Raw genomic sequence first — 57671 nt, 5'->3', positions numbered from 1 at the left:
TAAGGAAAAAGGTATCCTCGTTTAATCAGGCAGTAACTGTAAACTGGAAAGATCATGGCTAAAAAAGGTAATAGAGTACAGGTAATTCTGGAGTGTACTGAACACAAAAACAGTGGTCAACCCGGCACATCCAGGTACATTACCACTAAGAACCGGAAAAACACTCCTGAGCGTATGGAGTTGAAAAAGTATAACCCGATTCTTAAGAAATATACTGTTCACAGAGAAATTAAGTAATCATGGCTAAGAAAGTAGTTGCAACCCTTAAGAAAGAAGGCGGCAGAACATTTGCTAAAGTGATCAGAGCCGTGAAATCAGAAAAAACCGGTGCTTATACATTCCGTGAAGAAATGGTTCCTGCCGATCAGGTAAAGGATTTTCTGAAATAAAAAATATTCAGCTTATTAGTTGCGAAAAGTCCCTTTCTAAGGGACTTTTTTGTATATTTTCCTGTAGTTTTTTCATATAGCACATGGGTCTTTTCGGATTTTTTTCAAAAGAAAAAAAAGAAAAGCTTGATGAAGGTCTCCAAAAGTCCAATCAGAGCTTTTTTAATAAACTAGGCAAAGCCATTGCCGGTAAGTCCACCGTGGACGAAGAAGTACTGGATGAGTTGGAAGAAATACTGATTACTTCTGATGTCGGGGTTAATACCACCATCAAGATCATCAGACGAATCGAAGAAAGAGTGGCCCGTGATAAATATATGAGTGTAAGCGAGCTGGACGCCATTCTGCGGGAAGAAATTGCTACTCTCCTTACTGAAAACAACACCGAAGACCTAAAGGATTTTACTACCCCTGCTGATAAAAAGCCCTACGTAATACTCGTAGTAGGAGTAAACGGGGTCGGTAAAACCACTACGATAGGCAAGCTAAGTGCCCAGTTCAAGAAGCGTGATAAGAAAGTAATCTTAGGCGCAGCCGATACCTTTAGAGCTGCAGCAGTAGATCAGTTAATTTTATGGGGAGAGCGCACAGGTGTGCCTGTAATCTCTCATGGCATGAACACCGATCCTGCCTCTGTAGCATTTGATACGGTAAAAAAGGGGGTGGACGAGGGCGCTGATGTGGTGATCATCGACACCGCCGGACGCCTGCATACTAAAGTAAATCTGATGAACGAGCTATCTAAAATTAAGCGCGTTATTCAGAAGTTTATTCCTGAAGCTCCACATGAAGTACTTCTTGTACTAGATGGCAGCACGGGACAAAACGCCCTCATTCAAGCCCGGGAGTTCACCAAAGCAACAGAAGTCACCTCTCTTGCCATCACCAAACTGGATGGTACCGCTAAAGGTGGTGTGGTTATCGGCATCTCTGATGAGTTTAAGATTCCCGTTAAATACATCGGGGTAGGTGAAAAAGTTGAAGACCTGCAGGTATTTAACCGCTTCGAATTCGTCGACTCACTCTTCAGTCAGTCTTAATTACCCCTTCTTTCTTCTTATTTTTTCTTAGGAGGAATACCCTTATTCCGCCATGGTATACGGTAGTAGATGTAATAGTCCAGAGCAAAACTGCTATTATCATCAGCCACACCAAACCCCGGCACCTCGTATGCGGAAACAGCCAGGCCGCCATTTATATTTATGGCAAACTTAAACCGGCCAGCCAGACCCAGGTATACATTATTAAGCACCTGAACCTTCAGCCCTACGAGTGCCTCTCCCCAGGTGGCGGTGTACTTATCAAAAGTATAATTGACCGTCCCATCGCCGAACAGCAGGCTATCAGACTCCATGAATGTCAGATCACCTGAAAATGTGGACCCTGCGGCACGCATACCAAAGTAAAGCACGCTCCGGGATGGATCAGTAGTGAGAAAGTTCATGTCTACTCCTGCACGCCAGTAATTACCGCTAGTTTCAAACCGGAAATTCTGCCCCTCTCTGATGCGCTCTTCATACCCATAGTCCACCACCAGAAAATAGCGGTGAAAATCCACATCGGCAGTAAGCTCCCATTGAAAGTAGTCCTTGTTGAACAGCCCGAACACAGGACCCGTGAGCTCAGTACCTACTCTGATAGCCGATGGCTTCCAATCTTTTTTCTCACGTACTCTCACTGAGTCTGACTCTGACTGGGCAAATGCAGGCAGGCTGGTGCCTACAAGGATTAGCATTAGCAGACTAGAAAAATATCTCCACATTTATATTCTGGTTTTCGTCAGATGGCCTCAGCAGCCTGTCATTCAGTATCAGTACACTATCACCAGGTAAGGTGCCACTGATATCCAGGTTTTTGTAAACTTGCTCTATCCCACACTCCGGAGCTATTAGTCTGGCCTCACGGTCATAAGTGACACGAAGCACGTACTCCGAATCATTGATAGTGATCAGATAACCTGATGTGTTTGAATACGGACTTACCGGCAGTGTCAGTAAGGAGGTAGTATCGGCCTGCTCAATTATCAGGGAGTCTGGACGCTCCTCACTGCGGACTTCCTGTATAATTACCAGGCTGTCTGTAAGTACAAATACATCGTTTTCTGTATCAAAATCCACGCTGGTAAACTTAACCTTCAGCAGGTTTTCACTTGTGCCGCTGCAATTAGGGATTTCATTGCAGGCGGTAAAGAAAAACCCGGTCAGCAGGCAACATACGATTAACAGGTAGCCTCTCATCTTGACATATATGGTCATAAAGCCCGTAAAGTTAAAAATTTTGATGCTCTGCACGGCATGTTTGTTAATACTCAGGAGAAAAATAAGGTATATAGAACCAAATTGACGAAATTTGCCTTGTATCCCGGGGAGAATCAGGCCCCATTGTATCGAAACAAACCGAACAGGCTTTGAAAACTAAAGAGAAGGGTAAGGATAAGGTGAATGTCATCACACTGGGTTGCAGCAAAAACCTGGTGGACAGTGAGGTAATGATCACTCAACTGAAAGGTAATGACATTGAAACTACTCATGAGGCGGAGGATGATGATGCCAACGTGGTCATAGTGAACACATGCGGTTTCATAGACAATGCGAAGCAGGAAAGTATCGATACGATTCTGCGCTATGCTGACGCAAAGAACGAGGGCCTTATCGAAAAGCTTTATGTAACAGGCTGTCTGTCTCACAGGTATAAAGACGACCTGGAAAAGGAAATACCTGAAGTAGATGCCTATTTCGGTACTATGGAGCTGCCCATGCTCCTGAATAAGCTTAACGCCGACTATAAGCATGAGCTGGTGGGTGAACGCCTGACCACCACGGCTATGCACTACAGCTACATGAAGATCAGTGAAGGGTGTGACCGCCCCTGCTCTTTCTGTGCTATCCCCCTTATGCGGGGCGGACACAAATCCCGCTCTATTGAGGAGTTAGTGAAAGAGGCAAAATCACTGGCCAGGAAAGGCACCAAGGAATTGTTGCTGATCGCTCAGGACTCAACGTACTACGGCCTGGACCTGTACAGAAAGCGTAATCTCGCAGAACTTCTCAAGCACCTGTCTGATGTGGAAGGCATCGACTGGATCAGGCTTCACTATGCCTATCCGAGTGGTTTTCCTATGGACGTGCTGGACGTAATGGCTGATCGTGAAAATATCTGCAACTACCTGGACATGCCACTCCAGCATGGCAGCAGCGCCATGCTCAAGCATATGCGCCGCGGAATCACCCGTGAAAAAACCGAGGCGCTCATTCATACCATCAGAGATAAAGTGCCAGGCATAGCCCTTCGCACGACGCTTATTGCAGGCCATGCCGGTGAAACAGAGGAGGACTTTGCCGATATGGTTGATTTTGTTGAAAAAATGCGCTTTGAGCGTCTAGGGGTTTTCACCTACTCTCATGAAGAAAACACCCACGCGCATACGGCACTTGAGGACAATGTGCCCGAAGAGGTGAAACAAGAGCGTGCCAATATCGTAATGGAGATACAGGAGGGTATCTCCCTCGAGCTCAATCAGCAAAAAATAGGCAAGGCTTACAAAGTACTCATCGACCGGAAGGATGGCGGCAATTTTATTGGTCGTACCGAATTTGACTCTCCCGAGGTCGATAACGAAGTGATAATTGATGCAGAAAAACACTACCTCCGAATCGGCGACTTCGCCCAAATTCGCATCACAGACGCCACAGAATTCGACCTCTACGGCGAACCGGTCCACCAGCCAGTCACCGTCTGACAACGGGCAATCAACTGCTAAAAATGGCATGAGAGTAAGTCGGCTTCCTCTTTTTGAAAAAGGCATAGGGTTCACACCCATCTTTCAGGCTTATATTGAGCAGGAAGAAAAGCTCAAACCATTTTACGGACTATACCCGGATACAGAAAACTTTCTCAAACAGGCGGAAGCCAAATCATTTACAAGTGAGGCCCGTATCAGGCTGCAGGATGTACTGCAGACGCAATATAAGGATCTCACCATCAGCGAGGCAGTAAGCCAAAACCTGGACTTACTGGCAGAAGGACATACGTATACGGTAACTACAGGGCATCAGCTTAATATTTTTACCGGGCCGCTGTATTTCATTTATAAGATAGTGACAGTCATCAACCTGGCTGCGGAACTCAACGAGAAATACCCGGACAAGCATTTTGTCCCCGTGTATTGGATGGCCTCTGAGGATCATGATTTTGAGGAGATAAGTCACTTTAACCTCTTTGGGCAGGAGTACCGCTGGAATAATGGAGGCCAGCAGGGTGCGGTGGGCCGCATGGATACGAAAGGGATAGAAAGCATCCTAAATGAATTGCCGGAAGCTGTCCCTGTATTCGAAAAGGCTTATACGTCTTATAATAATCTGGCCGATGCCACCCGGTATTTCGTGAATGAGCTTTTCGGAGAAGAGGGGCTGATCGTAGTGGATGCAGACAGCCGGATATTGAAAGAGTCCTTTGCCTCTGTTATCAAAGATGATCTTACCAATCACTCCGCTAAGGCCTGTGTGGAAGAGACCTCTGCCCGATTGGATGAGATGGGCTATAAAACGCAAATATTCCCTCGCGAGATAAACTTTTTCTATCTTAAGGAAGGCCTGCGGGAGCGCATAGAAGCAACTGATGAAGGGGTGAAGGTGCTGAATACTGAGTTTACATTCAGTAAGGAAGAGCTGGCTCAGGAGATAGACTCTTACCCTGAGCGTTTCAGCCCTAACGTGGTCATGAGGCCTCTGTACCAGGAGGTAATCTTACCAAATATTGCATATATCGGAGGCCCCTCGGAAGTGGCCTACTGGCTACAGCTAAAAGATATGTTTGATCACTATGAAGTTCCTTTTCCCATAGTGATGCCCCGAAACTTCGGCCTGGTAGTAAATAAAACCAACGCTAAAAAGCTACGGAAACTACCGGTGAGCACCGAAGACCTCTTCCGGCCTTTCCATGAACTTAAAGAGGAGGCTCTGCATGAGCTATCGGAAAATGAGCTGAGCCTGGAGACGGAACGTAATGTGGGCAAACAGATTTATGAGTCCATTTTCCACAAGGCAGCAGAAGTAGACCCATCTCTTAAAGGCTTCGTTGGATCAGAAGAGAATAAATTCCTTAAAAGCCTTGAGAACATTGAAAAGCGTTTGAAAAAAGCGGAAGAAAAGCGCCTGGACACCTCCATGAATCAACTTGAGAAACTCAAGGATAAGCTTTTCCCGGAAAATACCTGGCAGGAACGTTACGATAATTTCCTGAATGTACACCTGAATAGTCCTGAATTCATCTCGGTGCTTTTGGAAGAGATGAACCCGCTGGATTTCCGGATGCATGTGATGATCGAAGACCATGACTAAAGACAGCCTTCGGAAGCTGTACCGTACTAAAAGAAAGGCGCTCACAGAGCATGAGTATGCTGAATTAAATGCGGCACTCATGAATCGTTTTCTTGCCGGAACGGATCTTTCCAAGGTCAGGACACTGCATACTTATCTGCCAATCCATAAAACAAGAGAGCCCGATACATGGCCCATTATTGAGCATATCCGTAGCAGGCACCCGCACATCCGCCTGGTAGTACCTCGCATTCACCCGACAGAGTCTACTATGGATTGTCTTGTGTTATCAGAGGATACTCATTTTGAGGAAAATAAATACGGTATTGCCGAACCACAGAATGCAGGTAAAGTAAAGGAAACGGAAATAGATATGTCTATCGTACCTTTACTTGCTTTTGATACTAAAGGGTATAGGGTAGGGTATGGAAAGGGATATTACGATAAGTTTTTTTCAACCTGCAGAAAAAATATTTCTAAGGTCGGATTGTCCTTTTTTGAGCCAATTTCAAAGATTTCTGATATCAATTCTTACGATATCCCACTAAATCAGGTAGTTACGCCCCACGCCACCTATTGCTTTTATTCTTGAAATTGGGTTAATTAAAGAAGGATATTTTACTATCCTTCGCTAAACCAATGAAAAGAAATAATAAAACGAATTTGTACCCACTATTTGGGGTACCTGCAGGTCTCCTGCTGTTCGTGGCATGGCCTCCTCAGTATATCTGGCCTTTACTTTTCATTGCCTTCATTCCTTACTTTTTTGCCACTGATCAAATCATCGAAAAAAGACGGTTCCGTACGCTGGGGTTTTTCTTACTCACCTATACGACATTACTTACCTGGAACCTCTTTACAAATGCATGGATCTATAATACAAAGTTTTTAACAGGCTTTCTGGTCAGCGCGCTGAACCCCCTGTTATTTGCTATTCCTTTACTATTAGTCTGGTATGTTAGAAGAAGGCTTGGTAAAAGGTGGTTTTACTTCGCATTTGTCTGCACCTGGTTAGCCGTGGAGACCTTTCACTCGGAGTGGATTATGGCCTTCCCGTATCATGCGCTTGGTTATGGACTTACACCGGCTCCTTACCTTATTCAGTTCTATACCATCACCGGAGTGGGCGGAGGCACACTTTGGATACTGGCCGTAAATGTATTGATATACGAACTGGTAAATAGCGTTTTTATCAGCAGGCCTTCTTTTGATAACATTAGAAAGGGTAGTATTGCCTTTACCGCCTTTGCGGTTCCCTGTATCCTCTCGGCCATTACCTATATTACTTATACTGAAAAAGGCTATGAAGTTAAGGTGGTTGCCATTCAGACAGATGTAGATTGTTACGAAGAAAAATATGTGACAAGTCCTGAGATACTTGTAGACAGGTACTGGTCACTGACAGAAGAGGCTCTGAAGAAAGGGGCTCCGGATTATATATTATGGCCGGAAACGGCTATCAGTAATGGGGGCTATGTGCAAGGGCTGAAAAACAACCCTTTGTATGCTAATATTGCTCAGAGGCTTGAGTCATACCCCGGCGCTCAGTTGATCACCGGTGCTATATTATACGAAAGAGAAGATCAGTTACCCCCATTTGCCAGTCAAAATCCGGATTATGCCAGGGAGCTTGGTGACATGCGGTATTATACTTATAACGCGGCTCTCCAGATAGGGAAAAACGGCGTTATCGGATATCGTTCGAAAGAAAAACTAGTTCCTTTTGAGGAACAAACCCCCTACCCGCAGTATACAAAAGCCATTAAGCAAATCGTCCCTTCACTTGGAGGTTTTGCATTTTCAACCAGCCACGTAAATAATACCGTATTTCGTAATGGTCCACGTGCAGGCTCTGCCCTAATATGCTTTGAGTCGGCCTTTGGTGAATTAGCGTCAAAACAGGTTAGAACAGGTGCCAATATCCTCTTCGTTATGCTGAACGAGGGTTGGTATAAACATTCCGGAGGGGCTTCACAGATACAGGCTTGCGCTGTAGCGCGGGCAATCGAAAACCGAAGAACGGTGGTTCGCTCGAGTAATAATGGCATCAGTTCCATTATTAACCAGCGTGGCGACGTCATCCAACAAGCAGATATGGCCGGAGGACCGGCAACACTGACTATATCCACGAGAGGTAATGATCACCTCACCCCTTATACGCACCATAGTAATTTGATAGGAAAGGCCGCTCAGCTATGCTTTTTGGCGATGATCGCCTTATGTATTGTTGTTTATTCGCTGAGCCTGATAGGTAGGAAGAGGCTGATTTTGGAATAAGCCTTCTTGGTAATGTGTACAATTTTTCTCCAGAACCCACTATACGCTGGACTACGCATTATTTAATTTTTCATAACTATTAATCTTACTTCTTATGAAAAGACTATTACTTAGTGTACTGGTATTCAGTGCGCTTGCTTTACTAGGCCCTGGCATTGCAGAGGCCTGTCACAATGACGATCCGCCGCCTCCGCCGCCATCCGCGGGTGAGATTTCCGGAGGATCTTCCATTTGTCGCGGAGATATCCGAACCTATAGTATATCCACATCAAACACCACCGGAGGTAACATCAGGTACGAGTGGTCGGTGGGTATCGGGCAGGTAAGAAATCCGGCCACAGGTCAGTTTGCCGGCACGGGCGTACCTGTAGTGATAAACACTACCTCTACGTCATCCAGCGTTCAGGTACGGGTATCTGATCCTACGCCCCCTAATAACGAGGCGGTTATTGCTGTCCAGGTCAGTGGCGGAGGTATCTCTTCGGCAGGTCGTCTAAAAACGGTAGTGGTAAACCCTGAAACTACCCCTGCCACGCCCTCGTCGATTACTGAAAACTTCTTTCCTTCTACTACATTTAACAACTCCTTTACTGTGTCAGCAGTATCGGGTGCTACCTCATACCAATGGGAAACTGTACCTGCTACCCAGAACCCTACAGGAAGAACGGTTAGCTTCTTTTTTCCCGGAGCCGGTTTTTACACGATAAAAGCAAGGGCCGTTGGTTGTGCAGGAAACAGTGCTTTCAGGAGCATCAATGTATTCATAGAAGAGAATAACTGTAATCAGGATCCCTTTGAGCCTACTCCAATATTCTGCGATCAATTCCGCACGGGAGATGATGTAGAAGATGGGCTGGCTAACACATCTGTTCAGTTTGATGTCTTCCCGAATCCTCTATCGGGTAATGAGTTTACGGTACAGATTCCCGCAAATGTGGACAATGCCGAAATCATCGTGACAGATATAAAGGGTGCTATGGTGAAGCAGCTGAAAATGTCGGAGAGCAGGCTTAAGGTTGATGCCAGAGATATGCAGGAAGGTATATACCTGATCCGTGTAAGAGGTGATGACTTTAATGAGGTGCGAAAGCTTGTAATGAGCGATCGGTAACCCTTAGTCATCGTATTTATATGAAGGGCTTCCCTGTGGGTAGCCCTTCATATTTTATATCCCTGCTTGTAGGTTACGGGTATTTTTCGGTATTTACTTATTATGAGGATACTCCGGATACTACTTGCCCCTATTCTGTTATCGGCATGGCTGCCTGCCTATGCCCAGATCGAGACTGATTCGGCTATGGCCACTGTGCCGGTGGCTGACACGATAAGCTCTCCAGAAGAATACTCAGACCTGGCCTATTGGGTCGGGGTACTCGCCAGTGATTCGCTGCGTGGCCGGGCTAATGGAACGGCTGACCTGGACAGTGCCGCTAGTTTCATCGCCACCTGGTACGACTCGCTTGGCCTGGCACCAGTGCCGGGTATGGACAGCTTTATGCAGGACTATACTGTGCGCAATACGGTTGAAGGACAGAATGTAGTGGGCTGGTTAGAGGGGTCTGATTCGATCTTAAAGGATGAATATATCATACTCAGTGCGCATTACGATCATGTAGGCATGGGTAAGGCCATAGGGGGCGACAGCCTGTACAATGGGGCTAATGATAACGCCAGCGGGGTGGCCACCATTATGGCTATAGCAAAGGAGATTCAGGAAAGGGAAATGAAGCCGGCTCGCAGTCTGCTATTCGTAGCGTTCGGGGCGGAAGAGATCGGGTTACTCGGCTCAAAATATTTCAGCGAACACTCACCTGTCCCTCTTGAAAACGTAGCACTGAACCTGAATTTTGAAATGACAGGGCACTCGCTCAAACTGGGCAAACGTAATGTATATATCACGGGGGCAAAATACAGTGAACTGAAGGAATATATGGAAGGTGAGTTTGAAGACGAAAACTGGACGCTAATCGAAAATCCTTTTCCTTATGCGAACCTGTTTTACCGCTCGGATAATGCCAACCTGGCCCAGATAAAGAGGGAAGGAGAAACTATTTATGGTATCCCGGCCCATACAGTATGTACCTGGGGTGGAGAAGACCATTACCATAAGCCCCACGATGAGGCGGCTTTCATTGATTATGAAAATATGCGCTCCCTGGCTATGGTCATGACTGATGTGGTACTTGGCCTGGCTAACAGGGAGGAGCGTATTAAATGGACAGACGATAAATTCCGCCCGCTTGCTAAGGAGGGTGCTGAGTAACTTAGCCTGTGTCCCTTACGCCTTAGTCCCTAGAAAATATAAAAGGCTATCCGCCAACTGACGGATAGCCTTTTTCAAACTAAACAGGGATAAACGTTTATTTCTTACTGATACGGCGAGTCACGCGGCTTTCTCCGTCACTGATCTCCAGGATATAACTACCCAGGGGAAGGTGGCCAAGTTCTACACGTTCTTCAAATTTACGGCTAGTACGCTGCGCCCTTTCGGCCCATACGGTCTTGCCTTGTGTATCGTAGATCTTCATTTCAAGCTCGTTGCCCAGTTGGTCAGTATCCACGCGAATGATCATCTCATTATGCACGGGGTTAGGGAAGGCGACGACCTCATCGGCCAACTCAAGTTCTTCGAGACCAGTTACATCATTGCCTCCAACGACAATTTCATTAGAAATAGCCGTCTCGTTCCGGGCATTTCTAATTACCACCCTATAGGTTCCAGGCTCTGTTGGGTTATATATATCAGAATTAGCTCCGGCTATATCTTCACCATTTCGCTGCCATTGATGGGCCAGCCCATTATTTTCATCGAAAGATACCGAACTGCCTAATTCAATCGCTTCATTCTCATCCTCGATATTAGAGGTCACAAAGGCATTAGCAAATAATGGTACATCTATCTGAGTATAATAAGTACCATTTCCATGGGTGCCTACCGCTACATAACCATCTATTGCCCTGGTAGCAATCATGTCTACCCATACGTTACCAACCACATCAGGGCTTTCAACACTCCATACGGTACTTGAAGCATCAAGGTTCTGCGTAGAGAACAGGCCAACGCTGGTACCGGCAAAGTAGATATTATCATCGCCATTAGGCAGAATAGCTACCCAGCCTACTGAAGGGCCATTTCCAGTTCCGTCACTATTTTCTTCGAGATTACCGGCAATGGTAACCCAGCTAGTACCTCCATTTTGCGAGTAATAAATGCTTTTCACACCATAGTTACTGAATACTACCATGATCTTATCAGCATCCCTGGGGTCAACTACCACACAGCTTACAAACCCATTGGTCGGGAAGCTGCTATCTGTAAGCTCCTCTACATTGTTAGGGTTATCCAGCACGTCCGGTGCTTTGAATACGCGGCCTCTGTTGGTCCCCCACACCAGTTGGTTTGCAGGTGTAATGGAAGCATCCATAGCGGTCACATAACCCATACCGCTTGTTACGGCATTGGCAATGGTTTTATATTCACTTTCGAATGGATTTGTCCTTACATCTTTAGTGTAGAATATTTTATTATTCCCGGCTACATAAAAGCGATTTTGATGAACAGGGTCTACAAGAAATGGATTAACGAATAAAAACTCTGATGGATCACTATATCCCGGAGGCAAAATAAATTCAGGGGCCTGATAAGTATTACCCACCAGAGGCCACCGTAGAATATACCCATACTGACTTGAAGAATAAAGTGCATTAAAGCTAAAAGCGGCATATGCGCCATCCCCCCCACTTACCTGAAACCAACTGGATGAAGGGTCTTCGGTGAAGGTCACATAACAACTATTATCTTGCATCCCACCCATTAAAGCAACATTTCCTAAATTATTCTTGTCTATTGCTATCGTATAGAACTGGCTGGTGAGGTACCCAGTACTTTTACTATCCCACTCGATTACACTACGGTCGATTACCTGATTATCTTCATCCCGGTAAACGGTGGTGTCTGCTTTGAGGTTATTACTCGTAAAGCTAAGTCCGCCATCATGCGCTGACAGCATCGCATTGGGATTATTAGGATAGAAAATAACCGCATGCTGATCCGGATGGTGGTTATATGCCGGAGAAAAACTTCCGCTCAAAGCTGATTCTAAAGAATACCCTCCAACATACTGAGTAAGCGAATCGCTTCTGAATCCGTCAGTAGAGCGGTACAGGTTGGTCCCTCCAAGAAATACCACATCCGGCTGAGTAGGATGTACCTCAAGCAGCATATTATATGACCCTTGAAGATTTAAAGAAATTGCCTCATTAGAATATTGAGGTAAATTATTAGAACGATTTGCATAGGTAGTATCAGCCATATCTAATACGAGAAGACTATTATTCTCGCCTGATATATTCGTGAAGAAATATACCTGGTCAGGATTGCTAGGGTTTATCTCTATTACTGTCCTGTCAAAAGAGACCTCATTGGCCAGCTCATCGGGCGTAATATCTGTCCAGTCGGTTCCGTTTACTGACACGAAGAAACCTGAGACAGGATCATCATCTGCTGTAAGCCTGCTGATGCTGGCAAACATGCGGCCATTCTCATCGATCTTTATGTCAGAATAGCGGCCAAGTGCATTTACCTGATCGCCACCCAGTACCCAATCATAGGTATTGAAGCCGTCCACCGTACGAATTATACCACCGAGTACGGCGGCATATACCTCATCGGTAGCAGCAGGCGTGGTAGGGTCAATAGCCAGGTGATTCACATACCTGAAGGGAGTATTGGAATCTGTATTATGGCCTACACTGGTGCTGTTTATTACGGTCCAGCTTTGCCCGCCATCATCTGAGCGATAGATACCGTCACCACGATAGATCGCACCACCTTTACTGGCTGAGTTAAAGAAGGTAGACTCACCTGTACCATAGTACCAGGTGCTTGTGTTGCCGGTACGGCTGTCCTGTACGAGGCAGTTTACACTGGGGAACTGGTCCTTGGTAGTGGTGCGGATCCATGTCTGGCCACCGTTGGTGCTACGCCACATACCTCCCGAAACACCACCGGCAATGATAGTATTTCCACTGGCATCGGCCACATCGATACCTACTGCACGGGTACGGCCTCCAATGTTGATAGGTCCCCGACCGGTCCATTCAGTTTCCTGAGTACGAGCCTCTTTGCCGTCTTTACTGAATTGCATCAGGCCATTGCTTACAGGCAGTCTGCGGGCAAACTCCTGCTCCTTTTGCTTGATATTTTCAGGAATTTGTCCGGTAAGGGGAGAACGGAGTCTTTCAAACCGGAAATTTGCACGCCCGGCAGGATCATCCTTAGTTCCAAAACTGTAACTTTGCTCTTCAAGCCTTTCTACAGCTCGCTCATCAATAGCATTGGGAGCGGATTCCACTACATAACCTGGCGTGTCAGGCAGGGTGGCAAAGAGGGTCACGCCTCCTGCTACAAGCCCAAGGCCTAATGAGATTGCTTTTGCAGTCCTTTTCATCAGTTATTCTATCGCTACTTTTCTTTCGTATTCAGATCAATGGTTTTCAGGTATTGGACAACGACAGGGCTGCCCTCCCCTTTTTCATCACCTACCGGTCGTACTTCCACGAGTACATACTGCCCGCTAGTCCATCCGGTTTTACCGGCACCTACCACTCTGAGGGCATCACCCTCCTGCAGATAGCCAAAGGCATAATTAGGCCCGTAGCCTTTCACTTCTCTTACCACTAACTGGTAAGAATCCTCGCTACTTTCTTCCACTTGGGCAGTAACTCTGCAGGCTCCCCTGGCAATTTGCCCTTCAGGAGCAGGGTCGGTTATCTTCTCTTCAGTACCTAATCCGGAAGGGGCCTCACCTGATTGATAGGTGGCGTTATCCTTTGCGGTAGACTGAGGGGTTTTACAACAACCGGTAATAATTGTAAGCCCGGCTAACAGGAAGAAAGCGAAGCTGAACGATGCATTCATGGCAGGTAAATAAGGTTGGCAAGATAATATAATTTCAGCGCCAAATCGGGAGGATTGTAAGGTTTTTTGAAGAAGAAAAAGAATAAAAATAAGAGTACGGTATCAATAACCGAAGATCATCCTTTATGACCGCAAGTCATTTCTTTCTTGCCGGGAGGGCCCGGTACGCTTTCCACTTCCAGCCCCGCCGCCTTCAGGGAGCGCCTGAACTTACCCTGCGCACAGTAGGTGGTTAGTACGCCTCCCGGGGCCATATGGTCGGCTACTTTTTGGATGAGGGCTTCGTCCCAAACTTCCTCTTGCTTATTGGGAGCAAAAGCATCAAAAAAGACTACGTGATAGCCTCCTTCGTCGTTAAAATCTTCCAGCCGTTGCTTAAGCTTCTGCAGGGTAAAACGGGGTGAGACAGTGGTCACTTCATTCCATCCGGCTCTGTGCATCTGTTGAAACAGTTCGGCCAGCCCTTCACTACCTCCCAGCAGGGCAGGGTAGTTAAGCTGGCTGTATATTTCTTCAGGTAAAGGGAATGGTTCGAGGGTAGTGAAATGTACGGGGATCTGCAGCTTTTCTGCCTGCTGCCTGGCCAAAAGGGCGTTTAGCCCGGTGCCAAAGCCTACTTCCAGCACCCTTATAGGCCGCTGTGTCACTCTGGAGGCCACCGGTAGTAAGCCATTCTTAATGAATACATGGCGCGACTCTGCCAGGGCACCATGAGAGGAGTGATAGGTCTCATTCATACCCGGCAGGTAGAGTGAATGGGACCCATCATCTGTGACGATCAGCTTGATAGTATCCATCAGCCCTGGTAGTCTCTTTCCATGTGGGGCTTTTCGGTCTCATATATCAGGGCTACGGCGTAAGCGGATATGCCCTCTTCTCTGCCTACAAAGCCAAGCTTTTCGGTGGTAGTCGCCTTTATAGAAAGGTCATTCTCCCGGATGGCCATCACCTCACACAGCACCTGCTTCATCTTGTCTATATGAGGATTAACTTTTGGCTGCTCCAGGCATACCGTAATATCGATATTCCCTACCTCATAGCCTTTTTCACGCAGAAGCAGCATTACCTCAGCCAGCAGCTTTTTGCTGTCGATTCCCTTGTATTTAGGGTCTTTATCAGAAAAGTGATAGCCAATGTCCCTCAGGTTAGCCGCACCCAGCAGGGCATCACATATCACATGGATGAGCACATCGGCATCAGAGTGGCCAAAGGGGCCATGGGTATGCTCGAGTTGTATGCCGCCCAGCCAAAAGGGGTGACCCTCCTTCATGGCATGTACATCGTATCCAAAGCCTATTCTAAAGGGGGTCATTACTTTGCGTGATAATAAAGTACCGAACTGTTTTCCGGGCGTAATATCTTCTTAGCCATGGTCTGCACGCCTTCCACAGTCTGCTCACGTATTTTGGCAGGCTCGGAGTTGATCAGGTCTTCGCGGCCTATGGTGGCGAAAAATGCGATATTCATGGCACGGCTCAGGAGCTCCCAGTCATTATAAATGATGGTACTTTCTGCCTGGTTCTTCACTTTTTGCAGCTCCTCCTCACCGGGACCATCTGCCTTTAGCTCATCAGCTATGGCATCCAGTGCAGCATCTGCTTCCTCATGGCTAACCCCTTCATTCATCTTACCGCTTATTACGAGTAAGCCAGGGTCTACCGAGCCGGTTACATAAGCCTGCAGGCTGTTGAACATCTGTTCTTTTTTCACCAGCCTTGAGTAAATGCGTGAGCTATCACCTCTGCCCAGCACATCGCTCGCAAGGTCGGCCGTGAAGTAATCGTCGCTGGTCCGGGGAGGCATATGATACACTTTATACAGTGCGTTAAGGGGCACCTCTCCACTGGTTTCTATTTTACGCTTTTCTGTCTGCTCAGGCTCGGCAGGCAGGTTACGTACATATTTTTCACCGGGAGGTATGGGGCCAAACCATTTTTCAGAGAGGGCTTTTACCTGGTCTACCGTGACATTTCCTGCCACCACCATAATGGCATTATTAGGGAGGTAATACTTATAGAAAAAGCGCTTCACATCATCCATGGTGGCTTCTTCTATGTGACTGATCTCCTTTCCTATGGTAGACCAGCGATAGGGGTGCTTCTCGTAGGCTACAGGCCTGAGCTTCATCCACACATCTCCATATGGGTTATTCAGGTAGCGCTGCTTGAACTCTTCTATCACTACTTTCTGCTGCACGTCCAGCACCCGGGGGTCGAATGACAGGCTCATCATGCGGTCACTCTCCAGCCAAAAGGCCGTCTCCAGATTAGCCGCCGGCAGGGTAATGTAGTAGTTGGTAATGTCGGGGCTAGTAAAGGCGTTATTCTCCCCTCCTACCTTCTGCAGAGGCTCGTCGTAGTTAGGGATGTTGCCGGAACCGCCAAACATCAGATGCTCGAAAAGGTGGGCAAAGCCGGTTTTATCCTCCTGCTCGTCGCGTGAGCCCACATTATATAGTATATTCACAGCTGCCTGGGGTGTGCTGTCATCAGGATGCACATAAACCTGCAGGCCATTGCTTAGGGTAAATTTCTCGTAATGGATCATCTTGCTCGCTCTGGTCAATTGTCACAAAAATAGAAATATAAGGGAGAATACGGTAAAAGAGAGGTGAATGATGTGCGTAGCAGGACAATCTGCCGAAAGAGTGAGGGAAACAAACAGATAATTAAACCAGAATTGATGTGGGATAAGAAAGGGGAGAAACCAATCCCCCCCTATCAGGAAGCTTATTAATGGATTAAGCAGCTTGTAAGAAGAGCGTTATGGCCATATAGTGGCGGCCGTAAGTTCAAGTCAATTTAGAGATATGAGAAGAGGTGACGGGTCCAATAAGCAATAAGATTGCCAGACTAAATTTCAGATCATAGTCCTTTTTCCTACTCATAGTCCTTATATTCTTTATAAGTAGATTAGTATGGTAAAAGAAAAAGGTGAAAAAAAGTAGATATAAAAGGCAGCAATAACGAAAGAAAAAATGGAAGACATCTGACCTTCCCTTTAAGTATTCTTAGTGAATCACACAGCTGGTGTTATACCAGGTTCTGCCAGCAGAACTTGCATCTCCACAGCTAGCGCTTCCACCCTTTATTTTATCATAATTGGTGTGTTCTACATTCGTAACAAAGCTACGGATCTGGAATGCGTCTAATCTACTTTAGATTTCATAGTTTCAGTTTTTTGTAAAAAATCAATGGACTATAATAGCGATAAAAGCCCAATAAACTGATATGTAAATTTAAAATATTTTGGGAGATCTAACTACCAGAGGGCAGATGACGAAGATCGACCCTGATGGCAACATAGAATACGTTCAGTCCGGTTTTTTTGAATTTGTGGTGGCAAACTCTGCCAATATTGACTCTATATTAAACATCAGACATAAATCTATCTCAGAAAGAGCTAAGCAATTTCGGACGAACCCTGATTAGGACATACACCACGAACTCTGGCCTCAACCATTTAGCAATCGATCTATCACATGTTTGTAGGTTTCTCCTACTGGCAGATACTCGTTAAGGATTTGAACCTTGTTACCGGATATGCTTTCTATATGAAGCTTACTGATCATGTATGACTTATGGATTCGGGCAAACCAGTCTGAAGGTAACTCACTTTCAAAATCAGATATTTTCTTTGGCGTAATCAGCATCTCATCCGATAGGTAAACTTTGCAGTAGTTTCCATAGGCCTGTATATATCGAATATCATCCAGGCTTACTTGCTTATGCTCCCGGTCGGTTTTTATAAACATGCGGTTTTCTCCCGGTTCATCGGTAGGTATTTTATCCTGAATAGTGTCTTCGCGGGCCCGGACACGGCCAATGGCCTTGATAAAGCGCTCAAAGGAAAAGGGTTTCAGCAGGTAATCCGTTACGGCAAATTCGTATCCCTCGAGGGCGTATTGCTCATATGCTGTCGTAATAATGATCTCAGGCACATCGCGCAAGGATTTCAAAAAAGTAAAGCCTGACATCCTGGGCATTTTTATATCGAGAAATATCAGGTCTATAGTATTTTGCCTGAGCATAGAGATGGCCTCTACCGGATTATAGCAATTTCCTGCCTTGCTCAGGTGCGGAACCTCGCTGGCATACTTTTCAATAATCCGGTGGGCGATGGGTTCGTCGTCTACTATCACATATCTGATCATCCCTGGTGAATTTCAAGACTTACCTTAAATATGCCGTTTTTCTCGTTGATAAGTAAGGTATGGGCTTCGGGGTAAAGTATGTTCAATCTTTCTTTCAGGTTATGCAGCCCCATTCCTTCACTTTTTTCTTCAGAGGGCAAGAAGTTGTTTTCTACATCAAATCTGACCGACTTACCTACAGCATGAAGGCTTACCTTTATGTAGGCCCCCTCTGTCAGTTTCTCTACGCCGTGCTTAAAGGCATTTTCTACCGGGCTGATAAATAGTAGCGGAGCAATCATACTACCGGGATTCCCGATGTGTTCCGATATGTCTACCTTCACTCCAGGTTGATGCCTGAGCCGGTGAATGTCAATGTATTGCTTTACGTAATCCATTTCCTCCCTTACGGTCACCTGCTCCTGCTCGCCTTTGTAAATGGTATACCGCATCATATCGGCCAGCTTCAGTATGGCGGGGCCGGTCTCTTCCGACTGCTCTATGGCCAGGCCATACAGGTTATTAAGCGTATTAAAAAAGAAGTGGGGGTCGATCCTGTTTTTCAACAGGGCCAATTGCGTCTTATAGTGGTCGTTTTTCAATTGGCGGTATTGCTTCCATTTTTCAAACAGAAAGCTGAATACGACATACGACAGGGTAAGGACAAAAATAGTAAGGCCGATATTAAACCTGAGCTCCGATGCCGCACTCCTCTCCATTTCTATCTGCTGCTTGTACACTACCATCACCAGAACAGAGCCGGATAGCAAGAGGGCGATTACCAGGGGCTTATATAATTTGCTTAGAGGCTTCCTCATAGCTTAAAGCTACAAATTACCCTCTATCTGGTGATGAATAATGACCAACCGGCCATATTTCATGACAAACCAGCCCCGCTCAGGGCTTAACCTGCCTCAAATGCCAAATTGTCCAATTGGTCATTGTATCACGAGGGCACATCATCATTCTCTTCACAAAAACAAAACAGGTAGTACGTTCAGGCATCTTTAACGCAAACCTGGATGTATTATGCACAGCACAACACTACTGACCATTCTTTTCCTATCGGCTAATCTGGCCTTTGCTAAGGCGCAGCCAGCCTTTACCACACTGACAGATGACCTTGAACAAAAGGTCCCCTCATGGATGGAATCCACTAAGGTACCGGGTGTGGCCCTGGCTATTTTTGACAAAGGCGAGGTGGTCTATCAAAAAGGCTTTGGATTTGCTGATGCAGGCCGGAAAAAACCTGTCACGCCAAAGTCTGGGTTTAATATCGGCTCTATTTCCAAGATGTTTACGGCCTGGGGCGTTATGAACCTGGTGGAAGAAGGCCGCATAAAGCTGGATGACCCTGTTGAAAAATACCTGAGCAGATGGACCTTTCCTCCTTCTGATTACAATACTGAAAAAGTAACCGTAGGTGCCCTGTTGAGTCATACAGCAGGGTTATCTGTTCATGGATACCCTGGCTTTCAGCCGGACGAAACCTTACCCAGCCTGGAGGCCTCTCTAAGTGGTATCAACGGCTCAGAACGCCCGGACGAGCCGGTTGAGATCATTATTGAGCCTGGCACGGAATTCAAGTACTCCGGGGGCGGGTACACGGTATTGCAGCTAATGATCGAAGAGGTAACGGGCCGGCCATTTGCTGAGTATATGGAGCAGACTCTTTTTGAGCCCTTAAAAATGGGGCATACCAGCTTTACCATCGATGAAAAGATGCTGAGGCATTCGGCCTTGCCTTATGACGAGCAGGGAGAGGAAATACCGCTCGAACGGTTTACCGCCCAGGCGGCCGCCGGGCTGCATACCACCCTGGCCGACATGATCACATTTGCTAAAGCCTCCTTCGGGGACAACCCTATTCTCAGCAATGAAACGATTACCATGATGCAAACACCGGTAGAAGCGACCGACGGTCGGTACGGGCTGGGCTACATGAAGTATAAGATGGGGCCGGTGGCCATGACGGGACATGCCGGATCTAATGACGGCTGGCAGGCAGGATTTATGTTTAATGCCGATGAACATAGCGGCGTCATCATTCTTACCAACGGGTCTAACGGTAAACAGCTAGCTATTCAGGTTCTGAAACAGTGGATCGGTTGGAAAATGAACTAATAAGCCACAGAGCTACCACCGGAAGGGGGAGTGGGCCGCAAGGCGCTTCCCTTAGGCCGGGCTTACCTGCGCTCACTGTACAGGATGATTCCCGCGAACAGGGAGGTGATACCTAAAAAAACAAATGCCATAACCTCAAGATTACCGGAGGATGCAGGCACAATGGATGGGTATTGAGCCTCTAATGCTGAAAGCTTTTGCAATCCCTTGAATAGGAAATCTTCCGGATTCAGAGGAAACATGTCACAACCTGAGGTGATTCTTTGGAAATCGGGAGAGGAGTGAACAAAAACCAGGAGTTCAGCACCCGCTTCAGGCAAACTTCCGGTACAGGCAAAGTCCAGGGTAAGAAGGACCTGATCATTTGAGGCATCTCCCTTATATAATTTCTCTACGTCAAACATGACCTGTTCATCTTTTCCACTAAAATAAGCTTCAGGGGATGGGGTGCGGATAATCTTCCCCACAAAGATCAGTTCAGTATACTTATCATTCATTCGCCGATCGACTGGAAAATTGACGCATTGGCAGGCTTCTGATATGGAGGGAAGACAGCATAGCAGGATCAGTAATAGTGTACGCATATAGTTAATTTACCCATTTGTTTATTAAAAAGGATTAGCCTGTAGAAATTATCCTAAAACTTTACCTGAGCGCTGAGCACGGGGATAATCTGGCCTCTTCGTGTGAATTCGGCCCTTTGGGTAAGAGGGGAGTAATTCACCTCCCTCACATTTTGCCGGTTGGTGAGGTTTTGGACATCGAGACGGATCTGCCAGGTGTTTTTAGGGTTATTTACGGTGTAGCCAATCTGAAAGTCAGCCCGGAAGTAATCGGGTAATCTCTCTTCATAGGCTCTGTCAAAGTCCAGGACCTCGAATCCTCTTTCAGCAGACTCATTTTCCAGAATAGGTATAAATCGCTGGCCACCTGCCAGTATGCCCCTGAGGTTAACATTCAATACCTTATCAGAGGAGAGATTAAAGTCTTTACCACCCAAGAGGTTGATAATGTAATTTCCGTCAAATTTGGTGTTGCGCTCCACCCCGTCGCCTCCCGTGTAGCGGGATTTGTACAGGGAGACGTTGGTATTAAAATAATAGTCATTAGCAAGGGTACGCGCCAGGGTGACTTCCACTCCGTAGTTTTCTCCTGTGCCTTCGTTCACCAGGGGCACAGCGGCAGCGCTCTCGCGCAAATTGATGATGCTGTAGTAGGTGTTATTCAGCACGGGAATGTCGTACAGGTCCTGATAGTAGGCCTCTACTTTAAAGCGCAGATGATCGTTAAGGTAATTGTCATAGCCAATCACATAATGTATGGCCTTAGAGATTTCCAGGTTTTCGTTTACAAACTCATTACTCCCCACAACGGTTTCAGGCCCTGAGAGGTAGGTAGAAAGGCTCTCCCTGCGGCTGTGGAGGCCTACACCCGCACTGATAAACTGGCGAGTGGTAAGCTGATAGTTTATACCAGCCCTGGGTTCCAGAGTGGCCTTATCATTGAGCCTGAAATACATGGAATGCAGCCCCGAGTTGAGCACCAGTTTATCGCTGATCCTGTACTTCCAGGCGATGTAGCTCTGCAATACGCCCGTACTGCCATCACTGTTAACCTCATCTTCAAGCTGCTCATTCTGAAAATTGTATACCTGTGAAAGCAGGTCATATTGCAGGTGACTGTATATCACGCCGGTACGCACCAGGTGCCGGGCATTGAATTTATGATTGAGAAGGACGGATATCCTTTGGGCATAGTTAGTGAAGTCCTCATTGTTTACCCTTCTGAAATCCAGGTTGGAATTTACAATAGCGTCCCGCTCAAAGGTGATTCGCTGGGCGGAAAAGGTGGCTACTGTCTCAAGATAGGTTTTGGCACTAAAGGGATAATTATGGCGTAAGCCCACGACGCCCAGGTCAGAGTTGAATTCTTCTTCCTGGGCCCGCACTTCCCGGCCGGAAATTAGGAGTTCATCGAACTCCTCATCCTTACTAAGTCCGCCAAAACCGAATATACTGAACTCTCCTGCCGCGGCGGTGGGTAGTACGATATTAAAAGCCAGGTCCTGAAAGACGGGCAGGGCATTATCTACCAGTTCAATCCCCACCTCGTTTAGCAGGGCAAGGGTACTGTAACGATAATTAACAAGGTATGAGGCCTCCCCTCCCTTTTTAAAAGGTCCCTCGGCAGAAGCATCCAGCCCCAGCACACCGGCACGCAGGGCATATTCTCTCTGTTGATTGTTTCCCTGCCTTAGCCTGATATCAAACACACCTGAAATAGCATTGCCATATTCTGCAGGAAAGGCACTGGTGAAGAAGTCTGAGGTGGCCAGCATATTGCTGCTAAGCATACTGATAGACCCGCTGGAAGCTCCCTCATCAGTAAAGTGATTCGGGCTGGGAACTTCTATGCCCTCTACTCTCCATAGCAGGTTACGGGGCGAGTTACCCCGGATGATGATCTCATTATCCACATCATCGGACCCACCCCCGCCTACTACTCCTGCAAAAGTGGTCACCATCCGGGCGGGATCATCAAAGGTACCGGCATACTTACCTGATTCTTCCATGGAAAAGGAGAGGCTACTGATTACGGCAAATTCGTTAATGGGAGACCGGCTGCTATTATTATCACCTTCTACAACTACCTCATCCAGTACGGTAAGGGACTCGGTGACTCTGACCTGCAGCACCACCTCTTTGCCGGTAGTGACTTTCACATTGGGCAAAACCAGCGATTCATATCCCACATAGGTGACAAGCAGATCATACGTACCGATAGGCACATTTTCTATGCGAAAGTTGCCGGCTTCATTTGTTACAGCCCCTACCAGGGGATCGGAACCCCGGATGATTACGTTCACGCCTTCAATGGGTGCATTAGAGTCGGCATCTCTTACCTCTCCCCTGATAGTCTGTACAAGCTGCTGCCCGACTACTGAAGAGGCGCATAACATCCAGAAAAATACAAGAAGCAGCGGTTTAGTAATTCTCCTCATACGACAGTTGAACAGGCTGGTTATATGGATCCTGTTCGATGGTTATCTAAGTTTAATTCCAATTTGCGGAAAAAACAATCGAATTAAGCAAGCAATAACCTGATAATAAATAAGTTGCCAGGGCAGGGAAGAGAAGGGCAAGGGGTGGGAGGAAGATGGGTATTGTACTGATGATGGCCTCCAGGGTTATTGATCCATTTGGTGATACACGGACAACCAGAGTCCTAAGGGGCTTAAAGGTGCGTCGTTTTAAACCCGAGACATGAGCTCAATACCCCATAAAACAAAAAAGCACCCTGGCGGGTGCTTTAGAGTATATATGAAGTCTAAGACTTAGTGTACGTGGAAGCAGATGTCTGGTCCTACAGAACAAACACCCGCTGGGCTCCAGGTAGCTCCACCTTTTACCTTTAACTGATCTTTGCTTGCAACAGGTACCGCAGTAACAAATGAAGCAACTTCCAGAGGCTTAAGACTTGATTTCTTTTTCATAATCATTGATAAATTTGGATAAACAATCTCCGAATATATTTAAATCAATTAAAATTTACCATAAAAAAGAAATAAATTTTACTTTTCACCAATCAGACAAAATATCATAACATAACATTTTATCCGGTTAAGTTTTATTAAAAGCCTAAAAAGTACCAGATGGCAAGGGTTATCAGTGTATATCTAGATTAATCTTTAAAGAAATATGGATAGCTAGACTTGTCTTATACTATAGCTAGGAGAAACTGGCGACTAAATACCTGACTTATTAAGTGCAAATACCCTTGCTTTTATAAAAAAAATGTCTATATCTTTGTTAATCAATGGCTAAGCAAAGCACACATATCATTTCCCCGCTTACTGCAGGTTTCTCTCCTGCGGCGGTGTCTGCTATGCCATTTGCCCGGACCCGGCGGCCCTAAGGGGTCCTTATCTTTATGCGGGGGCTACGTACCTCTGCTCTTCTCCATATACTTTCAATTATTTTTTTACACCTTTTCTATTGCTCTACTGGCTTTAAAAAAGGATTTCCGGGCTACAGATGATTTACCTCTATTATTCTCTTTTCGCTTATCAACCATGCCCGCCGGCGTCGTGCCGGAACAGTCTCCCTATGCTTTCTCCGCGACGGCGGCGCTCCTAATTTCCCTCCCTGCAATAGTAGGGAGAGACCGATTAGCGAACGCAAAGGCGTCTTTCTAATCAGGGGTGGTACATGCAGGCCGTCACTTATCGTGCATTACTGATAATGGCTTCCTGTATACACCCTAAAGTTACCACCAGGCTTAATCAAGCCTGAAACAACGTATTTCCAATTTTTCCTATTGATCCGATGAAGATATCCATTGTGGATGCCGGTACTGAACACCTTGGCTATGCCGAGCAGATCTGTGAAGAATATGCTCTTGCCGCAGCGGCACGCGGCACGGGCATTGCCCGCAGACAACCGGAATATGTCCGTAAAAAGATCGCCGAAGGCAAGGCCGTAATAGCCCTGGAGGGTAGTAAGCTGGCTGGCTTCTGCTACATAGAGACCTGGAGCCATGCAAAGTTCATAGCTAACTCAGGCCTGATCGTGCTCCCGGAATACCGTATGCACGGGCTGGCGAAGAAGATCAAGCAGGCTGTCTTCAAACTGTCACGCAAGAAGTATCCCGAAGCAAAGATCTTCGGCATCACCACGAGCCTGGCCGTGATGAAGATCAACAGCCACCTGGGCTACAAGCCGGTGACCTTCAGCGAACTATCCCAGGACGAAGAGTTCTGGAAGGGCTGTCAGAGCTGTAAGAACTTCGATATCCTTCAGCGAAACGAGTGCAAAATGTGCCTGTGTACGGGCATGCTGTATGACCCGCTGAAGGAAAGCAAAATGGCCTGGCTTAAGGACAATATGAAAAAGCTCACCAAGCCTAAACAGGAAATACTCGATACGAACCCCGGCCAGGGTCCTCTGCTGGAGGATAACAAGGAAAAGATCAGCAGGATCAGGTCATTTTTCAAAACTAAAAAAGCCTCTCACATATGAACGATAAAGTAGTGCTTGCCTTTAGCGGCGGGCTGGACACCTCCTATTGCGTAACGTATCTTAAAGACGAAAAAGGCCTGGAAGTACACGCGGCTACAGTGAATACCGGCGGCTTTAGTACGGAAGAGCTGGAAGAGATCGAGCAAAAGGCCTTTGAGCTTGGGGCAGTCTCTTATGTTACGCTGGAAGAAACAGAGACCTTTTACGCACAATGTGTAAAGTACCTTATCTTCGGCAACGTACTGCGTAATGGCACCTACCCCCTGTCTGTCAGTGCCGAACGCGTATTTCAGGCCATTGCCATAGCCAATTACGCCAAACAGACCGGCGCGGCCTACATCGCCCATGGCAGTACCGGCGCGGGTAATGACCAGGTACGTTTCGATCTCGTCTTTCACATCCTCTGCCCGGACATTCAAGTCATTACCCCCATCCGCGACCAGTCCCTAAGTCGCCAGCAGGAGATAGACTACCTCAGCAGCAAGGGGGTAGTCCGCGACTGGACGAAGGCAGCCTACTCCATCAACCAGGGGCTGTGGGGCACCAGCGTGGGCGGCAAGGAGACGCTGACCAGCCATGAGGCCCTGCCCGATGAGGCATTTCCCAGCCAACTGAAAAAGGAAGACCCCTCTGAGGTGACCCTCCACTTTGACAAAGGTGAACTGGTAGGCGTAAATGGCCACTACCAGGAGCCTGTACGCTGCATCCAATACCTGGAGGAGCTTGCTGCTCCCTACGCAATCGGCCGCGACTATCACGTGGGCGATACCATAATCGGTATTAAGGGACGAATCGGCTTTGAGGCGGCTGCCTCCTATGTGATCATCAAGGCCCACCACCAACTGGAGAAGCATACGCTCACCAAGTGGCAACTGTACTGGAAGGAGCAACTGGCTAACTGGTACGGTATGATGGTGCACGAAGGCACCTTCCTGGATCCGGTGATGCGTAACACAGAGAAGTTCCTGGACGATACGCAGCAGAACGTGACCGGCACCGTGCGGGTGGCTCTGATGCCCTTCCGCTTTCAGGTACTGGGAATAGAATCGGAAAATGACCTGATGAGCAGCCAGTTTGGCAAATACGGCGAGGAAAATACGGGCTGGACAGGCGAGGACGTGAAGGGCTTTACCAAAGTGATGGCTAACTCGCTGAAAATATACCATGCCGTACACCAAACCCCGCTGGAAGCATGATCAGGGCAGGCATTATAGGAGGAACCGGCTACACGGCGGGGGAGCTGATATGGTTACTGCTGCAGCACCCGGCCGTTAAGCTGCAGTTTGTGTATAGCAACAGCCAGAGCGGCAAGCCTGTGGCTTCGGTACATCCGGAGTTTCTGGGGCTTACGGATATGATCTTTATCAATGAAGTGGAAGAGGTGGATATCCTGTTCTTATGCCTGCCCCACGGCAAGGCAAAGGAGTTCCTGAAGGCCAATGCGCTTCCTGACAATACGTTCGTTGTAGACCTGAGCCAGGACTACCGCCTCGGCGATACCCTGGAGGGTAGGAAGTTCGTCTACGGCCTGCCGGAACTGAACAGGGAAGCCATCCGCAAAAGCAAATATGTGGCAAACCCGGGCTGCTTTGCTACGGGCATCCAACTGGCACTGCTTCCTTTGGCAAAGGAGGGGCTGCTAAAAGAGGAAGAGGTACACATACACGCCATTACCGGGGCTACCGGCGCAGGGGCGGGGCTCTCTGCCACCACGCACTTTAGCTGGCGTACCAATAACCTCTCCGTCTACAAGGCTTTTAGTCATCAGCACCTCGCCGAGATCGGCCAGAGCATGAAGCAACTGGATCCGGATACTGAGCCGCAGATCAACTTTATCCCCATGCGGGGAGATTTTGCCCGCGGCATATTTGCCAGCGCCTACCTCAACTGTGGCCTGAACCAGGAGCAGGCCAGGGCCTTGTACAAAGCTTTCTATGCGGAGACGCCCTTTACGCTGGTGTCGGATACGGATGTGAACCTGAAAGCAGTAGTGAACACCAACCGCTGCTACCTGCAGGTACAGAAGCACGGAAACAAACTGCTCGTGATCAGCGCCATAGATAATTTACTAAAAGGCGCCTCCGGCCAGGCTGTGCAAAACATGAACCTTATGTTCGGCCTGGAAGAAACCGACGGGCTCATGATGAAACCGGTGAAGTATTGAGAACATAGCTAAAGAATGCCCTCCCCTGATGAGAAAACGCTGGTACGTTTTCTCATCTTAAATACCGCGGGGTTGATCTCGCCCGGAATGGGCCGTGGTTGCCACCTACGCGAAATTGATACCGGGTCGCGTTCGACTTCGCATGCACTAAGGTTGATTTATGCCCCCAGGCATCGAACAGCCAGGATTAGCTGCTCAGCTATTAGCCCCTTGGGGGAGTGCGGTCTGCAAGACTGTTCAGTTAAAAACTAAACTTAAATAATAGGTCCAATCCACTCTGGACGAGATACACTTCGCTAATCTCGAACCAGTTGAAGTATTAGCCATACAAAAAATTCCCCATCCGCTAGTCAGCGGACGGGGTCAGGCAGTACACATACAACCAGCACATAGCAAATGAAACAAAACCAAGCGACTATGAACCATGAGAAGATCGCCATACTGGGCGGCGGTAATTTAGGCACCGCCATCGCTGAAGGACTGGTAAGCAATGGAAAATACAGGGCGGAGGATATTACGATCACTCGTCGTAACACCCACAGCATCGCGTACCTGTCCGAAAAGGGCATACAGGTTACTGAGGACAACATAAAAGCCGTGCAGGATAGCCGCTACATCATGCTCTGCGTACAGCCTGCCCAGCTTCCCGCTCTGCTGGATGAGATTAAGCCCTACCTGCAGCCCGGGAGCCACGTGCTCATCAGCGTCATCACCAGTGTGAGTATTACGCAGATCGCCGAAGGTGTCGGAAAGGACTTTGCCATTATCCGCAGCATGCCCAATACGGCCATTGCCATTCATGAGTCCATGACCTGCCTGGCTTTCAATGAAAAAGCCGCTGAGGTCAAGGCAGAGGTACAGGACATGTTCGACTGCCTGGGCAGTACACTTGTGATAGAGGAAGAACTGATGGCGGCTGCCACTGTGCTCTGCGCCAGCGGCATTGCCTTTTACATGCGATTCATCAGGGCCGCCACCCAGGGAGGCATTCAGCTAGGTTTCGATGCGGCAGATGCCCTAAAGATCGCCGTGCAGGTAAGTAAAGGCACCAGCGGATTACTGGCCGCAAACGGTAGCCATCCCGAACAGGAGATCGACCGCGTCACCACTCCTAAAGGCTGCACCATTGCCGGCCTCAACGAGATGGAGCACCACGGGTTCAGTTCCGCCCTCATCCGCGGCCTCGTCACCAGCCACCAGCGGATAAAAGGGATGAAAGATGATTAAAGGAATTCTTCTACGAAAGGGGATAGCCGTCAAATAAGGGAGATAACATACTGTAAATCAATGTATAAAAGTTAATACCCTTTTGGGAGGGGCAGGCGCAGAAATTTTTTTGGATTGGAAAAGGTTCATGCCGGGGTGGGTCTAAAGCTGGAGTAAAAATCCACTATTTCAGCTTACACCTACAGTCTAACCCACCCCGGAATCTTTATTTGAGTTCTAAATGGCCATTTGAGGCCGACCCTCCGAGGAGGGTAATTTCATTAGAGCAATGCTTGAATTGACAGCTATGGCTAACCAGCACATAGCGATTTAAAACAAACAAAACCTAAAGCATATGGAGCTTTTTGATGTATATAAAATGATGGATGTGGAGCTGGCATCAGCTTCCGGGCACTATGTGTATGATGTGGAGGGCAATGCCTACCTCGATTTTTACGGAGGACATGCCGTGATCTCCATTGGACACAGCCACCCCGAGTATATGCAGGCCATCACCAACCAGCTACACCAGATAGGCTATTACTCCAATGCCGTAAAGTTCACCATGCGTGACACCCTCGCCTGTAAACTCGGCAAATTATCCCGCTATGAAGACTACAGCCTTTTTCTCTGCAACTCAGGAGCCGAAGCCGTAGAAAATGCCCTGAAGGTAGCCTCCTTTCATACGGGTAAGAAAAAAATTGTCGCTTTTAAGGGCGGTTTTCACGGGCGTACCTCCGGCGCCGTCAGTATTACCGACAATGCCGCCATACAAGCGCCCGTCAACTCCGGCGCGGAGGTGGTCATCCTGGAGCCGGAAAACAGTGCGTTGCTGGAAGAAACCCTGGCCGCTGGCGATGTATGCGCTGTCATCATCGAGGGTATTCGCGGGGTAGGCGGTATTTACGTACCGGATCAGGGTTTTATGCAGGACATCCAGACCCTATGCCAAAAGCATGAAGTCGTCTTTATCTGCGATGAGATCCAGTCCGGCTACGGACGTACCGGCAAGTTCTTCGCCCATCAGCATGCCCGCGTCACCCCCGACCTTATCACCATTGCCAAGGGTATGGGTAATGGCTTCCCCATTGGTGGTGTACTCATCAGTCCTACGTTTGAGGCCAGACATGGCATGCTGGGCACCACATTTGGCGGCAACCCCCTCGCCTGTGCCGCTGCCCTTGCTGTGCTGGAGGTCATGGAAAAGGATAAGCTCATCACCCATGCGGGGCATATTGGTAAGTACCTGGAAGATCAGCTCCGCTCCCTACCTCATGTGAAGGAAGTAATGGGTAAAGGCCTCATGCTCGGCATACGGCTGGACGGCCATTTACCCGAAATAAAAAAACACCTGGTACAGGAAGCCCGGGTACTTACCGGCAGCTCCTCCCGTCCGGACGAGATACGGCTGCTGCCTCCGCTCACCATCGGGCGCAAAGCCGCAGACACCTTTATTTCCAAACTAAAAGCCGCCATAGAGGCCGGTACCGAGCAGCATAGTCTATCATGAAAAAATTCACCTCCGTACACGACGTACCCGACATACAGCAATGGCTAAGTGAGGCGCAGTCCCTCAAGCAAAGCCCCTTTGCCCATAAGCACCTGGGCGAAAATAAGACACTGGGTCTGGTATTTTTTAACCCCAGCCTGCGCACCCGCATGAGCACCCAGCGGGCCGCTTACAATCTCGGCATGAACGTGATGGTGCTTAATGTCGGGCAGGATAGCTGGCAACTCGAGTACAGCCAGGGTACCGTAATGGACGGCAGCACACAGGAGCATGTAAAAGAGGCGGTAAATGTGATGTCGCAATACTGTGATATCATGGGAGTGCGCAGCTTCCCCGGCCTGAAGAACCGTGAAGAAGATTATGAAGAAAAGGTGATGGAGGCTTTTCTGAAGCACAGCCAGGTACCGGTAATCAGCCTCGAAAGCGCGACCAGCCATCCCCTGCAAGGCTTTGCGGATCTGCTCACGGTGACTGAGCACAAGCAGATTACCAAACCAAAAGTCGTACTCACCTGGGCACCCCACCCCAAGGCTCTGCCCCAGGCCGTACCTAATGCCTTTGTCGAGTGGATGCAGGGGGGAGGTATGAACCTCGTAGTTACCCATCCGGAAGGGTATGAGTTGGCACCGCATATTGTTAAAGATACACCCATCACCCACAACCAGGAGGAGGCACTTGCCGGGGCAGATTTTGTATACGCCAAAAACTGGAGCAGCTACCAGGACTACGGAAAGGTGTTAAGCCAGGACAAGGGCTGGATGGTGACGGAGGAAAAGATGGCCCTGACCAATAAGGCCCGTTTCATGCACTGCCTGCCCATCCGCCGCAATGTTATTGCCACTGATGCTGTCATTGATAACAGCCTTGTGATTAAACAGGCGGAAAACAGGCTATGGACGGCGCAACTGGTACTGAAGAAAATGCTGGAAACGCTCTGAGCCATGGAAAACCTGACAGTCATAAAGATCGGCGGCAACGTAGTGGATGACCCCATCCTTTTGCAGGAGGTGCTGAAGCATTTCACCCACCTGCCCGGTCACAAAGTACTTGTGCACGGCGGTGGTAAACTGGCTACGCAAATGGCTGAGAAGCTCGGCCTGAAAGCACAAATGGTAGAGGGTCGCCGCATGACTGATGCCGCTATGCTGCAGATAGTGACCATGGTCTACGGCGGCGACATCAACAAACGCATCGTCGCCAGCCTGCAGGCCACCGGCTGCAATGCCCTTGGCCTCACGGGCGCCGATGGCAACCTCATCCCTGCCCACAAGCGACAGGATGCCACGCGTGACTGGGGCTTTGTCGGTGACTTTGATTGGGCGCACATTAACACGGGCCTTTTAATGAGCCTATTGGCCGGAGGCTTCACCCCGGTGGTGGCACCGCTTACGCATGACGGGCAGGGGAGTATGATGAACACGAATGCCGATACCATTGCCTCCGGATTGGCCCGCGCCCTGGCCAGGCACTATGCCACCACGCTCATCTATGCCTTTGAGAAAAAAGGCGTGCTGAGAGACATCCGGGACCCCGACTCGGTCATACCTGCCATCAATGCGCAGGATTACATTGCTTTGAAAAAAGAAGACGTGATTGCCGATGGCATGATCCCTAAGCTGGATAATGCCTTTGATGCTCTCAATGAGGGGGTGCAGTGCATACGCATTTGCCTCGCTACCGATATTGACCACCCTGAAAATGGAACCACCCTATGCCTGTAACGACTGACACTCTATACTACCAGGCGGCTGTGGACCTGCTGAAGACGCTCATCGGCACGCCTTCCTTTTCCAGGGAGGAGGAGGGCACGGCAGACCTGATATTCCGCTTTTTGCAGGATCACGGCCATAGCCCGCAGCGCCAGGGCAATAATGTGTGGTGCCTTGCGGAAAACCATGCCGCCGGTGCCCCCACTATTTTACTCAACTCCCACCATGATACGGTAAAGCCCGTCTCCGGCTGGCAGCGAGACCCTTTCACCCCGACCCTGGAAGGCGATACGCTGTACGGGCTGGGCAGTAATGACGCCGGTGCCTCTGCCGTTAGCATGCTGGCTGTCTTCCTGCACCTCAGTCGCCAGCCACAGCTCCCCTACCGCCTCATGGTCGCCATCACCGCCGAAGAGGAAGTATCCGGTCCCGGGGGTGTGCAGTCCATTTTGCCGGAATTAGGGCCCATAGACCTGGCCATCGTGGGTGAGCCTACCTTGCTGCAACTGGCCGTAGCGGAAAGGGGCCTGATGGTGCTGGACTGCACCGTGCACGGCAAGGCAGGTCATGCCGCCCGCCAGGAAGGCGAAAATGCGCTCTACAAAGCCATTCCCGTTATTCAATGGTTTCGCGGCCATGAGTTTCCAGGTGTTTCGGATATGTTAGGCCCCGTAAAGATGTCCGTTACCCAAATAGAAGCGGGCACCCAGCACAATGTGGTGCCGGATGCCTGCCGCTTTGTGGTAGATGTACGCACGAACGAATGCTATGGCAATGAAGAGCTGCTAACTATGATACAGGAGCATGTGCAAGGCATAGAAAAAGACTGTGAGGTAAAAGCCCGCAGCACCCGGCTTAACTCCTCGGGCATAGCAAGGGACCACCCTATCGTGCAGCGTGCCGGGGAGCTTGGCCTGGCCACTTACGGCTCGCCCACCCTCTCCGATCAGGCCCTGATGCCCTTCCCCTCGGTTAAGACTGGCCCCGGAGACTCGGCCCGGTCTCACACGGCCGATGAGTTTATCCGGCTACCCGAGATCCGGGAGGGCATCGCGCACTACATCCGGCTTTTGGAGGGGTTGGAACTTTAAAAAATAACTCCCCATCCGCTAGCCAGCGGAGAGGGGGCAGGTTAATAAAAACGAAGGTTTTTGTAGAGCCAGGGAGGTCCGACTTTTGTCCATAACCTTCATATAAAGGGCATAAAAATAGCACCTTAGTAATTCCCCACCCCCTGGGAGGGGACGGTTCAAAAAGGCTACAGCACTTTTTGAGCCAGGGGCGGGCCCAGGCAGGATGCTCCTAGCCGACAGCCTGCCAGACGCTAAAACCCCTTCCGTCTGCGAAGGCAGATTCTAGAAGTCTGGAAAGTACTATTTCAAACCGGTTGCTGAGGGCACGATACTTAGGCTCCGCAGCCACACGGGTGCGTGCCCAGCTTCCCCTCGGGGAAGGAATTAATTAACTAAACCATGAAAAGGTTATAGCATAGAAAACACCCCATCAGCCTATTCCCCACCCGTCAGTTGACGGGAGGGGACAGGTCAATAAAAACGAAGGTTTTTGTTGAATCAGGGAGGTCCGACTTTCGGCGGGGCTTGCAGACAAAAAGCGTCAGGCAGGATGTTCCTAGCCGGCAGCCTGCCTGACGCTAAAACCCCTTCCGTCTGCGAAGGCAGATTCTAGAAGTCGGGAAAGTACTATTTCAAACCGGTTGCTGAGAGCACGATGCTTTGGCTCCGCAGCCACCTTCCCCAAAAGGGAAGGAGTTAATTAAAACACAACCATGAAACTCTGGGACAAAGGATATAGCATAGAGGACAGCATAGAGCAGTACACTGTAGGCAATGACCGCGAACTGGATATGCACCTGGCCAAATACGACGTTATCGGCAGTATCGCGCATGCGAAGATGCTGCAAAAGACGGGTCTGATTACTCAGGAAGAGGGCCAGCAACTGGAAGAGGGACTAAATGCCATTCTTAAAGAAGTGGAGGAAGGCACCTTCGCCATACAGCCGGGTGTGGAGGATGTACACTCTCAGGTGGAAATGATGCTGACGGAGCGCCTCGGCGATACGGGTAAGCGCATCCACACCGCCCGCTCGCGTAATGACCAGGTGCTGGTAGACATAAAGCTTTACCTGCGTGCAGAGGTTAAGGAGATGGTAGAGCTGATAAAAGATCTCTTCCGCACCCTTATGGCCGCTGCGGAGGAGCATAAGGAGGTACTGATCCCCGGTTATACGCACCTGCAGGCTGCTATGCCTTCCAGCTTCGGGCTTTGGTTTTCTGCCTATGCGGAAGCCCTGGCGGATGATCTGCGTCTGTTCAAAGCGGCTCATGGGTTTATCAACCAAAACCCCCTCGGTTCCGGCGCAGGCTACGGCTCTTCCCTACCCATCGACCGCAGCCTGACTACGGAGTTGCTGGGCTTCGACTCGATGCACGTGAATGTGGTAAACGCCCAGATGGCCCGCGGCAAGACGGAACTTACCCTTGCCTTTGCTATGGCCGGCCTCAGCCATACGCTCGGCAAGTTGGCTATGGATGTATGCCTGTACAACAGCCAGAACTTCGGCTTCCTCACCTTCCCCGATGAGCTCACGACCGGCTCCAGCATTATGCCTCACAAGAAAAATCCGGATGTATTCGAACTGATGCGCGCCAAAAGCAACCGCCAGATGGCGCTGCCCAATGAGATCATGATGATGACGAACAACCTGCCCAGCGGCTACCACCGCGACCTGCAGTTGCTCAAAGACATTCTCTTCCCCGCCATCCAGGACCTGAAAAGCAGCCTGAGCCTGTGCAACTACATGCTGCAGCGGGTACAGGTAAACCCCACGGCCATCCACGAGGATAAGTACAGATACATTTACAGTGTGGAAGAAGTGAATAAACGCGTGATGTCCGGCGTACCCTTCCGCGAAGCCTACCAGCAGGTCGGCACCGCCATCAACAGCGGCAACTACCACCCGGACACCTCAGTACACCACACACACGAGGGATCTATCAATAATCTGAGGCTGGATTTGATTTGGGAAAAGTTTGAGGGGGTGGGGTAACAGCACTAGGATCATCCACACCTAAATATAATCGAAAGTGCTGTTCAATTTTACCAAGAATAGCAGGCACCTTTTCCCTGATTGTTTTTCCTGCTTCAATTGCTTTTTTTCTGGGCTCTATTAGGTCTTTTTTATCAACAACTCCCATTTTCTGAAATCGTACCGGCTCCATATAATCAAAGATCGCATCATAATAAGTATCCTTTATTTCTTCTATTAACTCACATATATCTGATGGGAATATTAATTTATTCACTTCATAGAAGACAGAAAAATCGTCAAATCTATCAGTAGCGTTATTTATCAAAGCATTTTCTTCCCTTTCTCTTTCATTTTCATCGGAACCATATTTAAGGGGGGCAGTCATTCTTTCCATAGATATTCGGAGGTGAATCAATTTCCCATAGAGTGATTGCACGATTGATGCACGATCTTGATGCAATCTTGAGTATTTAATTTCATATTCTAATCTCAAATGCTCAAGGTCGTTTTTGTATCTTTCAGTCTCTTTCGTGATATAACCCTTAAATGTTTCAAGGTCTTTATTGAGTTGCAATTTTTTATATTCCAACATTTTATTTAAGCTAATAATGTATAGATATTTAATAAAGAAGGAGGCCCCTATAAGGATTAAAATCACAATTACTGGCCACTTTAATTCAATTAATAATTCAATCATATTTTTTGATTTTTTATAAAAAATCCACGATCTGGCTGCGGATGAAATAAATTTACTTATCTGTCTTTTTTCAAGTTTTAATTTCCACTATTGCGTCCGATTTTCACTGAAAAATTTCTCTTAAAATTCACCGTAAATTCAATACCACCATCAATCGGTTTATTGATCAATCATTTTCACAGAAATGATTTAATATTCAAAAATCGAGACCTAATGACAACACAAAATAACTACATGTAAAACCGATCCTGAGCCCACTTCAACAGATTATCAATGATGTAATCCGAAATGCGTTGGAATGACCGATCGTTTCGGATGATATGGTCGTAGAATCGGGATTGCCAGGCGAAACCTGGTAGTACCTTTCGGGATTCGTCAATTCAAAACTTTAGTATCGATACATCAAAGAGCCTCTGAGCACACTAGCCCTGCCGGGCTCTTCAGGTGCAACCTAAAGGAAAATGATAGGTCCGGGATACGCTTCGCTAAGCCCGAACCAGTAAGCAGGTGTTATCAGTACAACAAAAGCAGTCCCAGCGGGACGAAGCCTTTGTAGAAAAAAACACAATTTTTTATTTAGTCCCAGCGGGACGTAGCAAACCCGCACCACACCATGAATGCCTAGCAAGATCGACATGACCGGAACTCCTTGCCAGGATACGCTGCGCTAATCCCGAACCAGCAAGCAGGTGGCATCAGAACGGCAAAACCAGACCCAGGGGGACGACGCCTTTGTAGAAAAAGGCACAATGCCAATATTTAGTCCCAGCGGGACGTAGCAAATCTTCATCTCCACACCCTACCACGTAGAGACGCGATTAATCGCGTCTTTGCAGACCGCGTCTCTGCAGACCGCGTCTCTACGACGGGGGTGAATTCCTCACCATCCGGTTTATCGATTATTATAATCCCATGGATATGATTAGGCATGACAATATATTCGCCCAATTCTACAAATGGAAAACGGACTGCAATTTCCATCCAAAGATTGCGGGCAATCAATCCGATTTCATTTAATGCCATTTCACCATTCGCCACATTCCCAAAATGACAGTGCTTGTCCAGTGTACAAATGGTGACAAAATAGGCGGCATTCCACCCGTAGTCCCAGTGTGGCAAACGGAGGGAATCTGTTCGATATTTATTTTTGTACAGACCGGACATAGCGGGTAGACAGTGCGGATTTTACCGGTGCAAAATAATGTTTACAACGATTCAGGGTTAGTTCTTTTTCTCTTCGGCCGTACATTCTATTTATAAAATCAGAATTATCGCTAAGCATTAGCCTCTGAGCACACTAGCCCTACCGGGCTCTTCAGGTGCAACCTGAAGGAAATTGATAGGTCCGGGATACGCTGCGCTAATCCCGAACCAGTACAAGCAAAATTCCCCACCTGAAACCAGGAGGGGACAGGCTAAAAAAGGTACCATTCCCTTTTTTAGCCAGGGGTGGTTCTATGCACAATATTCCACTATAGCAACATACCACGGAGATATGCTATACCACCTCATTAAATACATTACACCTACTGCAAGATAAAAGAGCCGGGACAGATAATTGATCTACATTGTACTGAGCTGTGCACACCAGCCCTGCCGGGCTCTTCAGGTGCAACCTGAAGGAAATTGATAGGTCCGGGATACGCTGCGCTAAGCCCGAACCAGTACAATGCAAAATTCCCCACCTGAAACCAGGAGGGGACAGGAGAAAAAAGGTGCCATTCCCTTTTTTAGCCAGGGGTGGTTCTATGCACAATATTCCACTATAGCAACATACGACGGAGATATACCAAACCACCTCATTGAATACATTACAGCTACTGCAAGATGAAAGAGCCGGGACAGATAATTGATCTACATTGTACTGAGCTGTGCACACTAGCCCTGCCGGGCTCTTCAGGTGCAACCTAAAGGAAAATAATAGGTCCGGGATACGCTGCGCTAATCCCGAACCAGTACAAGCAAAATTCCCCACCTGAAACCAGGAGGGGACAGGCTAAAAAAGGTACCATTCCCTTTTTTAGCCAGGGGCGGTTCTATGCACAATATTCCATTATAGCAACATGCTAAGGAGGTATGCTAAACCACACTCATCCCCAACCCCAGTACGTAGAGACGCGATTAATCGCGTCTATGCAGACCGCGTCTATGCAGACCGCATCTATGCAGACCGCATCTATGCAGACCGCATCTCTACAGTGGGTGCCAGCCCTGAAACCCCTTATTCTGAACGCAAGCACTTGACTGGATTAATGGTAGCGGCGCGTACGGTGTGGTAACTTACCGTACACAGGGCGATGATGATGGCGGCAGAGGCGGCGGCCAGGAATACCCACAGCGACAGGTTGGTATGATAGGTGAACTGCTGTAGCCAATCGTACACAAAGTAATACGCGATCACCGAGCCGATAATGCTGGAAATGAAGATGAACGTTGAGCCTTTTGACAGGGTGGGGCTATCGACTTCGGCGGAGGGATTGTTCTGCTATGTGGAAAGGTGGTAGTACACGCTAAACAGGAATGTGAATAAAGTACAATTTATCGCATATGGCAGGGTAAGGGAACCTTATAGGTCACCTATAGGATAGGTATAGGATACACGGAGTAGTTAGGGACCAGAGATGGAGCAGAGACGAAGCAGTTCGGTGTGGATAAGTGGGGGGAGACTTCCGAAGGAAATGCTTTAGGGCCGTAAAAGTACAATTTATTTAAGAACGTCGCAACGCGGGATGCAGAATCAATTCCTGCCCATCAAAAACCACTCTAAAATTACTTATTCACTCTATTATTGAGTATATTACATAAAACAACCACCCTTACCAGCGAAACCAAATTTCTCACTTAACATATTTACCTATGAAAAGAAAGCTAAGCCTCGACGATCTGAAGGTGAAAAGTTTTAATACGTCACTTTCTGCAACAAAAGGGGGAACTATTCTCTATCCGGAGCCTACAGGCATCAGAGCAACTGATTGCCAGTGTGTATGGTCTTACATTCAGCCGGAATGTCAGCCAACTAATAATGGCTGTTACAATTCAATATTTCGTCCATGTTGATGCACTGAAAGGTTTCATCAAAAAAGGCGCTTCGGCGCCTTTTGACTTACCCTGAGGATATGGGTTTCATTTGTGGATTATTGTATCTACTCCCTGTCTATCAGTCAGACACCTTTTTCTTCTTTTTAACCTTTCTCCTGACCTTTACGACCCCGAATGCAACCAGGGACAGGCCCATGAACCCTGCTATATAATATTGGTAGAATGTTTCCTTTTCCAGCATTACATCAATCTTAATCAAGGGCGTTACGTATTTCCTATTTTCAAGCGAAACCTGTGCTTTCATAGTATTACCGGCCAGATTAGACAGCCTTATCCAGTCTTCAAATCCGTTATAATCAACCAGCAAATACTCACCGGTTACAGACAGCTTCCACCGGCCTTTTTCCCAGCCTTTGAAGCGCCGCGCCCTCCCGGAGCTATCTACGAGCATCGTTTCATAAGCTACGCTAATTTTACCATCATCCTGAAACTGAATGCTATACTTTAAAGCAGACAAGCTATCTTCAGAGTTATTCGCTGGTACATTCCCTTCAAACTTCCATTCTCCTATGATCTTACTGCGTATCTTTTTGAGCGTCCTGTCAGTAGGTAGTGGTAGCTTATTCAGCTCATAATCCATGGTTTTCACCTCGATGAGTTCATCGATACTTTCCACCCCTTTGGCTTTAAGCACCTCAGAATCTGCCTGATAGAAAAACAGAAAGTAATCTTCGCCCAGTGAATAATTATCTTTGAGAGCCAACACCATGTACCCCTCGTAAACTTTAGTATAATAAACGCCATCTCTCACGAGGTCGCCGTTTTCTCTCGGCTCTGCAAACTGAACAGTGTACGTGTCATCGTCAATGAAGTGTACCATTGCTTTGTTTAATGCAGATTGGTCGTCTGATTCGATATACCAGAAAGAATTTTGCAGAGAATAGGCTTGCTGTACGTACAGATCCGGCATATCCTCAACCCCAGGCATAGGCGAGAAGCTATATTTCACCTCAGATTCAGGTAATTTACTTTTGCCTATCAAATGACCATCCTCCCAGTGGTATTTCAGGTCAATAAACTCATAATATTGCAAACTGTACCGAATGATGCTGTCATTATACATTAATACGGCATTGTCTGAACCTGGATTGATCCTTATCAATCTACCATTATCCTCAAAAGAATATAATTGGAAGCCGGCATGTGTGGAATGAAAGTATTCATTGCTTGATCTTACATAGTCCACCATGTATACGCCATGAGGTAGCTTTTTTTCCTTTACTTCCACGAACTCCTTCCCAAAATCATAAGATTTCTCTCTCAAAACAGATAGGGCTTCGTTGCTGTCAGATTTGTTTAGGTACTCTACCAATACCTTCGGTGTAGCAATCATGTAATAGTGATCTTCATCAAGTTTATCAGAGCCCTTCCATGAGATTTGAAACTCACCCTGATTTATATCTAAAGACCTGTCATAAACCGGATCAGACAATTCCGGGTGCACTCTTTCAACATGTGCGCTGAATGTTTTATAAAAAAACACCTGATCCAGCTCCGATTCTACTTCACCATATTGAAGTCCTTCAAGATTATATTGAAGGACATCGCGTAGCCCGTATCGTAGTTGTCCGGGAGATTGGTTAGATGTAATAGCTTCTTTTCGTTGTTCTTCAGATAAAAGGTTCAGTAATGCCACAGGCCTTTCCTCCTCCTCAGCGAGTGCTCTTTCTACCTCACCTTCACCATCAGGTGCTGACCGGGCAGGTTTTGCACCTACCAGCATAGGGGTGTAAGAGAAATGCCGGCCTTTAATTGTGATGTTTACAGACAGATGGGACCCCTCCAGGGAAAAGCCCCATGGCTTTTTGGAATCAGGTATTCCATAAAAGGCAAAGTAAAAGTTCTGTGGTCCTCCTGCTTCCATTAATTTGTGAAGCTGCTTTTGTACATGCTCTTTGAACACAGCTGCGAGCAATGTATCGAGTCCGGTTCGGAAAGAATTCATGCGTTCCAAACTGACGCCTCGTCCATTTGCAGGTATCACCGACCACTCCTTCCGTAACGGATCATCAAACGCTATGAATACATCCGTAAGATCAGAATCTCCGGATAATCTCTCATATAAGGCAAGGCCCTCGTGATTAATGTCCTGTATGGTTTGCCCCACGCATGGAAGGCATGCCGTTATCAAAAACGTAACGATTACTGAAAACTTTCTCATATCAACCTCGGACCAGCTGTGGTTTATCGGCAAAAACCTCTATTCATTATTAACGCCCAAAAATAAGGCTAAACCTCTGAGTAAAAGGAACAATCTTGCTGTAGCCCTTACATATTCATGGTGTAAAACCTAAATATTCAAGCAGACCGGAATTCACCTTATCGAAGAATGTGCTTTAACGGAGGATAGCCATCTGTATGCAGACCTGCGGTAAGGTGGCATAAAACCGTACAAACCTGTACACACCTGTACGTTTTCGTACACTTTTGTCTAATCAAATCCCCTCAAGGAGCCCTTCAGGCCCTGTTTACAGACTGGCACAGTATTTCTTTAGCTCTTACCGACAACCCTGAACCGATTGTTATGCTGAAAAACTACTTCCTTTTCGCGCTTCGGCGGCTACAGAGGAATGTGCGCTATGCGTCCATCAATACCTTTAGCCTGGCTATAGGTATCTGTAGCTGCATCCTTATCGGGCTGTACATACAGTATGAGACGGGCTATGACCGGTTTCATACGGACTCAGACCGCATAGCCCGCATCACCATGGAGTATGCGATAGGTGGTGTGACCAATGAGGTGGCCCTTTCGGCGACCAAAGCAGGGCCGCAGTTCAGCCGCACCTTTCCGGGTGTGACTGATTATGTACGCACCTGGAAGGGGACGGAAGTAGTAAAACATGGAAGTGATACACGTGAGGAGGACAATGTGCTTTATGCGGATTCAAGCCTCTTCACCGTATTTACTTTCCCTCTGATTAAAGGCAACCCTGAAACGGCCCTGAATAGTACGGATAAGGTGGTGCTGACGGAAAGTGCGGCCCGCAGATACTTTGGCAACGAAGACCCGGTAGATAAGGTGCTGCAAATAGGCAGCACGGCCAAAAGCTACCGTGTAAGCGGCGTGGCAGAGGACCCACCGCCTAACTCACAGATCCGCTTCGATTTTGTGCTGCCATTCCATGCCCGCTATGGGGGCGAGGAGTGGTTTCCGGCCAACTACATCACGTATCTGCGTCTGCATGATGGCAGACAGATGGGTGAGGTAAGCCAAAAAATAGACACTTATATGCGTGAGGTATCTGCCAATGAACTGGAAATAACGGGGGGCGACTACCTCACCTACCAGCTTGAGCCACTGGAAGAGGTGCACCTGCACTCATCGCTGGACGGCTTTGAGCCTAACGGCAGCATCAGCAGTGTGTATATCCTCGGTAGCATTGCGCTGCTCATCATGCTCATAGCCTGCATCAACTACACTAACCTGGCTACGGCCCAGGCAACAAGGCGCACGGGTGAAATAGGCATCCGCAAGGCGCTGGGGGCCCGCAAAGGGCAGCTATTCGGCCAGATGCTGGGGGAGTCGGCCTTTCTCACCTTTACCGCTATGCTGCTGGCTACAGGCTCTGCCTACCTCCTGCTCCCCTTACTCAACAGCCTCACGGGTGCGCAGATAGCTTTTGCCTCCCTGTGGCAACCTATTCCCCTTGCGGCGCTACTGCTGCTTTTCGTCGTGGTGAGCCTGTGCTCAGGGGCCTACCCTGCCTTTATCCTTTCCAACTTTAAGCTGGTGGATATACTGAAGTCAAAGGTGCGCCTTACTGCCTCGGGTGGCTTTGGCAGGCAGTCTCTCATCGTCTTCCAGTTTGCTATCTCCATCTTCCTCATTATTGCCACTATCATCATAAGCCAGCAGCTATCATTTATCCAAAGCAAAGACCTTGGTTATGATAAGGAACATGTGCTCGTGCTACCGGTAGACCGTACCATGCGCCCGCAGTACGATGCGCTTAAAGATGCCATGGCGCTGAACCCCGGCGTTACAGGCGTAAGCGGAGCCTACGAAACCCCCACCTACATACAGTGGGGCGATGCCATCTCTGTGGAGCAGCAAGGCGGCAATAAAGAACTGTCCGTAAATGCGATCCCTGTAGATATGGACTTTCTGCACACTATGGACATAGCCATAGTAGCCGGAAGTGACTTCACGGAAGCAGACTACCAGCGCCCTGACTCGGCCATGAACGTATTTATGCTAAATGAAGCGGCCGTAGCGGCCCTGGGCTGGACACCGCAGGAGGCGGTGGGTGAGATCATAGATAAGAATGGTCGCGGCGAGATAAAAGCCGTGGTAAGAGACTTTCACTTTTCATCTCTTCACCAATCTATAGGGCCGCTTATGATCTTTCCGGATAAGGGCCTAGTTAATGAAATGCTGGTGAAGCTCTCCGGCGACGACCTGCCTGCCACACTCGATCGCCTGGAAAATACCTGGAACCAGCGGGTGACCCACCGCCCCTTCGAGTACCACTTCCTGGATGAGGAGTATGATGATATGTACCGGGCCGAGCAGCGCATGGGCCAGGTAGTAGGAGCCTTTAGCGCTATTGCGGTTCTACTGGCCTGCCTGGGCCTCTTTGCGCTGTCGGCCTTTACCACCGTACAGCGCACTAAAGAGATTGGTATCCGCAAGGTGCTTGGTGCCAGCGTAGCCAGTATTACGGCTCTGCTGTCTACGGAGTTTGTGAGGCTGGTGCTGGTCGCGATGGTCATAGCCATGCCGCTGGCCTGGTATGGACTGAGGGAGTGGCTCACTGACTTTGCCTACCGCATCGACTTGCCGGTATGGGCCTTTGGGGTAGCAGGTGTACTCGCCGTCATCCTGGCCATTATAGCCGTCAGCTTTCAAACTGTCCGCGCCGCTATGAGCGATCCGGTAAAGGCTCTAAAGAGTGAGTAGGAGAATGTTTGTGATCTAAAATTGAATAGTGCAAAACGCTGCGGAGACGCCAACCTGGCGTCTCTACTGGAAGCCTACAGAGTCCTTATTCAACGCTTATCAAGGCACCCTTCTCACCTGTTCCAGGTCGTGCCTCATTTGTCGGAGTAATGCCTCATCAATGATCCCAGTATTCAATCTTGCATAACTGAATTTTTTGACCTCTGAATCCTCCAACTGTATCATCAGTACGTTATTCTCATTTGAATAAACTAAAACGTCCTCCAGCACCCTATAATCGACTCCGAACCGGGATTCGACCTCTGCCTTACGTAAACCATACAGGTTTGCCTCTTTTAGGTCATCGTCCTTTCCTATTACCGTGAATCCGATAAGGATTTCATTAGCATCATCCCAGGTATGTTTTCTTTCTCCGGATTTCAATACAGTTACCTCAATAGGCGAGTAAGTGGCCGGATTGGTCCCATTAGGAAAGGCGGAATAGCAATAATAGACATAATCATCATATTTAGGCGTGTATTGATAGGAGGCCGCATTAGTGACACTACTTAGAGAAGACCCTTTCACTGTCTTGAAGGTTTGCAAATCGAGCGGATCTTCAAGAAAAGAAAGTAACCTTTCGTTTTCAGCCTCTATCAGGCCAATGCTATCCGTAAAAATGGGTTCGGAGGTGTACTCAACTGGTACAGACTTTTTTTCTGTACCGGTATCACAGCCAGTGCAGATAAGCAATAGAAAGATTAAACGACTCATTTTCATTTGTAGGTCCAAGGTAAGAGAATAGTAATTCACCCGATTATTAGCGATTTATACTCTTATTAGGAAGAGGTCCGACTTTCAAAGGTTATTGCAGAATGTATTTCAAGGCAATACGGGCTCTTTTTGTATACCATTCCCTCCGGCATGCCGGTCACAGTCCACCAATAGCCAATGCGATTGTTTTCCTCGCTGTAGGGTGAAGTCATAATTCGCGATTCGCGAATTGCGAATTCTTCATGAATGATTTAGTGATGAACCCTTAATGGACCTCCCTCTCACTGATTACTGAGTCAGCCTTCTCCTTCAGGACTTCAATTTGGGTCGAATCCGGAAAGGAATCGTCCGGCCTCTCTGTCTGCTCCTCTTTTAGCAATACCTGCGCGGTGGCAGCAAGGCCCACGAGGAAGATTATGCCCAGTACGAGACGGGTAAACTTTTTGGTGCCGCCCATGGCATCTGCCATCTTTTGCAGCGGGGCCACCTCGTGCTCATCCGCTGCTTCGTAGGCGGCTGGCTCCTCTTCCTCGTCCAGTTCGCTGAGCCGCTGTACCACCTGAAAGCCTTCATGTGACAGGTACCAGGCATGCTCTTTGGCCTCATACTCCACGAGGTCACCTATTACCAGTTCTTCAAGGGCCTGCCGAAAGTGTGGGTCCTGTGATTGGTAGCTCTCCACTGCCGCAATGTCCAGCCGGTGGTTATGCGCAGTGTGGATCTGTCCAAGTATCCTGATATGGGTAGGGGTGAGTTGCATACTATTTTCCGGGGTTTTAGGAAGCCATGTACAGTTGCAGCGTGACCCACACCTTTGCAATGATGAAAAACAAAGGAAGCACCACAAAGAGAGCACTTCTTTTTAACGACTTACTAAAGTGCCTGGATCGCTGCATGGCAACAAAACTATAAATAAGGCCTCCGGTGAAGACAAGCCCCAAGGGCAGAATGATATAAATACTTTCGGCCATGAAGAAGACGATCATGGCCACTACTATCAATGCTAAATAGCCGTACATGGCATAGGGCCGGTAAGGCTTTTCCTGCTTCTGCACTTCTGTAATATCACTAAGCACCTCTCTCAAACGATCCTGTTCGGTTACAGGGCCGGGTATGGCAATAAATTCATTCGCGGTCTTGATCACAAATCCGCCCTGGCTGGTTTCGACGGCTCCCAGCACCTCATTTTTAGCCAGGCGAATATCCGGATGGCCCATTTGGGTCCGGGTAATGGTTTCTTCCTCTACACTAAGCTCAAAAGATTGCCAGGTAACTTTTTGCTTTCTGATAGTAGAATATAGTGAATAGCTGGTGAAGGCTACTAATACGGATACGAGCAAGAGGATTGAATCATCTATCCCACCGGAAAGATAGATCAATACGACCAGCGTGATACTAATTATAATGAGCCTACGTAAAATAATGCCCTTACGATGGGCGGCGAAAGCCTTCTGATCAAGGTTAAATTTCATTGCATTCTATTCAGATCAGCTACAAATATCTCCCAATTTCTCCATAAAGCACCGCCGCCACGGTGCAAAATACAACAGCTTCTTACCTCCCCCATTCCCCGGCTAAAAAGTGAACGAAAGAGGTCGAACCAAGCTATACATTTACTGCTTCACCCCGCTGATACAGCATTTTAGTAAAAGCTTATTAAAAGAAAACAGATCTATACATGAAAACCACCCTATTTAAGGCCTTCTCCATAGGCCTGGCCCTGGTAATGACCGGCCACCTGGGCTATACGCAGCCTGCGGCAGAAAAAGTGACTAATGCCGTAGAGGCTATGCACGCTATGTTGCTGGTAAATAATGCGGGAGACCCCTCTCTGTTTGTAAAAAGAGGCGAGGTGCAGGATGAGACAGGAGCCCCAACCGGCCGGCAGGTAGAGTTGCTGTCCTACAACGGCCATGGCTATGGCGATGGCTTTACGAGCAACATGCTGTATGACCTGGTGATAGAATACAAGGGGAATAACATCACTTCGGGCAAACAGGTGAAAAGCGATTGCGAACCTTACGCTATTTGGCTTATGTGGAGTGGCGACCGGGTATCTGAAGTAAGGCAGTTCACGCAATCCTATAAGGTAAGCTATGATGCCGGCGGAAGGATCACCGGCCTGAATAAAGGAGGCTGGGCAAAGAAGAATAAAAAAGAGTGGGTGCGCGACCGGGCGACCATCAGCTACGATGGGGAAGGTCGCCCTGTGCAGGTATCCCGGATAAAAGAGATCGGCACAGGCAAAGCCTACAATGATGTGACGCCTAAAGTAAGCTATACGGAGTACAAAAAAGAGATCAGCTACACCGCAGATGGTAAAATCAAAGTAACCGTTACCAGCTACGCGCCGAAGAATAAGACCAAAGACGATGATGTGGTACGGAGCGAAAGAGGTGCCCTGTTTGAAGAAAAGCCGGATGGTATGCTGGTCACCTCCTACTCGGGGGATGCGGTGAATGGCAGAAAAACGGTAGAAACCCAGGAAGATGGCAAGGTGGAGGTGACTTACGAAAACCTGCCGGGCGGGGGGATTACCGTAAACACTTTTACGGTAGATGAGCGTGGCTGGCTTACTTATAGCCTTGAGACCGGCACTAACCGTGACGGCAGCGCAAGGACTATGATAGACCGCACTTATACTTATACACCGAAAGAGGAGGCACATGGTGAGGGGGCCTGTGCTTATAGGTCTGAGGTACTGATGCGCCACCTGGATGCAGAGGGCAGCCCTGTAAAGGAAATTAAGGGCAGCCAGTACCGTGAAAAGCTATCTGATGGCTCGTGGTCACCCTGGAAGTACGCCCAGTACTGATACGCATAATAGAAAGGGGCTGTCTCAAAAGGCAGCCTCTTTTTTTATGCCCAATTTGTCCGTTTCAAAAAAATCCTCCTAACCCTTTACGCCCTTTGCCGCATTCTTCTAACTTTCCGGCTTGATTGCCAATGTAACCCGAAATATGAAGTTCGACCGGAAGAAGTATAGCGACAAAACCCTGACTGACCTGTACGAAGCCCTGCTGCTTCCCCGCATGATAGAAGAGAAAATGCTCATTCTGCTACGGCAAAACCGCATCAGCAAGTGGTTTAGCGGCATAGGGCAGGAAGCTATCAGCGTAGGGGCTACCAAGGCGATCAAAGAGGATGAGTACATCCTGCCGATGCACCGCAACCTGGGCGTATTCACCTCCCGCAGTATGCCGCTGGACAAGCTCTTTGCACAGTTTCAGGGTAAGCTGCACGGCTATACCAAAGGCCGCGACCGCTCCTTTCACTTTGGTGCACCCGAACACCATATCGTTGGCATGATCAGCCACCTTGGCCCGCAACTGGCCCTGGCGGACGGCATCGCCCTGCGCGGCATGCTCAAGGGCGAAAAGCGGGCGACGGTGGTATTCAGTGGGGATGGCGGCACCAGCGAGGGCGACTTCCACGAAGCGCTTAATGTGGCTGCGGTGTGGGACCTGCCGGTCATCTTTGTGATCGAAAATAATGGCTACGGCCTCAGTACTCCCTCCAGCGAACAGTTCCGCTTTAAGCACTTCATAGATAAGGGCCCGGGTTATGGCATGGAAGCCGTGCAGGTAGACGGCAACAACATCCTGGAGGTATACGACACCATTAAGTTCCTGGCCCAAAGCATACGCCGCAAGCCCCGCCCGGTGCTGGTAGAAGCCATGACCTTTCGCATGCGCGGACACGAGGAAGCGAGTGGCACCAAGTATGTGCCGCAGGAGCTCTTTGACCAGTGGGCTAAAAAAGACCCGGTGGAGAACTTCGAAAAGTACCTGCTGAAGGAAAAGGTGCTGGACCAAAAGAAAATAGATGCCATACGCGCCAGGCATAAAGAAGCCATCGAGGCCGGCCTGGAAACAGCCTACAGCATGCCGCGCCCCGAGGCCAGTACCGAGGCTGAAATGGCTGACATCTACGTGCCGCATGAGCAGAAGGTGGTATCACCTGCAGGAAAAGGGAAAAGTCCGAAGCGCCTGGTAGATGCGGTGTCTGACGGACTGCGCCAGAGCATGGAAAAATATCCTGAACTGGTGATCATGGGACAGGACGTAGCGGAATATGGGGGTGTGTTCAAGATTACCGAGGGCTTTGTAGAGGCTTTTGGCCGCGAGAGGGTACGCAATACTCCTCTCTGTGAAAGCGCCATCGTGGGCACGGCCCTGGGCATGGCCATACACGGCGGCAAGAGTGTGGTGGAGATGCAGTTTGCCGACTTTGTCACCTGCGGCTTTAACCAGATTGTGAATAACCTGGCCAAGATACACTACCGCTGGGGCCAGGCGGCGGATGTGGTGGTCCGCATGCCGACCGGGGCAGGTGTGGCCGCCGGGCCCTTCCACAGCCAGAGCAACGAGGCCTGGTTTGTACACACGCCCGGGCTGAAAGTTGTATTCCCCAGCACGCCGCAGGATGCCAAAGGCCTGCTGGCTGCTGCCATTGAAGACCCTAACCCTGTCATGTTCTTCGAGCACAAGGCCCTGTACCGCAGCCTTACCGAAGATATCCCCGACGACTACTACACCGTAGAGCTAGGCAAAGCCCGCACGGTAACGGAGGGTGAAGACCTCACTATCATCACCTACGGCATGGGCGTGCACTGGGCGCAAAAGGTGATGGAAGAGATAGACGATGCCACTGCTGAAATACTTGACCTGCGTACCCTGCTACCCTGGGACAAGGACGCGGTATGCGCCGCTGTAGAGAAGACCGGCAAGGTGATCATACTGCACGAAGACTGCCTTACCGGGGGCATCGGGGGCGAGATAGCCGCCTGGATCGCGGAGCACTGCTTTACCAGCCTGGACGCTCCCGTTATGCGAGAGGCTTCTTTAGATACACCTGTACCATTTGCCAGTGAATTAGAGCAAAACTTTCTACCTGTCAATCGCCTGAAAAAGAAACTGATAGACCTTTTGGAATTTTAAAATCCAATGGTTAGTTATCCTATTCGAAAGATGTAGGCGCACTAAAATTTTCACTTTTCCTAAGCGTTATTGGACTAAGTGAAGAGAAATTGCGCAATTGAATCAGACAGGTGTATAAAATGGGTTTGGACTGGCAAAAGGCGATAGGAAAGGCTGCGCTTACGGCACTGATAGTGGTGCTTGTAAGTTTTGCAGGTACCACTAGTGTATATGCACAGGTAAAGCCTACCCACAAGAAAAAGGTACTGGAAACGAAGGAGGCCCAGTCTTACCCTAAGAATACAAAATTCAAAGGCCGTAAGCGCCCTCCCCGCAAGCGTGACCACCATAATGAGCGCAAAGAAGTAAACCCGAAAGAGCCCGGGAGCGGCAGCCTGTTTAAAGGCCTGGGTAAAAAGCGCCGTGAAAAAGGGGGCAAACTCCCTAAAAAAAGTGACCGCCCGGACTTTGGCGGAGAAATGCCCCGCAGCCAAACTCCGCAGGGCAATGGGAGCGGCTACCGGGGTGGCCGCAAGTGGCGTCGCCAGCAAACCAATGACAAACCGGTAGAACCGGCCAAAGGCCCTGTATTTGATGGCAAAGCCGGGCCGGGAAGGCAATATCCCACCCAGGGTACAAACTACCAGGGTAATACCAATCGCCGGCGTAAAAACCAGCCAAGCCCCGGCACTAAGCACGCGGGTGACATCGACGTGCTCTCCCTACCTAAGAATGACATGTACCAGCAGCAGAAAAAGACCACGTATCTCAAATACGAGAAAAAGAAAGGTCCTGCCAGGGGTACGCGCTTTAGCGGCGACATAAGCCAGCGGGCATTAAAGCCACCGAAGGGCCATGGCGGGTCTGAGTATGAGGGGGACCTGAAGCTATGGAAACAACCTGCTCATGACTACACACCCGGCACCGTATACCAGGGTGACCTCAGGCGAAAAAAGAACCGCCAGGCGAAAGGCACGGAATATGAGGGCGATATGAAGCTATGGAAGCAGCCGGCCCACGATTACACGCCCGGCACGGTGTACCGGGGCAACCTCAACCGTAAGGACTATAAGCCTGACCTGAAGAACCAGAAGGACATGGCCAACTATACCGGCACGGTAAGGGCCAGGTCTGAAAAACAAAAGGACCGCTACTACAAAAAACTGTCCGGCAAAATGTCCACCTACACAGGCGATTTCAAGATCAAGCGCCGTAAATACAAGGACATGCACCCCAGTGCGTCACACCGTTATGCTAAAAATATCACCGGGCAACAAAACCGCGAGCGTTTTCGTAAGTTTCGTTTATGGTGGACAGGCCTCTGGAAAAAATCAGAGCAGCCTGATGCCGTTACTGAAAAAGAACGTAAGCCCCGCTATGACAGGGGCGAAAGCGAGATCTGGAATTACTGATATATGAACTGGCACAACCTTACCGACACGGCGCAGATAGAAGAGATAAAAGAGGACAGCAAGGACCGTCCCGTTTTGGTATTCAAGCATAGTACCCGCTGCTCTATCAGCAGCATGGCCCTGAACAGGCTGGAGAGAAAATGGAATGATAGCGAAATGGACGGGCTCATGCCCTACTACCTGGACCTGGTACGTTACCGTGAGGTAAGCAACGAGGTGGCCCAGGCATTTGGCATTGCTCATGAGTCACCCCAGGTGCTGCTTATCAGTAATGGCGAATGTGTATATCACACAAGCCACACCGGCATATCTTACCCCGACCTTAAGGGCAAATTTGATAGCCTGCCAGGGTGATTATCAGAAGTTAAACGTTACGTCCTGCTTCAGATTAGGGTGCAGGCTCAGGCCTACGGGACAGCTAAGGCCGGCAGCTTTCAGCTTTTCGCGCTGCTCTTCCGTGCCCTGCGGGGTCTCCCACTCTATATGCACACGGATGGTTTCTATACGGCGTGGATTAGCCGCCATGATCTTTTCAGTTTTAAAGGTCATATTTTCTACGGCGACCCCGAGGTCATTAGCCCGGATAGCCATAGTAGTCACAATGCAGGTGCCAAGGGCGGTAGCTGCCAGGTCGGTGGGTGAGAAAGACTCTCCCTTGCCGCGGTTATCTTTTGGCGCGTCCGTTACCAGGGTAGTACCTGACTGGTCATGCGTACTTTCTGTTCGCAGTGTACCAAGGTATTTTGATGAGATTGTTGTCATATGTGAAACGATAATTTTTTCGTTAATTGAAAAATGGCTAATTTTCTATTATTTCTCTAAGAATGAGTGCCACGAAAATGCGAAAATTTCTCTTTGTTTCTCTTATATTTTCCCTCATCCCGATGATGGTATGGGCCCAGGAGGAGAACGAAGGGTATAAATCTCAATTTATTTGGGGAGTAAATAAGTACACGAACGGCGGCCTTATCGGCGGCCTCGTGTTTCGCTATTCTCTGGAAGAAAAACCCGGTGTGTACCAGACATACGGTGCGGAGATCATTCACCAGAAACACCCTAAAGAGCTAAGGTATAACTCCATTACAGGGGAGACCTTTATCCTGGGAAAGTCGCACTACCTATACTCCTTCAGGTTGCAGTATGGCCGCGAGTGGCTGCTCTTTCGCAAAGCCCCCCAGCAGGGTGTACAGATTAACCTGGGTGTGGCCGCAGGGCCTACCTTCGGTCTTTACTATCCCTATTACGTAGAGGTTTCGCTGGACGGATCGCTTAACTCCATCAATGTGCCCTACACCTCTAATATCAACCCTAATGCCATACTGGGCACCGGGGGTCTGCTGCAGGGCCTTGACGAGGCACAGTTTAAAATAGGGGGTAATATCAAGACCTACATGAGCTTCGAGTTTGGCACCTTCCGCACCTCGGTAAGCGGCTTTGAGCTTGGCCTTATGCTGGAGGCATGGCCCGAAGAGGTGATCCTGATGCCTAATGTGGATAACAGACAGTTTTTTCCCAGTGCCTTCATTAATCTGGTATTCGGCACGCGTAAGTAAAACCCTGCCGCCTTCCCTGCGTAAACCTAAGCTGAACAGCCCTCTTCACATTCCGGGGTTTGTTTGAATCCATTATTGACTATTTTTGTTCTTCTGAAAAGTAAAGGAGATCCGAATGATTGAATTGCCTGTCATACCGGAAGAGGCCACCACCAAGCGAAAGCGCAACAAGCCTGACTGGCTCAGGGTGAAGCTTCCGGTAGGAAAAGAATATGCCCGCGTGCGCAAGCTTGTGGACAAACATAAACTTCATACCATTTGTGAAAGTGGCAACTGCCCTAACATGGGCGAATGCTGGGGACGTGGCACCGCTACTTTCATGATACTGGGTAACGTATGTACACGTAGCTGTTCATTCTGTGCCGTGGCTACCGGGCGCCCGCCTGAGTACGACGAGGATGAACCCCGCCGTGTGGCCGAAGCCATCAAACTGATGGAAGTGAAGCACGCCGTACTTACTTCTGTTAACCGTGACGAACTGAAGGACCGTGGTGCTGAAATATGGTACCAGACGGTAGTAGAGACCAAGCGCCTGAGTCCGGAAACGACTATAGAAACCCTCATACCCGATGTAAAAGGTAACTGGGACGCCCTGTATCGTATGATAGAAGGCGGCCAGGAGGTGGTGTCTCATAATATGGAGACGGTGGAACGCCTGTACCGCCGGGTAAGGCCACAAGCTAAATATGCACGAAGCCTGGAGCAAACGCGCCTGACTAAAGAGGCCGGCATGCGCACCAAAACCGGTATCATGCTTGGCTTAGGCGAGACGGACGATGAGGTATTTAAGGCCATGGATGACCTGGCAGCTAACGGATGTGACATCCTGACGCTGGGGCAGTACCTCCAGCCTACCAAAATGCACATAGAGGTGGCTGAGTTTGTACACCCGGATAAGTTTGCCTTCTTTAAAGAAGAGGGTGAGCGCCGCGGAATAAAATATGTGGAGAGTGGCCCGCTGGTACGCTCTTCTTACCATGCCGAGAAGCACGTGCATGTGTAACTGACAGGTATAATACGATAGCCAATAGATAAGAGGCCATCTGCTCCCGCGGATGGCCTCTTTCATTTAAACGTATCTTTTTTCTACCTTATATAGACAAACCAAACACACTTTACTATTAGAAAGACTAAGTTATCCCTGAAGGCTGTTAGCATCAGCAGCTTTACGACATCTTCCCTGGACCTGAATGGCCAGACGCGTAATGTAATAGGAGGTGAAAGTCAGGATGAAATCTTTTGCACAGGCAATTGCCCTACAGACCCCTATTGTACAATCTATGCCTGCTTCACAAAAGGGAGCCCGTACGGCGAATGTACCGAGGTATTTGTCTGCTAACCAGCAGTTAACATATACCGAGAAGCCGGCCTTTAACCGGCTTTTTCTAACCCTACTCCCTTTTGCTGTGCTTTTATTTTTTTAAATTGGACGCAGACTTTTTTAAACTGCTTCATGAAGACACTACTTCCCCTATTTTTTGTGCTTGCGGGAGCTTTTGCTGCATGCAATGATCAAAAGGAACAATCCTCTGACAAGAACTTACTGGAAGCCGAAGCGGAGCGACTGGAAGAGGAATACGAAACAGCGCTGCATAAGGACATCCCAGCCGCCGACTCTACTTCGTATGTGATGGACAGCCTGAAGGACTTCCCCATCAAAAAAAGTATTGAGCTGCGCCTGAATGCCGCTACCTTTGAGGACTCCCTCCAATCGATATACCGCCGCCTTAATCTTGACTCTGCGAACCTCCCGTATGATGTGTTCCGTATGGGTATGATTGGGCACTATAATCTGCGGATGGAAGGGGCTCTGGGTGACCGGGATATCCTCACCCTTATAGACTTTACCCAGTCCAGTTGCGATAAGCGCTTTTACACGCTGGACCTCGACAGCATGAAGATCCTCTTTAATACGTATGTGGCCCATGGACGCAACTCGGGCGGCAACTTTGCCTCATCGTTCTCTAACCTGAGCGGCAGCAACCAGTCCAGCCTGGGCTTTTTTGTAACGGCAGAGACCTACACGGGCAGCAAAGGCTACAGCATGCGGCTGGATGGCCAGGAAGCAGGCATTAATGATAAGGTAAGGGAAAGGGCCGTAGTGATGCATGAAGCCAAGTATGTAAGCGAGGACTGGATCAGCAAGTATGGCCGCCTGGGCCGTAGCCTTGGCTGCCCGGCTCTGCCGGAGGGCATAAGCCGCACCGTGATAGACTCGATCAAGAACGGCACCACCCTGTTTGCTTACTATAATGACAGTACTTACCTCAATGCCAGCCGGTATCTGGACCTGGATCAGCTAATGCGGGGTGGGGAGATCGTGGAAGAAGTGGCTACGCCTCTCTTAAATCCAATAAATTAATTTGAAACTAAAGCCGCGATTCATCACCCTGAGGTCATCAGTATAATTATCTGAGTACACCAGAAAAAGGTCACTTACCGGCCTGAACCGCCACTGGAAGCGTATGTTAGTACCTACGTTATCCGCCAAAGAATTAAACTGCGTGATGTAGGTAAGAAACATGGTGGTGTTAATACTGTACCTGAGCGAAGGAGACAGCAGAAAAATAGTATTGTCTCCGTATGGTTCAGGCAGGTCAATACGATTCACATTAAAATCAACAATGGTGGTGAGCCTGGGCTGCCACTGCAACCCGGCGTAGCCGTCCAGTTGAGCCCGGGTACCATTGAAATATGAGCCATAAGCCGCCTGTCCGCCATATAGGAATCTCTGCCTGCGGTCGCTATTATACCGCAACATGACCCTAGAGTATGTATACTCTGTACCTGCTTCCAGCTCCTCCCCTTCTGTAAAACTGGGGTCGAAGTTATCCAGCAGCCTGGTATAGTTAGTGGTGGTGGCTATTCGGGCATTGGACGTATTGGCAAAGTTGGTGAATAAAGCCACAAAGCTGCTGAAGTCTAATATTTCACCCTGCATATCCATGAACAGGTCGAAGTCAGTGGAAATACCCCACTGGTTCAGGTTTGGCGTATTAGGGAAAAAGCGCAGCTCAGGACCCGTAGTAATATGCTGTATCCCTTTACGTGGTACGAAGCCCGTCTCGGGGTCAAACTCCTCATCGATGTAGGTATATCTGCCGCCCATCCGGAAGTTGCGGGAATTATAACTGGCCGAAACGCCAAAATTATCGGCACGGACATCTTCCTTAGCCATCAGAAAGTAGAAGGCCTGCCCTTGCCACTTGTTATCATCAGAGATCAGGTTGAGGTCTGCCCCGCCAAGCCTCATGTAGGCAGAGTCGACGGGTGAAAACCCGCGTTCCATCTCCTGGGTGTTAATGAACAGGCCGGAGATGGTGGACCGGTTAAATATCTGCTGCTGGTAGCTGGCCACGGTGTAGTTTCGGCCATTTACGCGTACCAGGCTATCGCCCTCTTCATTCAGCACCCGCGCCTTCTGGGTCTGTACTGACATAACGCCCACCCTGGCACGGTCCGTCAGCTTGCCGGTAGCCCTGAGGCCGGCTGTGATAGGCACTGTCTCATAAAAGCCTTGCTCATTTTTTGCCAGGCCTATCCGACGGCTGAAGAAGGGCTGTGACCTCCAGTAGCCAAAGCCTGCGAACAGGTCACTGTTTTCGATAAAGAACTGCCTTCTTTCAGGAAACATTAGCTCAAACCTGCCGAGGTTCAGTTGTTGCCGGTCTACCTCTATCTGACTGAAGTCTGGGTTGATGGTACCATCCACATTCACACTCGGGCCTATCCCTACTTTAAAATCCAGGCTGGGGTTTACCGTCCAGTCATTTTTATCTCCTTCCTCAAAGTCTCTGTTACTGGTTACCGTAAGACTGGGTATGAGAGAGGCACGCAGGCCTGAGGCCTCCGGAGCCGTTTTAAAGATGAGAGGTTTGGTGTAATCCAGGTTTTCCAGGCGCTGATTAATGGGCACCCAGTTCCATACTGAGCGCTCATTATTAGCTACATCGCTCCGGATGAAGTTTATGCGCCAGTTTATCTCCCCTTCTTTAAATCTCAGGGTTTTAAAGGGAATGGCTACCTCCAGTGTCCAGCTATTGTCATTGATCTTTGTGGCGCTATACCACTTATTATCCCAACTAGGGTCACTGTCATTTCCCCCTTTATTGATGAGACGCTCACCGCGGCTGTTAAAGGCAGTTACTTCAAAGCTGTACCCATTAAGCTTATCATTGTAGGGATTGAGAAGTATGGCAAAAGCATCGTTTTCTCTCACCGAAAAATCCCGGTACAGCGTACGGGCCTGTAGCTCCTGGGCGGGAAGGGTATGGCAGGTGGCCGCTACATAGATGAATTTATCATCGTAGGCTACCATCACCTCCGTATCATTCATGGCAGGCAGGGAGTCTGTGGGGAAGTTCTGGACAAAGCCTGATGCTGCATCCGACTCCTGCCAGGTGGTCTCATTCAGCTCACCATCGACAATAATTTCACCGCCGGTAGGGTATATGGAAATGGGGCCTTTTTCGTATCGCTCCAGTGGAGGACTATCCTGGGCTACTACGAGATGCGAAAGAAAGATAAAAAATGAAATGGTGGCCGATAGCAGTCGCCTCATGCTTGGGGTACGTCGTTAAAAATTTTTGGGAAAGATGCTGCTGGCCGAATACAAATTTGACCTAATTAAGAATTAATAACAACTAAGAAAGCCGCGTATCCCTACATGATGTTATTAGTGGCTTGGGCGCGGGTTAAAAGGCAAATGCCCCACCAGTAGAATATTCTGCCGGCTTTGATTGGCTTCAGGAAATAAAGATGGATTATAATAAGATGAAAAAAAGAAGGGGACGTGATTTCGGCACGTCCCCTGTAAGATAGATTTGGATTTGAACGCTACGGGGTTAAAGCAGACTTAAAGTACCTCATGCACTTGCGTTACACTGCCGGTGCAGCCCTCATAGCAGCACCTCCCCTAATATTTTGTACTCAGTAATAATACATACTGTAGTCATATCCTATTTAGTTCCCATTATCACTGGATTTACCTGAAGCTTGTCCAAAAGCCGTTATCAACTTATTGAACCTGGCCGGAATTACAGTGCATAGCACTCAGCGAAAATGGTAACCTGTAGAGCAACCTGAATTGGTTGGGTAAGCTCCCCCACGGATGTCTTTTACTCCGGTATGGCTTACTTCAGTTACGTTTTCTTAAACAGATTTCATATGCTTTAGAATTCACGATAGCCGCTACAACACAGCATGTCCCTTCAGCCTTAAAAAGGAGAATGACATCGTACTATTTCATGTTCAGACTCATAAATTCACATCCTTCGGACGAAGGATTAAATGGTTGGACATAGCGTATGTTGAAAGCATAATTATTTAGTAACACTCTTAAAGCATCCGTAATATAGAACAAAATTTTCAGTTAGAAAAAATATGAGCGGGAATTTAAATCTTTTGCAAACGTTTGCGGTACTGACGAATGTCTTTATACTTTACGCTAATTGGCTTACTTTCTGAATGGAGCACCCAGCAGCAATTTGCCATAAAAAGATGGCTTTATCAGTTCTTTTTTA

The 57671-nt window shown here is 48.5% G+C and carries 51 protein-coding genes (2 of these 51 only partly in view); 31 read left to right on the top strand and 20 right to left on the bottom strand.

Annotated elements, in window-relative coordinates; translation table 11 throughout:
- From rpmB to ftsY, 4 genes are all read left to right on the top strand, one after another.
- Positions 1–25, top strand: the end of a protein-coding gene (gene rpmB / locus AB9P05_RS10710) for a 50S ribosomal protein L28 (protein ID WP_371908823.1). The gene continues 212 nt to the left of window position 1, outside the view; the window shows 25 of its 237 coding nt (coding positions 213–237); its start codon lies off the left edge, out of view; its stop codon occupies positions 23–25.
- 29 nt (positions 26–54) lie between these two features.
- Entirely contained in the window at positions 55–237 is a 183-nt protein-coding gene (rpmG, locus tag AB9P05_RS10705) for a 50S ribosomal protein L33 (protein WP_371908822.1), read from the top strand.
- 2 nt (positions 238–239) lie between these two features.
- Complete coding sequence (locus AB9P05_RS10700; protein WP_371908821.1) at positions 240–389, top strand: DUF4295 domain-containing protein; 150 nt, start codon at positions 240–242, stop codon at positions 387–389.
- A gap of 83 nt (positions 390–472) precedes the next feature.
- Entirely contained in the window at positions 473–1429 is a 957-nt protein-coding gene (ftsY, locus tag AB9P05_RS10695; RefSeq protein WP_371908820.1) for a signal recognition particle-docking protein FtsY, read from the top strand.
- Between the two features lie 17 nt (positions 1430–1446).
- Here ftsY and AB9P05_RS10690 read toward each other — a convergent pair whose 3' ends face one another.
- Together AB9P05_RS10690 and AB9P05_RS10685 are read right to left on the bottom strand one after the other, a co-directional pair.
- Positions 1447–2151 (bottom strand): DUF6048 family protein, encoded by a 705-nt coding sequence (locus AB9P05_RS10690; RefSeq protein ID WP_371908819.1) that lies wholly within the window; start codon positions 2149–2151, stop codon positions 1447–1449.
- Complete coding sequence (locus tag AB9P05_RS10685; RefSeq protein ID WP_371908818.1) at positions 2132–2644, bottom strand: hypothetical protein; 513 nt, start codon at positions 2642–2644, stop codon at positions 2132–2134. The genes AB9P05_RS10690 and AB9P05_RS10685 overlap by 20 nt, the downstream gene beginning before the upstream one ends.
- A gap of 152 nt (positions 2645–2796) precedes the next feature.
- On the opposite strand from AB9P05_RS10685, the gene rimO reads away from it, so the two are divergent.
- The 6 genes from rimO to AB9P05_RS10655 all read left to right on the top strand — a co-directional run bounded on the left by rimO (position 2797) and on the right by AB9P05_RS10655 (position 10247).
- Positions 2797–4128, top strand: a complete 1332-nt coding sequence (rimO, locus tag AB9P05_RS10680) for a 30S ribosomal protein S12 methylthiotransferase RimO (RefSeq protein WP_371908817.1) — start codon at positions 2797–2799, stop codon at positions 4126–4128.
- 28 nt (positions 4129–4156) lie between these two features.
- Complete coding sequence (gene bshC, locus AB9P05_RS10675; RefSeq protein ID WP_371908816.1) at positions 4157–5728, top strand: bacillithiol biosynthesis cysteine-adding enzyme BshC; 1572 nt, start codon at positions 4157–4159, stop codon at positions 5726–5728.
- Positions 5721–6299, top strand: coding sequence for a 5-formyltetrahydrofolate cyclo-ligase (locus AB9P05_RS10670; RefSeq protein WP_371908815.1), 579 nt, complete (start codon positions 5721–5723; stop codon positions 6297–6299). The genes bshC and AB9P05_RS10670 overlap by 8 nt, the downstream gene beginning before the upstream one ends.
- Positions 6300–6346: 47 nt before the next feature.
- The gene (lnt, locus tag AB9P05_RS10665; protein ID WP_371908814.1) at positions 6347–7984 is read left to right on the top strand and encodes an apolipoprotein N-acyltransferase; all 1638 of its coding nucleotides are present in this window, start codon (positions 6347–6349) and stop codon (positions 7982–7984) included.
- A 94-nt stretch (positions 7985–8078) separates the two neighbouring features.
- Positions 8079–9095: a T9SS type A sorting domain-containing protein gene (locus tag AB9P05_RS10660; protein WP_371908813.1), complete on the top strand. Its 1017-nt coding sequence runs from the start codon at positions 8079–8081 to the stop codon at positions 9093–9095.
- A 102-nt stretch (positions 9096–9197) separates the two neighbouring features.
- Positions 9198–10247, top strand: coding sequence for a M20/M25/M40 family metallo-hydrolase (locus AB9P05_RS10655; RefSeq protein ID WP_371908812.1), 1050 nt, complete (start codon positions 9198–9200; stop codon positions 10245–10247).
- 97 nt (positions 10248–10344) lie between these two features.
- Here the strand turns inward: AB9P05_RS10655 and AB9P05_RS10650 are convergent, their stop codons facing one another.
- The 5 genes from AB9P05_RS10650 to AB9P05_RS10630 form a co-directional block, all read right to left on the bottom strand.
- Positions 10345–13434 carry a T9SS type A sorting domain-containing protein gene (locus AB9P05_RS10650; protein ID WP_371908811.1) on the bottom strand — a complete coding sequence of 1030 codons (3090 nt, stop codon included), beginning with the start codon at positions 13432–13434 and terminating at the stop codon, positions 10345–10347.
- A 14-nt stretch (positions 13435–13448) separates the two neighbouring features.
- Positions 13449–13904, bottom strand: coding sequence for a hypothetical protein (locus tag AB9P05_RS10645; protein WP_371908810.1), 456 nt, complete (start codon positions 13902–13904; stop codon positions 13449–13451).
- 116 nt (positions 13905–14020) lie between these two features.
- Positions 14021–14701: a tRNA (5-methylaminomethyl-2-thiouridine)(34)-methyltransferase MnmD gene (mnmD, locus tag AB9P05_RS10640; protein WP_371908809.1), complete on the bottom strand. Its 681-nt coding sequence runs from the start codon at positions 14699–14701 to the stop codon at positions 14021–14023.
- Positions 14701–15216, bottom strand: coding sequence for a 2-C-methyl-D-erythritol 2,4-cyclodiphosphate synthase (ispF, locus tag AB9P05_RS10635; RefSeq protein ID WP_371908808.1), 516 nt, complete (start codon positions 15214–15216; stop codon positions 14701–14703). The genes mnmD and ispF overlap by 1 nt, the downstream gene beginning before the upstream one ends.
- On the bottom strand, positions 15216–16451 hold the full coding sequence (locus AB9P05_RS10630; protein WP_371908807.1) for a M16 family metallopeptidase: 1236 nt from the start codon (positions 16449–16451) through the stop codon (positions 15216–15218). The genes ispF and AB9P05_RS10630 overlap by 1 nt, the downstream gene beginning before the upstream one ends.
- A 728-nt stretch (positions 16452–17179) precedes the next feature.
- On the opposite strand from AB9P05_RS10630, the gene AB9P05_RS10625 reads away from it, so the two are divergent.
- Entirely contained in the window at positions 17180–17335 is a 156-nt protein-coding gene (locus tag AB9P05_RS10625) for a hypothetical protein (protein ID WP_371908806.1), read from the top strand.
- A gap of 23 nt (positions 17336–17358) precedes the next feature.
- Here the strand turns inward: AB9P05_RS10625 and AB9P05_RS10620 are convergent, their stop codons facing one another.
- Together AB9P05_RS10620 and AB9P05_RS10615 are read right to left on the bottom strand one after the other, a co-directional pair.
- On the bottom strand, positions 17359–18057 hold the full coding sequence (locus AB9P05_RS10620; RefSeq protein WP_371908805.1) for a LytR/AlgR family response regulator transcription factor: 699 nt from the start codon (positions 18055–18057) through the stop codon (positions 17359–17361).
- Positions 18054–18854 (bottom strand): sensor histidine kinase, encoded by an 801-nt coding sequence (locus tag AB9P05_RS10615; RefSeq protein WP_371908804.1) that lies wholly within the window; start codon positions 18852–18854, stop codon positions 18054–18056. The genes AB9P05_RS10620 and AB9P05_RS10615 overlap by 4 nt, the downstream gene beginning before the upstream one ends.
- A 211-nt stretch (positions 18855–19065) precedes the next feature.
- Between AB9P05_RS10615 and AB9P05_RS10610 the strand changes: the two genes are divergently transcribed.
- Positions 19066–20160 carry a serine hydrolase domain-containing protein gene (locus AB9P05_RS10610; protein ID WP_371908803.1) on the top strand — a complete coding sequence of 365 codons (1095 nt, stop codon included), beginning with the start codon at positions 19066–19068 and terminating at the stop codon, positions 20158–20160.
- Positions 20161–20222: 62 nt separating this feature from the next.
- Here AB9P05_RS10610 and AB9P05_RS10605 read toward each other — a convergent pair whose 3' ends face one another.
- The 3 genes from AB9P05_RS10605 to AB9P05_RS10595 all read right to left on the bottom strand — a co-directional run bounded on the left by AB9P05_RS10605 (position 20223) and on the right by AB9P05_RS10595 (position 23653).
- Positions 20223–20744, bottom strand: a complete 522-nt coding sequence (locus AB9P05_RS10605; protein ID WP_371908802.1) for a hypothetical protein — start codon at positions 20742–20744, stop codon at positions 20223–20225.
- Between the two features lie 53 nt (positions 20745–20797).
- A complete protein-coding gene (locus AB9P05_RS10600; protein WP_371908801.1) occupies positions 20798–23161 on the bottom strand; it encodes a carboxypeptidase regulatory-like domain-containing protein in 2364 nt (787 codons plus the stop codon).
- Between the two features lie 333 nt (positions 23162–23494).
- Positions 23495–23653 carry a hypothetical protein gene (locus AB9P05_RS10595; protein WP_371908800.1) on the bottom strand — a complete coding sequence of 53 codons (159 nt, stop codon included), beginning with the start codon at positions 23651–23653 and terminating at the stop codon, positions 23495–23497.
- A gap of 832 nt (positions 23654–24485) precedes the next feature.
- On the opposite strand from AB9P05_RS10595, the gene AB9P05_RS10590 reads away from it, so the two are divergent.
- The 9 genes from AB9P05_RS10590 to argH all read left to right on the top strand — a co-directional run bounded on the left by AB9P05_RS10590 (position 24486) and on the right by argH (position 34834).
- Positions 24486–25178 (top strand): GNAT family N-acetyltransferase, encoded by a 693-nt coding sequence (locus AB9P05_RS10590; protein WP_371908799.1) that lies wholly within the window; start codon positions 24486–24488, stop codon positions 25176–25178.
- Positions 25175–26374 carry an argininosuccinate synthase gene (locus tag AB9P05_RS10585; protein ID WP_371908798.1) on the top strand — a complete coding sequence of 400 codons (1200 nt, stop codon included), beginning with the start codon at positions 25175–25177 and terminating at the stop codon, positions 26372–26374. The genes AB9P05_RS10590 and AB9P05_RS10585 overlap by 4 nt, the downstream gene beginning before the upstream one ends.
- Positions 26371–27342, top strand: coding sequence for an N-acetyl-gamma-glutamyl-phosphate reductase (gene argC, locus AB9P05_RS10580; protein WP_371908797.1), 972 nt, complete (start codon positions 26371–26373; stop codon positions 27340–27342). The genes AB9P05_RS10585 and argC overlap by 4 nt, the downstream gene beginning before the upstream one ends.
- A 396-nt stretch (positions 27343–27738) precedes the next feature.
- Positions 27739–28569 (top strand): pyrroline-5-carboxylate reductase, encoded by an 831-nt coding sequence (gene proC / locus AB9P05_RS10575; RefSeq protein WP_371908796.1) that lies wholly within the window; start codon positions 27739–27741, stop codon positions 28567–28569.
- A 334-nt stretch (positions 28570–28903) separates the two neighbouring features.
- Positions 28904–30058: an aspartate aminotransferase family protein gene (locus AB9P05_RS10570; protein WP_371908795.1), complete on the top strand. Its 1155-nt coding sequence runs from the start codon at positions 28904–28906 to the stop codon at positions 30056–30058.
- Positions 30055–30996, top strand: a complete 942-nt coding sequence (locus AB9P05_RS10565; protein ID WP_371908794.1) for an N-acetylornithine carbamoyltransferase — start codon at positions 30055–30057, stop codon at positions 30994–30996. Before AB9P05_RS10570 ends, AB9P05_RS10565 begins: the two co-directional genes overlap by 4 nt.
- A 3-nt stretch (positions 30997–30999) precedes the next feature.
- On the top strand, positions 31000–31779 hold the full coding sequence (argB, locus tag AB9P05_RS10560) for an acetylglutamate kinase (protein WP_371908793.1): 780 nt from the start codon (positions 31000–31002) through the stop codon (positions 31777–31779).
- Positions 31770–32858 (top strand): M20 family metallo-hydrolase, encoded by a 1089-nt coding sequence (locus AB9P05_RS10555; RefSeq protein WP_371908792.1) that lies wholly within the window; start codon positions 31770–31772, stop codon positions 32856–32858. The genes argB and AB9P05_RS10555 overlap by 10 nt, the downstream gene beginning before the upstream one ends.
- 695 nt (positions 32859–33553) lie before the next feature.
- Positions 33554–34834, top strand: coding sequence for an argininosuccinate lyase (argH, locus tag AB9P05_RS10550; RefSeq protein ID WP_371908791.1), 1281 nt, complete (start codon positions 33554–33556; stop codon positions 34832–34834).
- Here the strand turns inward: argH and AB9P05_RS10545 are convergent.
- A complete protein-coding gene (locus tag AB9P05_RS10545) occupies positions 34782–35513 on the bottom strand; it encodes a hypothetical protein (protein WP_371908790.1) in 732 nt (243 codons plus the stop codon). The two genes, argH and AB9P05_RS10545, sit on opposite strands and share 53 nt — an antisense overlap.
- 2063 nt (positions 35514–37576) lie before the next feature.
- On the opposite strand from AB9P05_RS10545, the gene AB9P05_RS10540 reads away from it, so the two are divergent.
- Both AB9P05_RS10540 and AB9P05_RS10535 read left to right on the top strand, forming a co-directional pair.
- Entirely contained in the window at positions 37577–37792 is a 216-nt protein-coding gene (locus tag AB9P05_RS10540) for a hypothetical protein (protein ID WP_371908789.1), read from the top strand.
- Between the two features lie 577 nt (positions 37793–38369).
- Complete coding sequence (locus AB9P05_RS10535; protein ID WP_371908788.1) at positions 38370–38570, top strand: pinensin family lanthipeptide; 201 nt, start codon at positions 38370–38372, stop codon at positions 38568–38570.
- A 100-nt stretch (positions 38571–38670) separates the two neighbouring features.
- Here the strand turns inward: AB9P05_RS10535 and AB9P05_RS10530 are convergent, their stop codons facing one another.
- Entirely contained in the window at positions 38671–40773 is a 2103-nt protein-coding gene (locus AB9P05_RS10530; protein WP_371908787.1) for a DUF3500 domain-containing protein, read from the bottom strand.
- A gap of 363 nt (positions 40774–41136) precedes the next feature.
- Here AB9P05_RS10530 and AB9P05_RS10525 point away from each other — a divergent pair, with 363 nt between their 5' ends.
- Positions 41137–43512, top strand: a complete 2376-nt coding sequence (locus tag AB9P05_RS10525; protein WP_371908786.1) for an ABC transporter permease — start codon at positions 41137–41139, stop codon at positions 43510–43512.
- Between the two features lie 99 nt (positions 43513–43611).
- Here AB9P05_RS10525 and AB9P05_RS10520 read toward each other — a convergent pair whose 3' ends face one another.
- The 3 genes from AB9P05_RS10520 to AB9P05_RS10510 all read right to left on the bottom strand — a co-directional run bounded on the left by AB9P05_RS10520 (position 43612) and on the right by AB9P05_RS10510 (position 45737).
- Entirely contained in the window at positions 43612–44265 is a 654-nt protein-coding gene (locus tag AB9P05_RS10520; protein ID WP_371908785.1) for a hypothetical protein, read from the bottom strand.
- A 265-nt stretch (positions 44266–44530) separates the two neighbouring features.
- Positions 44531–45025, bottom strand: a complete 495-nt coding sequence (locus AB9P05_RS10515; RefSeq protein WP_371908784.1) for a hypothetical protein — start codon at positions 45023–45025, stop codon at positions 44531–44533.
- Between the two features lie 16 nt (positions 45026–45041).
- Positions 45042–45737 (bottom strand): hypothetical protein, encoded by a 696-nt coding sequence (locus tag AB9P05_RS10510; RefSeq protein WP_371908783.1) that lies wholly within the window; start codon positions 45735–45737, stop codon positions 45042–45044.
- Between the two features lie 206 nt (positions 45738–45943).
- On the opposite strand from AB9P05_RS10510, the gene AB9P05_RS10505 reads away from it, so the two are divergent.
- From AB9P05_RS10505 to ytxJ, 4 genes are all read left to right on the top strand, one after another.
- Positions 45944–47080 carry a hypothetical protein gene (locus AB9P05_RS10505; protein ID WP_371908782.1) on the top strand — a complete coding sequence of 379 codons (1137 nt, stop codon included), beginning with the start codon at positions 45944–45946 and terminating at the stop codon, positions 47078–47080.
- Positions 47081–47225: 145 nt separating this feature from the next.
- Positions 47226–49205 (top strand): thiamine pyrophosphate-dependent enzyme, encoded by a 1980-nt coding sequence (locus AB9P05_RS10500; RefSeq protein WP_371908781.1) that lies wholly within the window; start codon positions 47226–47228, stop codon positions 49203–49205.
- Positions 49206–49324: 119 nt separating this feature from the next.
- Complete coding sequence (locus tag AB9P05_RS10495) at positions 49325–50596, top strand: hypothetical protein (protein ID WP_371908780.1); 1272 nt, start codon at positions 49325–49327, stop codon at positions 50594–50596.
- A 3-nt stretch (positions 50597–50599) separates the two neighbouring features.
- A complete protein-coding gene (ytxJ, locus tag AB9P05_RS10490; protein ID WP_371908779.1) occupies positions 50600–50950 on the top strand; it encodes a bacillithiol system redox-active protein YtxJ in 351 nt (116 codons plus the stop codon).
- A gap of 3 nt (positions 50951–50953) precedes the next feature.
- On the opposite strand, the gene AB9P05_RS10485 is transcribed toward ytxJ, so the two are convergent.
- Entirely contained in the window at positions 50954–51358 is a 405-nt protein-coding gene (locus tag AB9P05_RS10485) for an OsmC family protein (RefSeq protein ID WP_371908778.1), read from the bottom strand.
- A gap of 62 nt (positions 51359–51420) precedes the next feature.
- Here AB9P05_RS10485 and AB9P05_RS10480 point away from each other — a divergent pair, with 62 nt between their 5' ends.
- The 3 genes from AB9P05_RS10480 to AB9P05_RS10470 all read left to right on the top strand — a co-directional run bounded on the left by AB9P05_RS10480 (position 51421) and on the right by AB9P05_RS10470 (position 54511).
- The gene (locus tag AB9P05_RS10480) at positions 51421–52149 is read left to right on the top strand and encodes a hypothetical protein (protein WP_371908777.1); all 729 of its coding nucleotides are present in this window, start codon (positions 51421–51423) and stop codon (positions 52147–52149) included.
- A 115-nt stretch (positions 52150–52264) separates the two neighbouring features.
- Entirely contained in the window at positions 52265–53152 is an 888-nt protein-coding gene (gene lipA / locus AB9P05_RS10475) for a lipoyl synthase (protein ID WP_371908776.1), read from the top strand.
- 450 nt (positions 53153–53602) lie between these two features.
- Positions 53603–54511: a murein L,D-transpeptidase catalytic domain family protein gene (locus AB9P05_RS10470; protein WP_371908775.1), complete on the top strand. Its 909-nt coding sequence runs from the start codon at positions 53603–53605 to the stop codon at positions 54509–54511.
- Here AB9P05_RS10470 and AB9P05_RS10465 read toward each other — a convergent pair.
- Together AB9P05_RS10465 and AB9P05_RS10460 are read right to left on the bottom strand one after the other, a co-directional pair.
- Positions 54494–56710, bottom strand: coding sequence for a DUF5916 domain-containing protein (locus AB9P05_RS10465; RefSeq protein ID WP_371908774.1), 2217 nt, complete (start codon positions 56708–56710; stop codon positions 54494–54496). The genes AB9P05_RS10470 and AB9P05_RS10465 overlap by 18 nt on opposite strands.
- Positions 56711–57604: 894 nt before the next feature.
- Positions 57605–57671, bottom strand: partial view of a geranylgeranyl reductase family protein gene (locus AB9P05_RS10460; RefSeq protein ID WP_371911346.1) — the end only. It continues 1274 nt past the right edge of the window; 67 of the gene's 1341 nt are visible here — the last part of the coding sequence; its start codon lies beyond the right edge, outside the window; its stop codon occupies positions 57605–57607.

Origin of the sequence: Roseivirga sp. BDSF3-8, assembly GCF_041449215.1 — a bacterium.
Taxonomy (GTDB): Bacteria; Bacteroidota; Bacteroidia; order Cytophagales; family Cyclobacteriaceae; genus JBGNFV01.
Note: the sequence above shows the minus strand (reverse complement) of the source record. Positions and strands in the feature narration are given on the sequence as shown.

Bases quoted from the DNA above. Each gene is read 5' to 3' on its own strand.
- rpmG (WP_371908822.1), top strand. From the start codon at position 55: ATGGCTAAAAAAGGTAATAGAGTACAGGTAATTCTGGAGTGTACTGAA.
- AB9P05_RS10700 (WP_371908821.1), top strand. From the start codon at position 240: ATGGCTAAGAAAGTAGTTGCAACCCTTAAGAAAGAAGGCGGCAGAACA.
- ftsY (WP_371908820.1), top strand. From the start codon at position 473: ATGGGTCTTTTCGGATTTTTTTCAAAAGAAAAAAAAGAAAAGCTTGAT.
- AB9P05_RS10690 (WP_371908819.1), bottom strand. From the start codon at position 2,151: ATGTGGAGATATTTTTCTAGTCTGCTAATGCTAATCCTTGTAGGCACC.
- AB9P05_RS10685 (WP_371908818.1), bottom strand. From the start codon at position 2,644: ATGACCATATATGTCAAGATGAGAGGCTACCTGTTAATCGTATGTTGC.
- bshC (WP_371908816.1), top strand. From the start codon at position 4,157: ATGAGAGTAAGTCGGCTTCCTCTTTTTGAAAAAGGCATAGGGTTCACA.
- AB9P05_RS10670 (WP_371908815.1), top strand. From the start codon at position 5,721: ATGACTAAAGACAGCCTTCGGAAGCTGTACCGTACTAAAAGAAAGGCG.
- lnt (WP_371908814.1), top strand. From the start codon at position 6,347: ATGAAAAGAAATAATAAAACGAATTTGTACCCACTATTTGGGGTACCT.
- AB9P05_RS10660 (WP_371908813.1), top strand. From the start codon at position 8,079: ATGAAAAGACTATTACTTAGTGTACTGGTATTCAGTGCGCTTGCTTTA.
- AB9P05_RS10655 (WP_371908812.1), top strand. From the start codon at position 9,198: ATGAGGATACTCCGGATACTACTTGCCCCTATTCTGTTATCGGCATGG.
- AB9P05_RS10650 (WP_371908811.1), bottom strand. From the start codon at position 13,434: ATGAAAAGGACTGCAAAAGCAATCTCATTAGGCCTTGGGCTTGTAGCA.
- AB9P05_RS10645 (WP_371908810.1), bottom strand. From the start codon at position 13,904: ATGAATGCATCGTTCAGCTTCGCTTTCTTCCTGTTAGCCGGGCTTACA.
- mnmD (WP_371908809.1), bottom strand. From the start codon at position 14,701: ATGGATACTATCAAGCTGATCGTCACAGATGATGGGTCCCATTCACTC.
- ispF (WP_371908808.1), bottom strand. From the start codon at position 15,216: ATGACCCCCTTTAGAATAGGCTTTGGATACGATGTACATGCCATGAAG.
- AB9P05_RS10630 (WP_371908807.1), bottom strand. From the start codon at position 16,451: ATGATCCATTACGAGAAATTTACCCTAAGCAATGGCCTGCAGGTTTAT.
- AB9P05_RS10625 (WP_371908806.1), top strand. From the start codon at position 17,180: ATGACGAAGATCGACCCTGATGGCAACATAGAATACGTTCAGTCCGGT.
- AB9P05_RS10620 (WP_371908805.1), bottom strand. From the start codon at position 18,057: ATGATCAGATATGTGATAGTAGACGACGAACCCATCGCCCACCGGATT.
- AB9P05_RS10615 (WP_371908804.1), bottom strand. From the start codon at position 18,854: ATGAGGAAGCCTCTAAGCAAATTATATAAGCCCCTGGTAATCGCCCTC.
- AB9P05_RS10610 (WP_371908803.1), top strand. From the start codon at position 19,066: ATGCACAGCACAACACTACTGACCATTCTTTTCCTATCGGCTAATCTG.
- AB9P05_RS10605 (WP_371908802.1), bottom strand. From the start codon at position 20,744: ATGCGTACACTATTACTGATCCTGCTATGCTGTCTTCCCTCCATATCA.
- AB9P05_RS10600 (WP_371908801.1), bottom strand. From the start codon at position 23,161: ATGAGGAGAATTACTAAACCGCTGCTTCTTGTATTTTTCTGGATGTTA.
- AB9P05_RS10595 (WP_371908800.1), bottom strand. From the start codon at position 23,653: ATGAAAAAGAAATCAAGTCTTAAGCCTCTGGAAGTTGCTTCATTTGTT.
- AB9P05_RS10590 (WP_371908799.1), top strand. From the start codon at position 24,486: ATGAAGATATCCATTGTGGATGCCGGTACTGAACACCTTGGCTATGCC.
- AB9P05_RS10585 (WP_371908798.1), top strand. From the start codon at position 25,175: ATGAACGATAAAGTAGTGCTTGCCTTTAGCGGCGGGCTGGACACCTCC.
- argC (WP_371908797.1), top strand. From the start codon at position 26,371: ATGATCAGGGCAGGCATTATAGGAGGAACCGGCTACACGGCGGGGGAG.
- proC (WP_371908796.1), top strand. From the start codon at position 27,739: ATGAAACAAAACCAAGCGACTATGAACCATGAGAAGATCGCCATACTG.
- AB9P05_RS10570 (WP_371908795.1), top strand. From the start codon at position 28,904: ATGGAGCTTTTTGATGTATATAAAATGATGGATGTGGAGCTGGCATCA.
- AB9P05_RS10565 (WP_371908794.1), top strand. From the start codon at position 30,055: ATGAAAAAATTCACCTCCGTACACGACGTACCCGACATACAGCAATGG.
- argB (WP_371908793.1), top strand. From the start codon at position 31,000: ATGGAAAACCTGACAGTCATAAAGATCGGCGGCAACGTAGTGGATGAC.
- AB9P05_RS10555 (WP_371908792.1), top strand. From the start codon at position 31,770: ATGCCTGTAACGACTGACACTCTATACTACCAGGCGGCTGTGGACCTG.
- argH (WP_371908791.1), top strand. From the start codon at position 33,554: ATGAAACTCTGGGACAAAGGATATAGCATAGAGGACAGCATAGAGCAG.
- AB9P05_RS10545 (WP_371908790.1), bottom strand. From the start codon at position 35,513: ATGATTGAATTATTAATTGAATTAAAGTGGCCAGTAATTGTGATTTTA.
- AB9P05_RS10540 (WP_371908789.1), top strand. From the start codon at position 37,577: ATGCTAAGGAGGTATGCTAAACCACACTCATCCCCAACCCCAGTACGT.
- AB9P05_RS10535 (WP_371908788.1), top strand. From the start codon at position 38,370: ATGAAAAGAAAGCTAAGCCTCGACGATCTGAAGGTGAAAAGTTTTAAT.
- AB9P05_RS10530 (WP_371908787.1), bottom strand. From the start codon at position 40,773: ATGAGAAAGTTTTCAGTAATCGTTACGTTTTTGATAACGGCATGCCTT.
- AB9P05_RS10525 (WP_371908786.1), top strand. From the start codon at position 41,137: ATGCTGAAAAACTACTTCCTTTTCGCGCTTCGGCGGCTACAGAGGAAT.
- AB9P05_RS10520 (WP_371908785.1), bottom strand. From the start codon at position 44,265: ATGAGTCGTTTAATCTTTCTATTGCTTATCTGCACTGGCTGTGATACC.
- AB9P05_RS10515 (WP_371908784.1), bottom strand. From the start codon at position 45,025: ATGCAACTCACCCCTACCCATATCAGGATACTTGGACAGATCCACACT.
- AB9P05_RS10510 (WP_371908783.1), bottom strand. From the start codon at position 45,737: ATGAAATTTAACCTTGATCAGAAGGCTTTCGCCGCCCATCGTAAGGGC.
- AB9P05_RS10505 (WP_371908782.1), top strand. From the start codon at position 45,944: ATGAAAACCACCCTATTTAAGGCCTTCTCCATAGGCCTGGCCCTGGTA.
- AB9P05_RS10500 (WP_371908781.1), top strand. From the start codon at position 47,226: ATGAAGTTCGACCGGAAGAAGTATAGCGACAAAACCCTGACTGACCTG.
- AB9P05_RS10495 (WP_371908780.1), top strand. From the start codon at position 49,325: ATGGGTTTGGACTGGCAAAAGGCGATAGGAAAGGCTGCGCTTACGGCA.
- ytxJ (WP_371908779.1), top strand. From the start codon at position 50,600: ATGAACTGGCACAACCTTACCGACACGGCGCAGATAGAAGAGATAAAA.
- AB9P05_RS10485 (WP_371908778.1), bottom strand. From the start codon at position 51,358: ATGACAACAATCTCATCAAAATACCTTGGTACACTGCGAACAGAAAGT.
- AB9P05_RS10480 (WP_371908777.1), top strand. From the start codon at position 51,421: ATGAGTGCCACGAAAATGCGAAAATTTCTCTTTGTTTCTCTTATATTT.
- lipA (WP_371908776.1), top strand. From the start codon at position 52,265: ATGATTGAATTGCCTGTCATACCGGAAGAGGCCACCACCAAGCGAAAG.
- AB9P05_RS10470 (WP_371908775.1), top strand. From the start codon at position 53,603: ATGAAGACACTACTTCCCCTATTTTTTGTGCTTGCGGGAGCTTTTGCT.
- AB9P05_RS10465 (WP_371908774.1), bottom strand. From the start codon at position 56,710: ATGAGGCGACTGCTATCGGCCACCATTTCATTTTTTATCTTTCTTTCG.